The sequence below is a fragment of the Bradyrhizobium sp. Unk1 genome (assembly GCF_059512345.1).
Genome location: NZ_JCAMOP010000002.1, coordinates 282,360 through 340,030 on the forward strand (window position 1 = coordinate 282,360; position 57,671 = coordinate 340,030).

Consider the following 57,671-nt stretch of genomic DNA (forward strand, 5'->3'; position numbering starts at 1 on the left):
GCTTGCATCAAGGACATTTCAATCGAAATGGTGCTCCAGGCCGTCAACAAGTTGGCGCTTCGCACATCATCAATCAGGTCCAGGCGCTAGCGATTGTTTGTCCCCGACAGGCAGCTTCTCTGATATTTTTCCTGAAATTACAATCATAAATTGTGTACCTTTTGCCTCTGATAATTGTCCTTATCGGAAGTATTTTGCATGGCCTCTCTGCCTGTCGTTCGAGAACCTTCGCTTCGGTTCCTGGGATGCTCGGCCCGGACTTAGGCGCGGCCGTCGGCTACGCGAAGGTGGAGAAGGCTCCTGGTACCCGACGGGCCTACCAGACGGACTAGCGGCGGCTGTTTCTGGCCTGTTGCGAGGCCAAGGGAGCATCCCCCGCCCTTCCAATAGTCGCCGAGATGCTGGCGGCCTTCCTGCCCGCCGAAGCCCAAGCGGCCGGGAAAAGACCTTCCACGCTGGGCATGCGTCTGGCCGCGATCCGTTCTTTCACAATCTGGCGGGCCTTGCGACCCCGACGGATGCCGGGGCAGTCAAGGCAGCCTTCAGGGGCATTCGCCGTTCGGTAGGTTCGGCGCAGATCCAAAGCCCCGTGGCGGAAGACATCAAGGCATTGATTGCTGCCCCCCGATACGCTTAGCGGAAAACGGGCCCGCGCCCTAACCCTCGTAGGCTTTGCAGGGGGCATTCCGCTGCATCAAGTTGGTGGCTCTCGATGTCGCGGACTTCAAGGAAGTTGAATCGGGCCTGCGTGTGATCATCGGCGATAGCAAACTGATCAGGAGGGAATGGGCTCGACGATTGCGGTGGCGCGGGGATCCATGGCCTGCCCGGTGAGAGCGTTGCTGGTTGACCGCCGCTGGAATTGAGAGTGCCGCGCTATTTCGTCCAATCAACAGAGGAGGCCGCGTCCGTCAAGCCCGACTAACATCACGCGGCTTAGATGCTAGCACAATCTCTACCTATTCTCTGCAATCGGGTTTTCTGACGCCCGCTGCGAAGGCGCTTCCATTTTTTAAGATCATGGACGTGAAACGAGCCTCCCGCTCAGCTTCTGTTCGAATGCAATGCTTCAATGGCTGATTGAGATACGAATTATCGCCGGACGCGCGTGAGAGAATAAGGAGTTCGCGATCCGCAACAATTCGGTTAGGAAAGACTTCGATGAAATGCTTCAGCCTATATAGAAATCGTTGAAAATGAGGTCCCTTCTGCGTTTCGCCATTCAGTCCCTTTGTCCCGCCTTCTAGCGCGATTTCAACATTCGCTACGCCGCAATGGCAAAGCAGAACCAACGCCCAAGCTTCAAATGCGGCCGCATCAGTTTGCATGTTGGCATGAAGGCCTTTCTTCGTGATGTTAATGGTAGCGCGATCCCGGGTGCCGCGAATTCAGATTTCGCTCTCGCGCGGAAATTGGCAATATTTGAAATCATCATTCGCACTACGTAGTTCTCGTTGCCAGCCCTTATTATCAAGCATGTATGCGCCTTCCATTGTTGCGGCATCAGTTCAAGCGCTGTGCTGCTACACGTCGATGCATTGCCCGTCGTCAACCTTGAGCACGTTGTCGAAGAGCAGCGGAAACTTCTCTCGCCCGAAAGTATGAATCGGGATGAGCCGCTTAGGGCGGCAGCCGCAGCAAGACGCTGCAGATCTCCTGGACTGGCGTGTCCCGACGTATGGATGACTTCGAAGGGAAGGCCGCGGCTTACACAACCGGCCTTGAGCGCTGCCCCTGCCCCATCAGTGAGATAGCCTTCCATTGAGACCAGAACGAGAAGCATTCTCAGCAAGTTCTTCCGGCCAGAACCTTCCATTAGCATGACATCGATGTTCCGAGGCGGGCGCGCAACCAACGCCTCAAAGAGCTTGCGTTTGCGGCCATGCGCTCGGAGATCGCCGGAGTAGAACAGGCGCTTGCCATCAGCCTGGACGTCGATGGCGTAGGCATCGAACCTGAATGATCCACAAGGTGCGGAATGATCGCGAACGGTCCGACCTCGATCCGTTTCCCATGGTCAAGATGTTGCGCCGCATTCAAACCAACTGCGTCGGGAACGAAGTTCGCTGCGGCCCGCAAAATGCTTTCGGCCGACTTGCCCATGACAAGCGGAATTCTAGGGCTGAACATCCTCCACATCGATACCATCATTTCGGGCGCCAATTCCCTCAACGGTTTGCTGTCGACCCCGACTGTCGACCGCCTGATCGCGGCCAGCCCCCGGCGCTCGCGTCGGCCCCCGCGCTCGGGGTAGTGATAATGAATAACAAGAACATTATTCTCGCCCGCGCACGAAAACATCTTATGATTGTGGCATGACGAAGAGAATCACCGACAGCCAAATTCTGGGTGAGCTAGGCGAGACCACGGTCAAGAAGATCGTGCTCGAAACGGGCTTCATTTATGAGCATCGCGGGAGGCTGGAAGCAGGAACGGACGGCTTAATCGAACTACGCGACCTTAAAACTGGAGCCCCGCTCGGAAGATTGTTGGGCGTACAGGTCAAAGCCACGGCCGATGGCAAATACACGCGTGAGACGGAAAGCAAATTTGAATATTTGCTTAAGGACGACGACCTTGCCTATTGGCGTCAATCGAACATCCCCGTCATCATCGTCGTTTGGCGGCAATCGGACAATACAGCATACTGGAAAGACGTCACAGACTCGGTACGAGGTGAAGATCGCCGTTTGCAATTCGACAAGCAAGCGGATGTGTTCGACAAAAAGTGCGCCGACCAACTTGGCAGCCTTACGATTGATCGCCGAACGCCAGGCGTCTTTGTGCCTCCCTTGAATCAAGGTGAGACAGCGATCATCAATCTGCTTCGCGTTCGTCTCCCTGAAGAAATATTTGTCGCCACCTCACCGTTTGGAAGTGGCCGGGATGCCGTCCCGGAACTCTTGAAGCAGAGCAACACCCGTTTCGATTGGGTAATCCGTAACCGCCGGTATGCTTCGTTCTTCGATCCGAGGAATTACGGTACGAAGGCTATTGTCGATCTCGACCAAGTCGAAGCCATCGATACGAAGGTATTCGCGTTGAACGATGAATTGGATGACACCATCGACACAATTGATCTTCTGCGGCGGACTGTGGAACGACAACTGGCGTCGCAGCTCTCATATTTGCCGAAAGATCGACTGTTCTATTTCCGTGCAATGGCGGCCAATAAGGCAAGAAGCTACCGCTACACCGCCAACGTCAATGATACGTCAGCGCGGGTTGTCAGCACTTACGCCAACAAGAAGAAACCGGAGGCTCAGGGTTACGTGCGCCATCACGCGGCGAACTTTCGGTTTGAGCGGCTCGGGGACGAATGGTTCGTCGTCATCGATCCAACTTTTTATTTTACCCGTAATGGCTTCCAGCCGCATCGCTTCCCTGAGGCGTTGCTGGCGGGCAAAAAGCGCTTAGAGCGCAACGCCGCGGTCCGCGGTCAAGTCATGATGTGGCAGCATTTGCTTGTCGATAGCGTGAAAGAAGAACATGGACTGTTCGACGCTGACAAGGTCAGAGGCCCGATCCTAGGTTTCGAAAACTTGCCGGTCATTGAACTGGCGCGCGCGGTGCCGGAATCATCGTGGAACCGCACAGATCCCCGAGCGAAAGACATGGTGTCATCCGATCTCTTTGAAGAGGAGTTCGCCGGATGACCTTCAAATCGCGCGTGTTCGATGAGCCGGTTCTGGAATTTGGTGATGGCGGTCAACACTGCGATCCGCGCCATGGCTTGAGAGAATTCGGACCGCTCCAACCAAGATCGGGAGATGTGGTTCGGGTGGGCGTTATCGGAACCGAGGAAACCGTTGCCGGTTTCACCGAGTTCTTAGCGGAGACCGCGCGTGGTATTGATAGCGAGAACAAACAACTCATCAATCTCAATCCCGACTTTCCGGGCCTCGGCAATCAGAATCCGTTTCGGTGCAAATTCGAAGTCCCGCAAGGCTCCACTATTGCGTTATCTCACCGCCAGGTAAACGAGATTAAGAAAATTAGCCGCCACGATGAGGCTGTCCGCCACGCGGTAACGCTCATATCCGAGCAGCTTTCTTCGCTAATGGAAAGCAGCGCCAAGCCGGATGTCATTGTGCTTGCTCTGCCAGTGCCTCTGATCGAAAAGCTCGTGAACGCCAAGAGCGAGGAAGCCAGTGAAGCGGCTGAAGAAGAGGATGACTCGCCCGACACCCTTAACTTCCGAGATCTGCTTAAGGCCAAGAACCTCCATTTGGACGTGCCGACACAGATTGTCTGGCCGGACACGTGGGATGATGCTGCGAAAATTCCGAGAAAAGTGAAACGGGAAAGCAACCGCCAAACGCAAGCAAAAGCCACACGTGCTTGGAATTTGTTGAACTCCCTGTTCTATAAAGCGGGCAAGGTGCCGTGGCGGCTTTTACCCGACGAGGCCGAATACCGCACAAGCTTTCTTGGCATCGGCTTTTATCGCGATCTTGATGGTCAACAACTTTGGACCAGCACCGCGCAGATGTTCGATGAACGAGGCAGGGGGCTCATCCTGCGCGGGGCGCGGGCGCAAACTGAAACACGTGGGCGTCATCCTTATCTGACGGCAACTGATGCCGATGACCTCGTGACGCAAGCGATTGCGGCGTACAAGGCCCATCACAAGCATGTCCCGGCCCGCTTGGTCGTCCTGAAAACCTCGCGCTTCCGGCCTGAAGAAGCGGAAGGCATTGATGCTGCGCTAGATCGCTTGGGGATCGACCTGCGCGATCTGCTTTGGGTGCAGGAAAGTTCGCCGATTGCCGTATTTCGCGACGGCAATTATCCAGTTCTGCGCGGCACGTTTGTGGACTTGAAAGGCAAGGGCTTGCTCTACACGCGGGGGAGCGTTCCTTACTATGGGACTTATCCAGGCCTGCGTGTGCCACGCCCCTTGCTGCTCGTCCCGCACGAAAACTCGGATAGCGCGCTTCCGAAACTGGCGGAAGAGGTGCTTGCCCTGACCAAGGTCAACTGGAACACAACCCAGTTTGACCAGAAGCTTCCGGCCCCGATCAAGGCGGCCCGAGAAGTTGGGCGCATTCTCAAGCACATCGAATTCGGCGTACCAACGTCGCCGGATTTCAGAAAATACACCTAGTCAGACCTTGGCCTGAAGATCCGCCAAAGCCACGTCGTGCGCGATGTATTGCGAGGCAACTACAACAAAAGTCTTATGAAAATCGGTAAATCACTCTGACGAATGTGTTTTCATTCGCTATGATGCTCTTCAACTAAAGATAGATACGCCCCGGGGAGGATGAATCATGCCCCTGGGAATTACAGGGAGGTAGAGCTTGCCGAGTTCCAAGCCTAAACATGCGAAAGCGGGCGCGAGTGACACGCTGTCCCAACAAGAACAAGTCTCGGCGGTTGCCACCCACAGTCTCGATTTTTTTGCAGAGGCCTCGGCGCGCGCGCATGAAGCGCTTGGTGAGCCGAGCCCGAACGCCGAAAATGTACTGGCCGTCGTAAACACGATGGCCTCAGACACTGCGGTGAATAATATTGCCGATATCACCGATACGCAGCGGCGCGAGCTGCGCAAACTCAGCGAAGAACCTGCAATTGCACGCGTGGTAACTGAGGACGAAAGTGGTGCGCGCCGAACCTATTTCATCTCTCGCGCGACACCTTACCGCTCGCCTTCTGATGGCAGTGCTGCGGCTAGCTACAAATCCGCATTTGGCCGTTTGGCATCGCTTCCGATTGGCGGCGAGACGGAAATTTCAACAAAATCTGGGTCGCGTACACTTGTCGTTCTCGAAAAAGCGCTACTCAGACCGAGCACAACGAATGGAGAGTGGGATTCACTCAAATCTGTCATCGAAGGTGAATCATTCGGGCCACTCACAGTCTCATCCTTTCGAGAGCTTCTCCGGGCGCAGGGGATACCAGCCGATGAGGCTGACATTTTAGAGGCAGCACTAGCCTCTGACCGCGCGGCGGCTCTGATTGTCGAGGGCTTGCGCCGCGACGTGATCACCAAGATGGAATTGCGAGACCTTGCCGTCTTGGATGAATTTCAAGACGAGATATTCCGTCTTCCCATTGATAGCCGCTTGGTGATCTTGGGGCCACCAGGCACTGGCAAGACAACAACATTGATCAAACGTCTCGCGCAGAAACGCGATCTGGAGTCGTTGGACGAAGATGAGCGCGACGCAGTTCGCAGCTCACTAGCCGGAACAGCGCGGCACAGCGAGAGTTGGATCATGTTCACGCCAACGAACTTGCTCAAGCAGTATGTTAAGGAAGCGTTCGCCCGCGAGAACATCGCCGCGCCGGATGACCGGATTCAGACTTGGGATGATTACAGACGCGAGATTGCGCGTAACCGTTTCGGAATCTTGCGCTCGCCGTCGGGCAGCGGTGTTTTCGTCGTCAAGGATCACTTACCGTCCTTGCTGCCTGCGACCGTCGCCGATCAACGCGACTGGTTCACGGACTTTGAGGGGTGGCAGACCCAATCGTTCTGGACAGAACTGCAAAACCACGCGCAAATTCTGGCCAGCAACAAGGAAACAGCTATCGCTCGTCTGGGTGCGCGAATTCAAGACGCATTGCCGACAAAAGTGTCCGGCCTGCATGTCTCAGCGTTTTCTGCACTGGGAGAACTTTCGGACGACGTACAGTCGCTGATTGCACGTCTGAAAGGTGAGACAGATGCACAAATTCGCAGTGCGATTGGTGCGGAACTAAGGAATGACCAGGGCTTTCTCAACGCGCTCATGGAGTTCCTGCCGTCCGTGACGGAAAGCGACGACGCCGATGATACCGAAAGCGAAGATGAGGAAGAGACGCGGCAGATTCGCGTCGGGCGCGATGCCGCCGTTGAAACTCTCACGCGGGCTATTCGCGCCAAAGCCCGGTCAACGGCATCGGGACGTACGCTAAGCAAGCAATCGCGGAACGGAAAAATAATAGAGTGGTTCGGTAACCGTGGATTATCGGCCGATGCCTTACGCAATGTCGGTCTGAGCTTGCAAGTCCAAGCATCCGCGCGGCGTTCCTTAAATCCTTTGCGCCGCTTCATTGACGGCGTGGCAGGACGCTATCGGAGATTTCGCCGCGAGCGTCAAACTGAGAGCCGCTGGTATGCGGCAGAGGGCTTTGCGGCTACGGACCTCAACCCCTTGGAAGCCGACGTCATCGTCTTGGCGGTTCTAAAGGCAGGGCGCGCGTTTCTTGCGGACCGGCGAACGGCGCGGGAAGTAGATCAGGGACGACATCCTGCTCTTGTCTCCGTGCGAGGTCTGCTTCGCTCCCAGGTGCTCGTAGACGAGGCGACGGACTTCTCGCCGGTCCAACTCAATTGCATGGCCCAACTCTGCGATCCCGCGTTGCAGTCTTTCGTCGCTTGCGGCGACTTCAATCAACGGATTACCGAATGGGGCAGCCGGTCCGACGCGGATCTGAAATGGGTTTTCTCGGATTTCGAGATCCGCCCCGTCTCGATCACGTATCGCCACAGCCGCCAGCTCAATGAGCTAGCCCGAAGCATTGCCCTGTTGTCTTCCCCCGACGTGCCCGAGGCGCAATTGCCGCAAAGGGTCAACAATGACGGGTTCGATCCGGTCCTTGCGACCGCGCTACAAGACAGTGCCGCACTTGCAGCATGGCTTGGCCAGCGTATCGGGGAGATCGCGATACTGACACCATCTTTGCCGCCGATTGCTGTGTTAGTCAGCGCTGAAGAGTATGTCGTGCCGGTCGCGAATGCCCTTAATGAGGTGCTCGCTGACGGAAACACGCGCGCTGTGCCATGCGCTTTTGGACAATTCGGCGGTCAGGACAACGATGTGCGGGTGTTCGATGTTCAACACATCAAAGGATTGGAATTCGAGGCGGTGTTCTTTGTCGGTATCGATCAATTGGCGGAACGGCAACCGGACTTGTTCGAGAAGTACCTTTATGTCGGCGCGACCCGCGCGGCCATGTACCTGGGCGTCACCACTGCCGGCGCGGCGCTCCCTGTCAAGGTTGCCTCGCTAGTAAGTAAATTTAGGGCGGCGTGGCCGTGACGCGGCCTGCTTGCTCGGAAGCAATAATGAAGAGGATAGATCATGAAAATGAATAAGCGCCCGTTTCCGTTGGCAACTATTTGCAGTTATGAGGCACGCATTGATCCAACGCCGGACTATCAACGGCCACCCGCATGGTCCCGCAAACAAAAACAATTGCTGCTCGACACTATTCTTCGCGAGTACGACATTCCGAAACTTTACTGGCGTGCGGTCAAACGCAGCGACGGCATTGAGTACGAGGTCGTGGATGGCCAACAACGAATTCGCACAGTCTGGGAGTTTCGAAGAAATGACTTTCCGCTAGCTAAAGATATGGATGACGTGCGCGGTCACAAGATTGCGGGCATGCGCTACAACGATCTTCCGCTAGACGTGCGCACAATTTTTGACGCCTATCCAGTGGATGTCGTAATTGTGGAGGATGCGGCCCAAACTGAACAAGAAGACGAAGTTCGCGACATGTTTCTGCGCTTACAGAACGGTACGATTCTGAAAGCGCAAGAAAAGCGCAATGCCATGACGGGTTCAATGCGCGACTTCGTAAAGGCAATTGCGCGCCATCCGTTTTTTTTAAGTTGCAAGTTCACGAATTCCAGATTCACCTACGACCATATGAGTGCGCAAATGATCTTGCTGGAAATCGAAGGCGGCCCCACCAGCGTTCGTGACGGCGATCTAAACCGGATGTATCAAGACCACGCTGCATTTGACCCAGAGGGCAAGCTTGCGAAGAAGGTCAAGCGAGTTATCGAATTTTTGAATAAGGTGTTTCCCGAAAAGACGCCAGAGCTTGAGCGTTACAACGTCATCACGTTGTACTGCCTCGTTTCAGTGCTCATCGATGGATACGTGACCGCAGGACTAGAGCCGGAGCTCAGGGATTGGTTTCTCTCGTTCGAGAGAGAGCGTGCTGCCAATGAGACCAAGGACGATGAACAGAAGGACCTACAATTGGTCGAATACCGCCGCCTCATCAGTCAATCGACGGATAGCGAAGAAAGTATCACGGCCCGTTTAGATGTTTTCGAGAAACGGTTTTTCGACGCCATGCCTAACATTGAACCAAAAGACCCGCAGCGCGGGTTTTCGCATGAGCAGCGACTTGCTATCTATCGCCGAGATGGCGGTATCTGCCAGCTCAAGCTGCGGTGTGACGGTGTTAAAGTTGGTTGGGACCACTGGCATGCGGACCATAAGATAGCCCACTCCAAAGGTGGAAAGAGTATCGTCGCTAACGGTCAGGTTGCCTGCCCGAACTGCAACTTTTCCAAGGGTGCATCGGCACCCACTACGGCTGTGGCTTAGGCCTTCAGCGTGGCGACCACTACCACGCGGGGTTTTCATTTGCTGCGCGGGCTTGAGAAAGTGCGCCTCCCCGCAAGCGACACGAACAAACTCCTGCACGCTCGCCGGAAACTAGAAATTTTCGCGTGGCCTATTTCCACGAGCTAGACCTCTCGTTCGCAATACTGGATCAAAATGTTCATGGCCTGTCGGTCATGCCAGCGTTGGACCGTTCGTGACTATTGCTGCTGTCGTAGCCGTCACTCCAAACTGGCCGGAAACTTGAAGTGCAGGAGATATTACGATGCGATTCTTAGATGGTTCGGCCGGCCAAAGCCGAATTGCTGATCTGGTTGTTCGGTCGAGTTCAATTAAAATGGCTGTCGCTTTCTGGGGGCAGCCTGCACCCAAGGTACTCGGATTGCTCACCACCCAGAAGGTGGTTCAAATCGTCTGCAACCTCAAAATGGGCGGGACAAATCCCGAAGCTATCGAAGCTCTTCAGGACGCCGGAATTAGCGTTTTACAATCTGATCATTTGCATGGAAAGGTCTACCTGTTCGATACGGAAGCCATCCTCGGTTCGTCGAATGCTTCCGCAAACGGTCTTTCTCTCCAGAGTAGCGAAATTCGCGGTTGGCATGAGGCAAACGTTTCGATCACCGAACCATCTACCTTGGCTGCCATCTCCGAATGGTTCGATAGACTTCCGAAACGGAAAATAGAGCCGGCCGATCTAATCGCGGCCAAGGATACGTGGTCGCGGCGACGAAGAGCAGGACTGGATAAGTTACCGCCATCAAAATCTATGTTGATTGAGGATCTCGGCAAAGACCCGGGGCTTTTCAAAGGGCGCCGAATATTTGTCTGTGTCTATTCCGAGGGTCTTTCGCCCGAGGGAAGAAAAAGCCTCGCTCTAGCGAAGAAGGAAGTGGGCCGCGAAGTCTCAGAAACCATAGACGGATTCGAGTGGCCACAATTGCCTAACTTTGCCGACCTTCTTTGCTTTTGGATGGAGAACGCCCGTTTCTATCATGATGGTCTGGTGCACATGCCAGAAACCCGACACGAGATAACCAAGTACGGCACGAGGTTTCAGGTTTGCCGCAGCATTGATGCCATTGCGGGATACCGAAAATCCCGTATAGGGGCGGCATCTGCTTGGACACCATCACTCAGGGCATTTATGCAAGATGTCGGTGATGTCGGCGGCAAATTCCTGGACTTGGGAGAATTCGCCGAAAAGTATCTTCGCGCTTGATCATCGACTCCGTAGCATGTCCAACTTAGCCCTACATGAGTCGAACACGATGCGCTTATTCACCCACACACAGCCAAGAGGATAGCGAATGAAACTCGCAATCCCAGCGCCAGGCGCAATGATCCGGGTACGCTCTTCGACCTGGAAAGTAACGGGTCATGAGCGCCGCGCTGACGGCCATATAGTTTCCTGCCGTGGTGCAGCGGGCGTCGTCAAGGGCAAGTCTGCCAAGTTTGTTCTTGAACTTGAACAAGACTATACCGTTCTTGATCCGGCAGAGGTTAACCTGGTCCCCGACAGCTCTCCGGGGCTGATGGATACAAAGCTATTTCTCGAGGCCGCATTTCGATCAACTCCCACGACAACGCCGCTTCCACTCACTTTCGGCAGGGCTGCGATCGACGATTTGCCATTTCAGCATGTTCCAGTGCGAATGGTACTCGCGCAAGACCGCGTTCGGCTACTGATTGCGGATGACGTGGGCCTAGGCAAGACCCTGGAGGCGGGTCTGATAACCTCCGAGCTCATGCTCAGAGGTCGCGCCAACAGGATTCTCGTTGTTACCACACGCTCAATGCTGGGTCAGTTTCAGAAAGAGTTCTGGACGCGATTCTCGATCCCGCTGTCCCGTCTGGACAGCGCCGCTATCCGGCGTATGCGCAACCAGATTCCTGCGCACTACAACGTCTTCGATCAGTTCGATCGATCCATCGTCTCGATTGACACGCTGAAACAGGACGGCCAGATACGCGCTGCCATCGAGCAGTCTAGCTGGGACCTGATCATTATCGATGAGGCCCATAATGCTGCCAAACGCATCCGTACTGGCGGAGTGCAGAGCTTGCGATCACGGCTCGCAAAGCTTCTATCCAGAAAGGCAGATTCCTTACTTCTTCTGACTGCCACCCCACACGATGGATCGCAGGAAAGTTTTGCGAGCCTGATTGAGATGCTGGACCCGACGAGGGTCCCGAATCCGGCCGAACTACATAGGGGCGACATAGAAGACCTGGTGGTCCGTCGTTTCCGCTCGTCCCCGGAGGTCATGGAGGCGATCGGAAAGGCCGTCCCACCCCGAGAACTTCATCGCCGCGGCTTTCCTCTGAGTGAGAAGGAGGAAAAGGCCTACGGCATGATCGCGGATCTACGGCTTGATCTCGACGAGGAAGGACCGCGCGGCCGCGCCATTGATCTGTTCCGAACAACACTTGCCAAGGCGATCTTTTCCAGCCCAGCGGCTTGCCTTGAGACAGTCACTGGACGGATAAGCCGGATCGAAAGGGGAACGGCAAGCGGCACTGGGGCTGACCAACAAAAACTCGGCGCTCTCGCGGATCTCCTTGCTTCCATCACACCAAATGATTTCCGGAAATATCAAGAACTCCTTCGACTCCTGAGGGATGTCCGGTGGACCGGCAGAGACCGGCGCGATCGACTCGTCATCTTTTCAGAGCGGATTCGAACCGTGGCTTGGCTGGAGGAACGTCTCAAGGCCGATCTCGGCTTGACGGAAGAGATGATCGGCCGGATAGACGGTGGCAGCGTCGAGGCGGAGGAGAAAACCCTGCGTCTCCTTGAAGCGTTCGGACAGGAAAAGTCCCCAATCCGGATTCTGCTGGCCTCTGATATGGCCTCCGAGGGTCTGAACCTGCATTTCCAGAGCCATCGCCTGATCCATTTCGATCTGCCATGGTCGCTCCTGCGGTTCCAGCAGCGCAATGGCCGGATTGATCGTTATGGACAGGATCGCGCACCCCAGATCTATTACTTTGTTGGCGAAAGCAGTCATCCCAAGGTCCGCGATATGTGGGTTCTCGAGAAGCTGGTCGAGAAGGATGCGGAGGCCCAGAAGGGCGTCGGTGACCCGGCCGTATTCCTCGGCGCGGGCGATGCCCTGCAGGAAGAAGAGGTTGTCGCACGGGCCGTGAGCGCCGGTGTCGGAGCAGACACCTTTGCAGCGGAAATGGACAGACGCGCCGAAGAGGCCGGCCAAACCCGTTCGGTCGATGATGAACTCAATGCGCTCTTCGGGGACTATGGCGGCGTTGACCAAGCCGCCGCGTCATCTTCAGCTTCGGAGGCCCGCGGCGAACTTCCACCTCGCCTCTTCGCGGACACCTTCAGCTACGCTCAGGCGATGCTGCATCGGCTTGCAGAACCTAATGAGGGTATCTTCGAAACAGCCCCGGCGGTGAACCTCGATTCTCGTCTGATTCGGATGCGCATTCCGCAGGACATGATGAGCACCGGGGGACTAGGCTACGCCCGCTCCGATGAGGTCGACGATCGCTATATGCCAGTTGAGGCCGTTGGCAGCGGTGGCCTGGTTGAGCTGACGGATCAGGCCGAGGTCATCAACACGGCGATCGAGCGAGCCAAGACTGAGGAGCGAAGCTGGCCGGCAGTGCAGTACCTTTGGGACGGACATCCAATCCTGGGCTGGTTCGGCGAGCGAGCTGCGATATTCTTCCCCGAGCGCAGTGCGCCTCTTTGCGGTCTGCGAGGACGCCTTGTCGCGGGTGAAGTTGCGGTTCTTCTGCACGGGGCTATCCCCAATGCACTCGGGGCGCCGATCGTGGATCGATGGGGCGTCGTGTCCGTGAAGAACGGACGAGTCATCGGAATCGAAGCGGTCGAAGATTTCGCCTCACGGGTCGGGCTTTCCGGGAACACGCCGAGCAGCAGGGCGCCAGATTTCAACCTCGAGCTCGCTCGCCCGGCGCTTTCGCCGGCTGTCGATGCTTTCCAATCCCACCTCGTGGAGCACCAAAAAGAACGTGAACTTGCGATCGAGAAGAATTTAAACGCGACACTAGACCGCCTTGCCGGTTTCGAAGCCCGATTCCGCAAGCAGCTGGATCTGAAGTTTGCTGACGTTCCCGAGGACAATGCGCCGATGACCGCGTTGCAGCGCCGTCAGAAGACGCGCCGACAAAATCGAGCCGCCGAGATCGACCAACTTTTTGAGGACTGGGCTTCCTGGTACGATCGAACACGCCGAATGGTAAAAGACCCGAATCCTTTTGTTGAAATTAAAGCCGTTTTTGTTGGGTGAGTGATGGATCTGATTGGCATCGAAAACGAGGCCGAATTCTTCCCGGCCGGCACTCTCTCAGACTCGTTTCAGGATGAACTTCGCGAGATCACGTCGCGTTGGTCCCGCTCGGGCGATGTCGTCAATCCCGTAGATCGCCTGTTGCGCTGCTGCGACCCATACCTCACCGCACTCCGGCAGATCCGCAATGCCCCCGACAGCGCTCGGCGCACGGAAATTCGCCGTGAAGCGACACATATGCTGATCACCGCTCTAGGCTACGACTATCAACGCGTTAGTCTGCATACCGCGCTTGATGGGGAAACCCTCGTTCCTGTCCTCGCGCGGGTAGCGGACGTTGAAGGGCGGGACATGGCATGGCTTCTGGAGGCGCCGATGGAGGGCGCCAACGACGAGACCATCGATCCGCTTGCCCAAAATTTTAGTGCAGATCAGTTTTCAGAGGAGGAGCGAGAGTTCGCCGAAACCGAACGCGCCATCGAAGAACTCCTGGCGGATGGGATCTTCGATCTGCGGAATTGCCCGCGGCATGTCCTGGTGTTTGGTTTGTCGCAAATCGTCCTGGTTGATCGGCATAAATGGCCGGCGCGCTCGGTCCTTCGTTTCGACCTGCAGGAGATTTTTTCTCGCCAAGATCAAGATACGCTGGCGGCAATGGCCTGCCTGATCTCACGCGAGGCACGGGTGCCGCACCACGGCGTGCCGATCGCCGATCGCATTGAGGAAGAAGCCCAGCGCAACGCCAACGCAGTCACCACATCGCTGAAGCGAACTGTTCGCGACGCGATCGAGATTCTTGGCCAGGAAGTGCTCGACGTCACCGACGGAAAATACCCGACAGGTCCACGGAAGGGTGTTTGGATCGAAGGGCCAGAGCTGTCGCTCGAATGCCTGCGATACATGTACCGGCTGCTGTTCCTATTCTACGCCGAGGCGAATCCTCGGCTGAATGTCCTTGATATCAGGGATCCGGTCTACGCAAGTGGTTACAGCATCGAGGCTTTGCGCGAGCTGGAGACTATCCGCCTGCGCACACCGGTTGAGAAGAATGGGACCTACTTCTGGGAAAGCCTGCAGTGCACGCTGGGCCTGCTCTATTCTGGTTGCACCGCAATGCGACTACCAGCGGTCAAGGTCTCGCTCCTCGACTCCCAGAGCACGCCGATCCTGAACGCGGTCAATCTCCGCAATGAAGCAATCCAGAAAGTCATCCGCCTTCTATCGCTGAAACAGTCCCGCAGCGGCACGGCCCGGATCTCCTACGCCAAGCTCGGGATAGGCCAATTGGGCGCCGTGTACGAAACGCTGATCTCATTCACCGGCGTCGTCGCTAAGCAGGATATGATCGAACTGCGTCCGCCGACCGGCCGGGGCATGGCGTCCACCGCTGAAGACGAAGATCAGGACACCTCCACCGAAGATCAGGACGATACCGACGAGGCTGACGACCAAACCGAGGACATCGGAGAGGGAACAGTATCGCGGAGAGACGAGGTGGATTTGCTGGCGCCAAGCTACTTCGTGCCGCGCAGCCGCGCTGGTGAATTTCCTCCGCAGCAGATCGTTTTCAACGGCCCCGACGCCCGGGTCTATCCGAAGGGTACCTTCATTTATCGCCTGGCCGGGCGCGATCGCGAAAAGTCAGCCTCCTACTACACCCCTGAGCCTTTGGCGCGGCTCCTAGTCAAACATGCGCTGATGGAACGGTGCAAGGACCTGACCGCAGACGAAATTCTCGACTTGAAGATCCTCGAGCCAGCGATGGGCTCAGCGGCGTTCCTTGTGGAGACGACCAACCAGCTTGCCGACATGTATCTCGAACGCAAGCAAAAGGAAGTCGGGCGCACCATTCCTCAGGAACAGATCGTCGTCGAGAAGCAAAAAGTCCGAGCTTTGATTTCCGACCGCAACTGCTTCGGCGTCGACCAAAATCCGGTGGCCGTTGAGCTGGGCGCCATCTCGTTGTGGCTCAATAGCCTGCATGCCAGCGAATTCTCGCCATGGTTTCGCGATCAGCTCCACGCAGGCAACTCATTGATCGGTGCGCGACGGGCTTCCTACGCACCGAGTCTGATGATGGCCAAGTCGAGGGAGGACCTTTGGTACAGTCGAAAACCTCAGGAAATCGGCTGGAACGACAAGCTACCTGAAGGACACATTTGGCAATTCCTGCTGCCCGCCAAGGATATGGCCAAGTTTGACGCCGATAAGTCGATCACCGAGTTTGCCGGCGATGCACAGAGGACGATCAAGGCTTGGCGCAAAGGCGGGTTCTTCGACAAACTCGAACAGCACGAGATCAAGCTGCTCCAGAAACTTAGCCGCATTGCCGAAGAGTTATTTGATATCGTCGCCGAAGATCTCGCAAAAATACGCGCGGCAACGAACGACGCAATCACGCTCTGGCCCGACATGGAAATGCCGGGCGCTCGCGGACTCGACTTTCATGAGAAGGAACGGCGAGCCCGCAGGCTCGTTGGCGCCGACCGCGCGGCAAACACGCTACCCTACAAGCGCCTGAAGACAGCGATGGACGCGTGGTGTGCGCTTTGGCTCTGGCCACTGGACAAGGCAAACCTGCTGCCGAGCCGAACGGAATTCCTGCACGGAATGGCCATGATCCTCGAGGGGGGCTTTATGCCAGACGGGTCTTTGGCGGCCCCAAGTGTAGAGGAATTTGCGGATCCGGCGCCCGATTTCTTCGGCACGCTTGAGCCGGAGGCGCCGGCGAAGGATCTTTTCGAGGCGGCAACAAAAAAGCAGCAGAACCTATTCCGCGAAACGGATGTGGACTCGCTAGTTCAGGAAGTGGATTGGCTTGGCGTCGCGGTCGAAGTTGCTGCGCGAGAGCGGTTTGCGCATTATGATTTAATCTTTGCCGATGTGCTGAAAGCGCGCGAAGGTTTCGATATAATTGTGGGAAACCCACCTTGGGCAAAGCCCTCGTGGAGTGAGGCCGACGCAATTGGGGATATCGATCCCGGTTTCATTGTACGCAAGCTCTCAGCACTGGAGGCGCGGCAGGCACGCGCGAAGGCGCTGGCTAAAGAAGCTGACCGCAAAGCATTCTTGTCGGCATACGCATCTGCAAAAGGAAGGATGACGACTACGGGGTCAGCGGTAATGAACCCCTTCGCTGGCGGCGGACAGAACAACCTATATCGTTGCTTCATCGACCTGAGCTTCCGGCTTGTAGCCCCGGCGGGCAATGTGGCCTTAATACATCAAGATGGACATCTAACGGATCCCAAGGCGGGAGCATTTCGACGGGAGTGGTATGCGCGGATCCGTAAACGATTCCACATGCGCAATCAGATTAAGTCGAAGAACTTTCCCGAAGTTGATAACAATCGCACGTTCTCCCTCAACATTTATCGAGGAAGGCCCTCCGAAATTTCATTCGAGAATCTCGGGGGCGCCTTTCTGGCTACGCAAATCGAAGACTCTTATCGTCACGATGGGACGGGCCAGTTGCCCGCGATGAAAACACCGGATGGGGAATGGGATACTCGAGGTCATCGCGATCGCATCGTGCTTGTGGACCGCACGGCACTTGCAGCGATTTATGCCCTGACCGAGGACCAAGCGACGCCGGTCGAGGAAGCTCGCTTCCTACAACCGTACTCAGCGAAAATGCTGGACGTCTTCCGCGCTATGGCCGCGGTGCCATCGTTCTCGGCCGCCGTGGCTGACGTGCGGGTCAGTAGGGATACCGGAGATGGGATCGCAATCGAAGGCGTAGCCGGCTGGCAGATGAGTGGCATCTGGCATGAATCGGGGGCTCAAAGGGAAGGTGTCATCCGCCGCGAAACCGCCTTCCGCGGTAGTCCCGCGGAAATGGTAATCTCAGGTCCCATGTTTCACGTGGGCAGCCCCCTTTACAAATCACCCCGACGCGGGTGCAGATCTAACAAGGACTATGATGTAGTCGACCTCACGGCTGCACCGGTGAATTACCTTCCCCGCACGAACTATGCGCCGGCTGTGGAGCTGAAAGACTACAAGCATAAACTTCCAGGCTGCCAATGGGATCCGACGAAAAGCCACGTGGATTTCTATCGAGTGGCTTTTCGAAAGATGGTGGCTCTCAATAGTGAGCGCAGTCTAATTGCGTCGATTGTTCCGCCCGGCACCGCGCACATCGATGGCGTTCAGAGTGTTGCATTCAATAGCTCTCATGACATGCTTACATTTTCAACCGCCGTCCTGTGTGTGGTATTCGATTTCCTGATCAAGGCTTCCGGAAAGCAAAATCTTCATGAGAGAGAAATCGGGTCACTGCCGTTCGTAGACGCCGGCCCGACAGCCCAACACCGCGGACTGCGTCTTGCCTGCCTTACGGAAGCCTATGCCGGTCTGTGGAACGACCACGCACATGCGTTGCGCCCGCTTCCGTGGCACTCCTCCGACGCTCGCCTTGCCCTTGAAGGGCCAGTTGAAGGTACTGCCAGATGGGACCGCTCTGTCGGTTTGCGCACCGATTTCGCACGACGGATGGCGCTGGTCGAGATCGACGTACTGGTCGCCCAGGCCCTCGGCCTAACGCTTGATCAACTCACCGATATTTACCGCATCAATTTCCCCGTGCTGCAGCAGTACGAGGCCGCCACTTGGTATGACAGCAATGGCCGAATTGTATGGACTGCTTCAAAGGGCCTGACGGCCGTCGGCTATCTCGAAGATGGCAGAAGCCCCGGGCGCAACAGGTGGGAGGAAATCCTGCTATCGGGAAAAACTCATCTTGAATGTGAGGCGGTCGTTGATTTCATGCCGGCCGGTCCTAGCCGGATTACCCGCATTTTTGATGGACCATTCGACACTTGCGATCGCGTGGAGGACTACAGGCGCGCTTGGACCTATTTCGAGAAACACCAACAGCGCGAAGCCGCAGCATGAATCCCATCATCCTAGGGCGGCAGGTCGAGCGCGGACTGAAGGATCTCGTTCGTTCGACGCTCAACACCACAAGCCTCGCATTTGACGGTACGGTGGAGCGCTTTCTCGCCTCGCCGTCCAACTACATTAAGGGTCCGTGGATTTCCGTCGCCATGCCGTTCAAGCAGGCGGCCAAGCCAGGTGAGCCGTTCGAGCAATTCTTCCCCCAAGTCCCACTGCGCTTCGCGCCCTACCAGCATCAGTTGACTGCTTTCGAGCGGCTCGGCGGAGAAAAGCCGCGCTCAACGCTTGTGGCAACCGGCACCGGCTCGGGCAAAACCGAATCCTATCTTTGGCCAATTCTCGAGCACTGCCGTACTAGCAAGGGCAAGCCCGGGATCAAGGCGATTTTGATCTATCCGATGAACGCCCTGGCAACCGACCAGGCCCGCCGCATCGCCCGCGCGATCCACGGAATACCTTCGCTGCACGGCGTGCGGGCTGGCATCTATGCGGATGCCGAACCAAAATCGCCGACCGACGCCATGACGGAGCAGGAAGTAATCACCAGGCGCGCGGCTATGTGGTCGAATCCGCCCGACATCCTGCTGACCAATTACAAGATGCTCGACTACCTTCTGCTGCGAGGCAGGGACCAGCGCCTGTGGGAAAGCAATGCGCCCGAGACATTGCGCTTCTTGGTGGTGGACGAAATGCACACCTTCGATGGCGCGCAGGGAGCAGATCTCGCTCTTCTCATTCGCCGCCTGAAGTATCGACTTGGGACGCCGGAGAGACATCTGACCTGCGTGGGGTCATCGGCCACTCTGGGCTCCGGTGACGAGGCCGCTACCGAACTACAAACCTATGCCGAAACGATATTTGGCGAACCTTTCGACCAACACGCGGTGATCCGCGAGACGCGGCAGACGCCTGACGAGGTATTCCCGACCCCGGAATACTTCGACTGGCCTGGCGAGGCCGCCGTTGACGCGGCTCTTGAACGCGCCATGAACATGACGCAGGCCGACACGGCGAAGCACCTCGCAATGTGTCTTTTCCCGTCAGCGAGCGACAGTGAGCTATCCACCCTCCAGGAGGAAGGCGCCACTTCCGTGACCTGGCGCCTTCTTCTCGGACGACTCTTACGCGAACACGTCGCCGCGCAAAGGGTTCTGCGCATCATCGCTGAAAGCGCTGGCCCCGTGGATCTCAGCGCGATAGCGGAGCAGCTCGGAAAAGTCAAAGCGATCGCGATGTCACCGCCCGAAGCGCGCATGCGTCTCGCGGAGTTGATCGTGTCGCTGATTGCCTGGGCGCGATCTGGGTCCGAAGCGTCGCCACAACCTCTTTTTGGTGTTCGGGTCCAGACCTGGGTGCGCGAGATGTCGCGCATGGTTTCAAGCCTGCCGCGTTGGGAGGCAGGTCAAAAGCGTTCGCCAGTTGACCTGATACATGCCCACGACATGGATCAGCATGACTTGAAGCGCGTGCTGCCAATCGTGAACTGCGCACGCTGCGGAACAACGGCGCATCTGGGTCGCCAGCCCGCTAGAGGCCTAAGCCTGTGGGCTCCCCTCCAAGATCTCTATGAAGACTTTTTCGACAGATCAGTCGATCGCTTGCGGCTAGTCTACCACGAGAGCATCAGTCGAAAAGCAGGTACCTCGGGTCGAGGCAATGTGATCACTGGCTTTCTCGACGCCGATAATTTGGAATTTACGCCCGGCGATCATGGCAACGATTTAGAACCAGGCTCCCGTAGCCCGGTTTGGCTCTATGACCCCACGGATGAGAAGGGAGCATTTGATCGTACCTGCCCGGCCTGCGGGCATGGCCATGGACTTCTCCTCTTTGGCTTGCGTGCCGCCCGCTTGACCGCCGCCCTCGCCAATACTTTCTACGCCTCTGAACAAAACGAGGAAGACCCCAAAGCCAAGCCACGGCTTTTGATGTTTTCGGACTCGGTGCAAGACGCCGCACAACGCGCCGCGGTGGCGGAGATACGCAATACGGGCGCCGTTGTCCGGAAATCCCTCTACAAGGCGGTGGTCGAGAGCGAAACGCGAGGACTCACGCTCGAGGAAGTCATCACGCGTGTTCCCGAAGCTCATCGTCAGCAACTTGGCGATGAGGCATTCATTGCCAACTTCATTGCCCGCGAACAAACCTGGCGCGAACCCTATCAACAGCTAATACGCAGCGATCGGCTACCTGACGACGATCGCTTCATTGAGCACGTGAAGCTACGCCTTGGGTGGGAATATTTCTCCGAGTTGACCTACCGTTCGCACACGTCCCAAACCCTTGAAGCCGCAGGCGTTGCGGTTGCCGAGGTTTCACCGGATCTCATCGTCAACGTTTCCGAAAAGCTTCCGCGCCAACTGGCCAACGCTCTCTCCGGTCCCTTCCAGATGAAGGAGGAAACCGCGGCACGCTTTTTGAGCGGACTTCTCCAGCAAATGCGGCGGCGCGGCGCCGTCGGTCATGAGTACGTTGAAAAGGGAATGCTCGCTCCGCCACCGAGAATTGGTGGACCGAACTATTTTGCTGCGGCACTAGCGATGAGGCTTGGCAAAACATCGACCTTGCCTGTTCCAAACCACCGCTACGGATCCGCGCCTATTCCGGTGACTCTCCTTAGATCTTGCGACGGATACCAGCCGCTGCTGCAAGACCACTCGACCAATTGGTACCGAGACTGGGCCGATAAATTTTTTCTTCCGATTTCACTTTCGCTTGTCTCGCAGTACGCCACTATCTTTGAGACGACGATGCGCTGGCTTGAGGCCGAAAGCGTGATTCGTCGGATCGAACGCGCAGCCCCTTCATTTGAGCACGGCTACGTTATTGAACCGGGTGTGATCACGGTTACCGATCGTGTAGTGCGTTTGCGATGCAACAGCTGCCGCCGCCGGGAAATCGCGCTTTTGGATAATCCTATAGCGCTCGGTTCGCCCTGCACACGGATCGGCTGCCACGGAACGCTTGTCGAGGCGGATGTCGAGATTACTAGTTCAACGACCGCGCTGCTTGGGACCGATCGTAACCATCGCGTGGTCGGGTACGAACACACCGGAATCCTGGAAGCAGACGAGCGCCGGGAAATCGAGAGCGGATTCATCTCCAAGGAGACACCCTGGGCGCCTAATCTCATTTCAGCGACCCCGACCCTCGAAATGGGTATCGACATCGGCGATCTGTCAACGCTGCTTCTCTGCTCAGTTCCACCCGAGGAGGCGAATTATATACAGCGCATTGGCAGGTCCGGTCGTCGCGACGGTAACTCACTCAACCTCACCATAGCCACCGCGCGCGCCCACGATCTCCAGTTCTGGGAAGAACCGGAAGGCATGCTCTCCGGCAAGGTCCGTACACCCGGGGTCTACATCGGCGCTCTCTCCGTCCTGCTGCGCCAAGTTGCGGCCTTCTCGCTTGACTGTTTGGTAACTAGTAGCAACGACACCGGAGATTACGGCAAGGTGCGCAATGCGCTTCGCCAGCTGGAAGAAAGTCGGGGTGACGGCTTTCCTCTCGACTGGTTCCGGTATCTGAATGAGAACGGAGCAAGGATTGCAAAGGATTTCCTTGGCCTCCTTCCAACTGATATCGTCGCGCGACCCGAGATTGTCGATCGCATCACCGCCTATCTCACGAGTCGTGATGATCGCTCCCTGATCTGGCATATCCGATCGATCTTCGACGAGACGGCCAGCGAACGAGCAGAGCTAATCTCACATCGCAACGAACTCGATGCCGAAGCCAAACGTGTGAAACGTCGCGAGCACGAGATGACCCAGGAGAAGCTTGAATCGCGTCTTTCGGAGATCAAGCGGGACAAGGGCGAGATCAACCACGCTATCCGGCAGGGGATCGACGACGTGCCGATTCTCAGATTTTTGACGGACAAGGGAGTGCTGCCGAACTACGCCTTCCCCGAAGAGGGCGTCAAACTGAAGTCCATACTCTCGCGTCAGCCCGAGAGTGGACGGCGCGAAGAGAACGGGGATAACCTCGTAACCCGCGAGTACATGCGACCGGCAAGCTCTGCCCTGTCAGAGTTTGCGCTAGGTCAGATCTTCTATGCCAACGGGCGAGAGGTCGTCATCGACCGGATTGATCTGCATAAGCGGGATCTGTCGACATGGCGCTTCTGTCAGAATTGCTCGCATATTGAACCCCAAGCGACGGCGGAGACTGTGACGAACTGTCCGCGTTGCGGCGACGACATGTGGAGTGATAGCGGTTCTTCGCATGACACGGTCGAGCTAAAAACCGTGATCGCCGTCACCAGCGAGCAACAAGCCGCAATCCGGGACACGGACGATCGCCAGCAAAAACGTTATGACCGAACTATGGTGCCGTTCTATGGGCCGGCTGAGATCGAGAGTTCCTGGTACGCGGAAGGCGAGGCTGGCTCAGCCCCATTCGGCTTTGAGTTCATCGCCCATTGCGCCTTCCGCGACTTCAATTTTGGTCCTCGGACGTCGAGCCCGATCGGTCCGAAGATCGCCGGTGAGGGACGAAAATCGCGACCTTTTAGAATCTGCAAGTACTGCGGCGTTGTTCAGGGACCTCCGCGTAACGAGGAAGACCGAGGCCAGCACAAGCCTCGCTGTGTGGTTAAACCGGGAGACGACGACAAGCTGACACGAGACACGTGGGAGACGGAAGTTTTCCTGATGCGGAAATTCGAAACTGAATCAATCCGTATTGTCGTCCCGGTGGTTGGAGAAGCAGACGACGACGACATCAAGAGCTTCGTTGCCGCCATCAATCTAGGCATGCGAAAGCACTTCGCGGGAAAGGTTGATCACATCCGAAGCACTGTCGTCGAAGCGCAGCTCGACGGTCTTGCTGCGGTTCGCAGCCTGTTTCTTTATGACGCCGTTCCCGGCGGGTCCGGATATCTTCGCCAATTGGCCGAGCATCCTGACTCCATGCGTGCCGTCGTCGAACGCTCAGCGCACGCGCTGCGGACTTGCGCGTGCGTGGATGAAGGCAAGAGTGGCTGTTTCCGCTGTGTGAAATCCTACCGTACCCAGTTCGGTCCCGGCGAGCCGGATCGCGACACTGCCCTCCAAATGATGGAAAATATCCTGGCGAACTGGGGTCATTTGGCCCGGACGGACGCAGGAATAGACACGCGGATTCGGGATTTTCTGGTCGAGAGTAAACTCGAATATCGCTTCCTGGAGACGCTTATTGCACGGTTCGGGCAGGGTTGCATTACTCCGCAAATCCTTGAGGGCGGACGAAAGGGGTTTCTGCTCAGGATCACCGAGGGCCAGCGCACCCATTTCTGGAACATCGAAACCCAGATCCAGATCGATAAACGCTTCAGAGATGTTCCAAGGAAGCGTGTCGACTTCCTCTTCACCCCTGTTGGCGGCTTGAAAGCAAAGCCGATCGTGGTTGAAATGGATGGTCTGAAGTATCACGCCGATACAGTTGCGGAAGACCTTGAGACACGGCTCCTTCTGATTAGGTCCGGTTACGTTCGCGCGTGGACGCTGGGCTGGCACGACCTCGAAACCAACGCGTCAGTACATGGTCCCAACCCTCTCGCAGAGGGGCGGCTTGGCCCTGCCCATGCCGGCGTCATGGCCCGGTTGTTAGCCATTCCAGCGATGTCGGATTTGCAATCCGATATTACCCTACTGCAGAGTGGAACGTCGCTGGAGGGTCTGTTTCGTCATTTGTCGTTGCCAACCTCAGATCTCGTCGCACCGGCTTCCGTGCTCGCGAGATCAATTGTTGGGCCTGGGCGCAGGATCGATGAACTGCCCCGGATTTCGGCATTGACCGACGACGGACGCAGTTTCCTCGAGGAGGCTGAACTATTCGGCCACGTCGTTGATCGCAATCTCGACGTCTATTTGGCTGTTAAGAAGGAATCGCCTCAGCACTGGAGGGACAAGTTCGACGACTGCCGCATCCTGCTCCGGGGTACCCTCCCCGACGTGGCCGGGGATCCGCTCGCGACGCCAGGATATTCGGATGCATGGCGCGGTCTGTGGCGGCTTGTCAATTTCCTGCAGGGAATCCCAGGCTTCCATATTGAGTTCGAGGGGCTCGACACACTGACGGCGCCTGATCTAACCACAGTCGGCAAAGGTCCAAAAGACGGAGCCTGGCTCGAGATACTCTCGCTGGTTGATGAAGGGTTTCAGCCCGTCATCGAAGCCCTTCAGGCTGCCGATGCTTTAGTGCCGGACATGGTAGGCGCAGACCTCATTCAGGATGGAGAGGTCGTCGGGATGATAGAGATCGGGTGGTCCAATATCCGACTCGCGGTTTGTGAAGACGCATTCGACGCTTCGGAATGGGACCTCGTTTCATTCAATCCGGACAAAGGACAATCCGTCACACAGATCGCGGCACTGATCCTGCGGAAAATTGAGGAGCTTGTTGCATGAATGTTCAAGTTGGCCACCGGGTCTCTTACGACCTCGGATGCATGCGTTCGCTCAAGAAGCTTCCAGACAGGGTATCGGCGAAGTTTCTCGATATGATGATGCGTTACATGAGTGATCCTTCCGGAAATGGCCTCAATTTTGAAACCGTTGAAGGTGCCCGGGATCGAGGCGTTAAATCGATCCGGATTGACCAAGGCTATCGTGCGATTGCCTTCGTTACCGGTCAGGACATCATGTTTCTTCATGTCAACGAACATGACAAGGCATATCGTTGGGCAGAGGGACGCAGGGTACGTGTGGATACAGCTACCAACCGGATTCGCATTGTCGAGGAAATCGATACTGAGACGGCACCGGCATCCACCAAGAATGGAATGCGCAGCTCCGAAATGCCGGCATTGTTCGCCGACATCTCCGACGACCGCTTGCTTTCCTTGGGGGTAATTGCGGATGAGCTTCCCAAGGTCCGGAAGTTGCGTGATCAGGCCGACCTCGATGCGGAAGAAGATGCATTCGACACGACTACTTTCGACATCTTGATTGCCCTAGCGGCCGGTTACTCCGACGAGGAAATCCGGGCGATCATCGGAGCCACGCGCCCCGAAAACAAAGAGGTCCCAGCCAAGGCCGAAGCCACCTTCTCGGCGATCGTCGCGTCGGACGAAAGCCGACAGCGGATCTTTATTCCTGAAAATGAGGACGAACTACGCCGGTTCTTCGAGGGCGACTTGGAGGGCTGGCGGGTGTTCTTGCACCGGGACCAGCGCCGGGTGGCCTATCGGGACTACAAGGGCCCAGCGTTGGTTCGCGGCGGCGCCGGAACAGGCAAAACTGTTGTCGCTATGCATCGCGCAAAGCATCTGGCCGATCAGATAGCGGCGGATCCTGCACGAGCGGATGATCGCATCCTGTTCACAACCTTTACCACCAGCCTAGCGTATGACATTGAGGCCAATCTGAAGACGCTATGCCCCGAGCACCTCGCTCGATCAAATCCGAGAATCGAAGTTATCAATCTGGACCGTTGGGTGAGCGGGTTCCTCAAACGAAAAAAGTTCGGACGCGACGTCGCCTATTTCGGTGAGGAGCGTGAGAGGCTCGACACGATCTGGCGCGAGGTGTTCGACAAACATGGAGTGCCTGACGGTCTCTCCGAGGAATTCGTGCGTGCAGAATGGGAACAGGTAATCCAGGCCAAGGGCGTTATGACCGATCGCGCCTATTTCAAGGTGCCAAGGACAGGCCGGGGAACCGCCTTGGACCGGCGGAGCCGATCTGCACTGTGGACGATCTTCTCCGACTATCGCGCCCGCATGGTGGACGCTGGATTGGCGGAGCCGGACGATGCTTACCGGGAAGCGGTCGAGATTCTTCAGTCTGAAGCGCCGAGCTTGTCCTACACTTCTGTCATCGTGGATGAAGCGCAGGACATGGGGGAACAGGCCTTCCGTCTCATCCGCGCAATCGTTCCCGAGAAACCGGACGGAGATCAGAACTCGATCTTCATTGTTGGAGACGCGCATCAGAGAATTTACACCCGACGCGCCAGCATGGCGGCTTGCGGAATCAATGTTCGGGGTAGGTCAAGGCAGTTGCGTCTTAATTACCGGACAAGCGACGAAATCCGGAAATGGGCCGTCTCTATTCTCGAAGGTGTTCCTGTCGACGATCTAGACGAGGGGATGGACAGCCTCAGCGGCTATACCAGTGTGTTCAGAGGACCCACTCCAGAACTTGCCAGCTACGCTGGTGAGGACGAAGAGCTGGCGGGTCTAGCCGGCTGGCTCTCTGCACTCAAGGCGCAGGGAACGAAGCACGATGACGTGGGCGTTCTGGCCAGCACCCGGCTTCAGTTGGATCGGTTGGCCATCAAACTGAAGGATGTCGGAATCGAGACTGTCAGGCTTCAGCCGAACATGGCCGACGAACGGAATTTGCCGGGGGTAAGACTGACTACCATGCATCGAGCCAAAGGACTGGAATTTCAAGCGGTTGCCATTCCATTCCTTGCCAAGTCAACTTTCCCACCGCCAGCTGCCTTAAAGTCAGCGGTAGACGAGGTTGATCGCCGCAATATCCTGCAACAGCAAAAGTCGCTCCTCCATGTGGCGGCTACGCGGGCTAAGAAAGTTCTTCGGGTGTCATGGAGCGGCGAACCATCCGTCTTTCTTGCGGGTACGAGTTCGATGCCGGAGAAAGGGAGCTAAGCGATCATAGGCGGAAACTGCAACGCCGCACTTCGATCGTGCTGCAGACTCCCCTCTACCGGCGACATGAGGCCCGTGGCGACTCGGTGGCGATTCTTGAGACAAGAAAAAGGCCACCCCGCAGGGTGGCCAGTTAGTAATGCTGATAAATCAGCATCTTAGTTGGTTGCGGGGATAGGATTTGAACCTATGACCTTCAGGTTATGAGCCTGACGAGCTACCGGGCTGCTCCACCCCGCGTTAAACCGTTGCTTTGCCTTGGCCAAAATGCCGGGGACGATGAATGAGGGCCGGCGCTATTCGCGTGGCTTGCTCTCGCGTCCCAAAGGCTTCCTTGGAAGGCAACCCCGGGGCAAAGCCCCTCGGGTGCGAGGCGTATGTACCAACCCGGGCCGCCTTTGGAAAGGGCCGACGGGACGTTTTTTTCGACTTTATGACAGTGAGTTGGGCCGATTTCCGACCCGTTTGGTGCGCTCTTGCCAGAAGTTCCACAAAGGCCCAGCTTGCGGGCAATAAAACCAGGGGCAAACGCCATTTTCAGGGGAGACCGCCCATGGACCACACCTTGGACCGACCCATAGACCGTCCCTCGGCGAGCGCGCCACTCCCGGCGCTGAAAGATGCCTTCGAGGCGATGGTTGCGCGGGCGCGCGCCGAGCCTGCACCTGACCTGGCTGAGCGGCTCGACCGGCTGGCGCGGCTGCGTGCCGTGGTCGCGGACAATGAGGAGCGTTTCCGGCAGGCGATCTCGGCCGATTTCGGCCACCGCTCGGCCGTCGAGACCACCATCGCCGAGACGATGCTGGTGTTCTCCGAGATCCGGCATGCGACCAAGCACCTGAAGAGCTGGATGGCGCCGCAGCGCGTGGCCACCACGCTGCAATTCCTGCCCGCGCGCAACCGGCTGATCCCGCAGCCGCTCGGCGTCGTCGGCATCATCGCGCCCTGGAATTATCCGCTCCAGCTCACGCTTGCGCCCGCGATCGGCGCGATCGCCGCCGGCAACCGTGTCATGATCAAGCCGAGCGAGCTGTCGCCGCACTTTTCAGTGCTGCTGAAGGAGACGGTGGCCGCGCGGTTCGATGCCAACGAGGTGCTCGTCACCGGCATCGAGGACGAAGTGGCAAAAGCCTTCGCACACCTCCCCTTCGACCATCTCGTCTTCACCGGCTCGACCCGGGTCGGCCGGCTGGTCGCGGAGGCCGCCGGGCGCAATCTCACGCCCGTTACGCTCGAGCTCGGCGGCAAGTCGCCTGTTATCATCGACGCCTCCGCCGATCTCGAGGAGGCGTCCGAGCGCATCGCCTACGGAAAGTTGCTCAATGCCGGGCAGACCTGCATCGCACCGGACTACGTGCTGGTGCCCGAGCGCTCGTTGCAGGCCTTCGCCGAAAAAGTGCGCGCGCAGATGCGGCGCATGTTCGGCACCGATCCAGCCAACAAGGACTACACCTCCGTCATCTCCGACCGGCATTATGCGCGGCTTGAAGGACTCGTGGCAGATGCTGCGCAGCGCGGCGCAAAAATCCTGCAACCGGCGAAAGCGGACGATCCGAACTGGAAAGCACACCGCAAATTCCCGCCGACACTGATCGTCGGCGCGACCGAGGCGATGGCGGCGATGCAGGAGGAGATTTTCGGCCCCGTTCTGCCAGTGCTGGGCTATCGCGATCCGGCGGAGGCGATCGCTTTCGTCAACGCCCGCGACCGGCCGCTCGCGCTGTACTGGTTCGGCAAGGATCGCGCCGCCCGCGACGAGGTGCTGTCGCGCACGATCTCCGGCGGCGTCACCGTCAACGACTGCCTGTTCCACTTCGCGCAAGCCAACCAGCCGATGGGCGGCGTCGGCGCATCCGGCACCGGCGCCTATCACGGCGAATGGGGCTTTCGCACGTTCAGCAAACTGAAGCCGGTGTTTTATCGCTCCAAGTTCAACCGCCTCGCCGACCTCTATCCGCCCTATGGCGGCAAGATCGCGCGGCTGGAGAAGTTGATGCGGTTCATGTCGTAAGTTTCAACACCCATCATTGCGAGCGCAGCGAAGCAATCCAGAATCCCTCTGCGGTGACAGCCTGGATTGCTTCGCTTCGCTCGCAATGACGGCAACAAAGAAAATGCAGAGGGGGAAACATCGGTGACTGATACATTCGATTTCGTCGTCGTGGGCGCGGGCTCCGGCGGCTGCGCGGTGGCGGGGCGGCTGTCGGAGGATGCGGCGACATCCGTGGCGCTGCTCGATGCCGGCGGACGGAACGACAATTGGCGGATCACCACGCCATTCGGGCTTGCCCTGCCGTACAGCGCGGCCAATTGGGCCTTCGATACCGTGCCGCAGAAGGGATTGAACGGCCGCATCGGCTATCAACCGCGCGGCAAGGGCCTCGGCGGATCCTCGGCGATCAATGCGATGGTCTATATCCGCGGTCATCGCGCCGACTACGACCACTGGGCCGCGCTCGGCAATGCCGGCTGGTCGTATACGGACGTGCTGCCCTATTTCAAGCGCTCGGAGAACAATTCCGATTTCGACGGCGAGTATCACGGCAAGGGCGGTCCGCTGCACGTCAACAGACTGCGCTCGGAGAATCCGATCCATGACGTCTTCCACCAGGCCGCGCGCGAGGCGCAGTTCCGCATCCGCGAGGACTTCAATGGTGAGGACCAAGAAGGTCTCGGCAGCTACCAGGTGACGCAGCACCATGGCGAGCGCTGGAGCGCGGCGCGCGCCTATCTGCAGCCCCACATGGACAAGCGCGCGAATCTGCGCGTCGAGACGGGGTCGCAGGCCACGAAAATCCTGTTTGAGGGCGGGCGCGCGGTCGGCATCGAATATGTGCAGGGCAAGCAGACGAAGCAGCTGCGTGCCCGCCGCGAGGTGATCCTCGCCGGCGGCGCATTCCAGTCACCGCAGCTATTGATGCTGTCGGGCATCGGCGATGGCGAGGCGCTTCGTACGCACGGCCTCGGCGTCACGCATCATTTGCCGGGCGTCGGGCGCAATCTGCAGGACCATCCGGATTTCGTGTTCGTCTACGCCTCCGACTATCCCCACTTCGTTCACTCGTCACTGGGACGGCTGCCATCCCTGCTCCGCGCCATCCAGCGGTACCGCAGGGAGCGACGCGGCCTCATGACCACCAATTTCGCCGAGTGTGGCGGCTTTCTGAAAACCAGCCCCGACCTCGATGTGCCGGACATTCAGCTGCACTTCGTCATCGCGATGCTCGACGACCACGGCCGCAAGAAGCACAAGGAGGCGGGCTTCTCATGCCATGTCTGCCTGCTCAGACCGAAGAGCCGCGGCAGCGTTTGGCTGAAGAGCGCCGATCCGCTCGCTGCACCCATGATCGATCCGAACTTTCTGGGCGAGGCGGAGGATCTCGAGGCGATGGTCGCGGGCTTCAAGACCACGCGACGGCTGATGGAGACGCCTGCGCTGCGCGCGTTGCAGAAGAAGGACATGTTCACGTCCGACGTGAGGACCGACGAGGACATTCGCGCCATCCTGCGCAATCGCGTCGACACCGTCTATCATCCCGTCGGCACCTGCAAGATGGGCACCGATGCGATGGCCGTGGTCGATCCGAAGCTGAAGGTGCACGGCATCGAGGGCTTGCGCGTCGTCGACGCCTCGATCATGCCGACGCTGATCGGCGGCAACACCAATGCGCCGACCATCATGATCGGGGAGAAGGCGGCGGATATGATCAGGGCGGAGATGCGGACAAACTAGCGGTGCGGCACGAACGGGACTTTTCGAGCTGCAACCGGCCGGGATAGACTGCTCATCTAGCTCGGAGAAGTTGATGCGCGCCGCTGCCTCGGAGTTTTGCCTGACATGACGCGTGGACGACGAGTCGGACTTGCGGCAGCGATCGCGCTAGCGCTTTTCGTTGCCTATGAGGTGATATCGTCGTTCGTCGCCTTCACCGACGACGCCTATGTTCAGTCCGATCTGGTCGCGCTCGCGCCTCAGGTGACTGGGCGCATCATTGCCGTACATGTCGCCGACAATCAGGATGTGGCCGAGGGCAACCTGCTTGCGAGCATCGATCCCGTACCTTTCCAGTTGGCCCTGGATCAGCGGCGTGCCGATCTTGCCGAGGCCCGCGCGCAGATCGCCTCCGACCAGCACCGGATCGCGTCGGCACGGGACGCGTTGGCGGCGGCGAGCTCGGCCGCGGATTTTGCGAGCGAAAACGAAAAGCGCCTGACGACGCTCGCCTCGGCCCAGGATGTCTCCCGCGTCGCGCTCGACCAGGCGAGCGATACGCTGCGGCGCGCGAATGCGGCACGCGACGCCGCACAGGAGTCGGTCGCCGCGACGGAGGCCACGCTATCCATGCATCAGGCGACCGAAACCCGCGCCAATTCGGCGCTGGCACTCGCAGAATGGCAGCTCGCCCGCACCAAGCTGGTCGCACCAACCAGCGGCACGGTGACGTCGCTCAGCCTGCGCGTGGGCGACACTGCACAGGCCGATGTGCCGCTGATCGGCATCGTCGATGCCCGCGCCTGGCGCATCGTCGCCAACTTCAAGGAAAGCTACATCCGCGGCTTTGCCGTCGGCAGCACGGCCTGGGTGTCGCTGGACTCAAATCCCTGGCATCTACACCGTGCCAAGGTGACCGGCATTGCTCGTGGCATCAGCCGCGAACCCGTGCCCAATCGCCTGCTCAACTACGTGGCGCCGACCACTGACTGGATCCGCCTCAAGCGCCGCTTTCCGGTGACGCTGACGCTGGTCGATCCGCCACCAGACCTGAGACTCTATATGGGTGCCGACGCCAGGGTGGTCGTGCTGCCATGAGCGGGGCCGCGACGAGAGCGATCTCTGCATTGCGGCGGGAGTTGCTGGAGATCGATCTGGCCGGCCCACGCGGCCATCATTGCAGCCGCGTTGCACTGGCCGTCACGCTGGCCGTGATCGTGGCGCTTGTGCTGCGGGTGGACGCACCATGGTGGGCGGCGATCAGTGCCTTCGTCTCGACGCAGGTGACGGCGCCCTCTTCCTTGCGTCGCGGCGCCCTGCGCATCGTCGGCACCGCGATCGGTGCCGCTGCAGGCCTGCTCTTGAGCCCGTGGCTGATCGAGGACCAGGTTGCACTGAGCCTCGCACTGTTCATCGCCAGCAGCATCGGCGTGCTCGGCCTGCAAGTCAGTCGCCACGGCTATGCCTGGCTGCTCGGCGCCGTCACGGCCGACATGGTGCTGCTCGCAACGCTCGACGATCCGACCTCGGCGCTGTCAGTCGCCTGCAACCGTACTGCCGAGGTGACGATCGGCACTCTCGCCGCAATTCTGGTCTCGCACCTGCTGTCGCCGCGCGAGGATCATGCGCCGCCACGTCCGCGGGCGCCGGGCTGGTCCGACCTTCTCGGCGCGCAATGGGCCTCGACCCAGCACGCAATGCGCGCGGGCCTTGGTGTGATGCTGGTGCCGCTGGCATGGAGCTGGCTGCAATTGCCGAGCTTCTCGCAGGCCGCGATCACGGTCGCGGCCGTGATGGCCGTGCCGGCAATATCCGACGACGATGCTGCGAATCGCGAGAAGATCGCGGCCCGTGGCACGCATCGCATCCTCGGCTGCCTGATCGGCGGCCTCGCCGGCCTCGCGGTGCTGATCGCCTCGTTCGAAAACTTCCTGCCCTGGCTTGCCGCGCTTGCCATCGGGGTCTGGGTCGGTGCGCATGTCCAGGCAAGCGCGCGCGATATCGGCTATGTCGGCACACAGGGCGCGGTCGTCTTCATCATGACGATGGTGCAGGGATCAGGGCCGCCGTCCAGCATCATTCCCGGCATCGAGCGCCTTGCCGGTATCACCGGCGGGCTGCTGATCGTCGAGATCGTGGCTATCCTGCTGACGCCCTCGGCTAGGAGCGCTGAAACAAGATAATGCGTAGCTCTTCTCCCTCTCCCCGTTCTTACGGGAAGAGGGTTGGGGTGAGGGGCTATCTCGGCAAAAGCGGTGAGAGTTGGACTCGCGGAGACCCCCCTCACCCGGCTTTACGCTGCGCGCAAATCCGGCCTCTCCCCGCAGCCGGGGAGAGGCGAAGAAAGTCAATTCAACAAGAACCCGCCATCCACCGTCACGATGCTCCCCGTCATGTACCGCGACGCCTTCGAGGCCAGCAGCAAAATCGCGCCGTCGAGATCGGACTCGGCGCCGACACGGCGTTGCGGGATGCGTTTGGCCAATCGCTCGCCCGCGGGCGTCGACCAGAAGGCGTGATTCATTTCGGTATCGATATAGCCCGGCGCCAGCGCGTTGATGCGGATGTTCTGGCCTGCGAGCTCCAGCGCCATCGCCCTGGTCGCCTGGAGGATGCCGGCCTTGGAGATCGCATAGGGCGACACCGCCTTCAGCACGCCAGTGCCGAGCACGGAAGCGATGTTGACGATGTTGCCTTCCTGCTTGCGCGCGATCATGCGGCGCGCGACTTCGGTCGCGAGGAAATAGGCGCCCTTCAGATTGGCGCCGATCACGGCGTCCCAATCGGATTCGGTCTGCTCGGTCGCGAGTTTCTCGATGGCGATGCCGGCATTGTTGATCAGCACCGTGATCGGACCGAGCGCGGCTTCCGTGGCATCCACAGCCTTGGCGATCGATGACATGTCAGTGACGTCGAGCGCGACCGCAGCAGCGCGGCCGCCCTTGCCGCGGATCTCCTCCTCCAGGCTCTTCAGCTTGTCGGTCTGCCGCGCCGCGAGCGCGACGGCCGCGCCATGGTCCGCCAGAACCCGGGCAAATTGCCGCCCCAGCCCCTGGCTTGCGCCCGTCACAAGGATGGTTTCTTTACTGACGTCGAATAGATCTGACATGACGCTTGCCTTGAGCGTTTTCCCTGAGCTTTGGAGCCATCAATACAGACGATTTTAACGATCTGAAACCGGAATGATCGGTCCGGCGTTCATTCGTTCCATCGACGCAAGCGTTCCATCGAGGCAGGCCTGACGCTCATGAACAGTTTCGATCTCGCGGTCTATGCGGCACTCGCCGTCGCGATCGGCTTCGGTTTCAGGACTGGCCTGCTCGGCAGCGCCATGACCATTCTCGCCTATCTCCTGGCCGCTCCCATCGCCGTCGCGCTGATGCCGCTGATCGTGCCGCAGGTCGCGACCAATCCGAACGCGCCGCTGCTGCAAAACTGGATCTGGTTCTTCGGCATCTTCGTGGTCGTCGGCATGCTCCTTGGATATATCGGCCGCATGGCGCTGAACGACACGATACGCGAAGCCGGGATCGGCGACCGGCTCGCCGGCGCCGCACTCGGCGCCGTCAGGGTCGGCCTCGTCGCCACCACGCTGGTGCTGGTGTTCGACCAGATCGTGCCGGCCAACCGCCAGCCGCCGTTCCTCGCCGGTTCGCATCTGCGGCCGCTGTTCTCGGCGGCCGGCAAGATGGGCTTCAAGACATTGCCGCCGGAGGCCGCGGCCGCGATCGACCGCCTCAAGCAGGAACGGCGCATCTAGCTTATTGTCTGGGCATGATCTTTTCGGAAAACCGCTGCACACTTTTCCGGATCATGCCCGCACATTTGCATCGCCGCGCGACCGCGCCATGCATTTTGACGCGGCCCCCTCTCTTATCAGCGGCGCCACGATTGGCTAGAGTGCGGCCCGTCTAAAACCTGCCTGACATTACGGGAGTGAAACAGTGGATCTTGGGATCAAAGGTCGCCGCGCCATCGTCTGCGCATCCAGCAAGGGCCTCGGCCGCGCCTGCGCCATCTCGCTGGCGGAAGCCGGCGTTGACGTCACGCTGACCGCGCGCGGCGCCGAAGCCCTGAAGAAGACGGCCGACGACATCCGCAAGGCCTATCCGGGCGTGAAGGTCACCGAGATCATCGGCGACATCACGACGCCTGCCGGCCGCGAGGCCGTGCTGAAGGCCTGCCCCGAGCCGGACATCTTGATCAACAATGCCGGCGGCCCGCCGCCCGGCGATTTCCGCAACTGGACCCGCGACGACTGGATCAAGGCGATCGACGCCAACATGCTCACGCCGATCGAGCTGATCAAGTCGACCGTCGACGGCATGATGGCGCGCAAGTTCGGCCGCATCGTCAACATCACCTCGGCGGCGGTGAAGGCGCCGATCGACATCCTCGGCCTCTCCAACGGCGCGCGCGCCGGCCTCACCGGCTTCATCGCCGGCCTGTCGCGCAAGACGGTGATCAACAACGTCACCATCAACGGCCTGTTGCCGGGTCCGTTCGAGACCGACCGCTTGACGGGCACCGCAAAGGCCGAGGCCGACAAGCGCGGCACGACACCGGAGCAGATCCTGGCCGAGCGCGCCAAGCTCAACCCCGCCGGCCGCTTCGGCCAGCCCGACGAGTTCGGCTATGCCTGCGCCTTCCTCTGTGGCGCCAAGGCCGGCTTCATCACGGGCCAGAACATTTTGCTCGACGGCGGCGCGTTCCCGGGCACGCTCTAGTGCCACCGATTTGAAGTTCCTGCGGTGTATGCCGCGAGTTCTGTCAGGAACTTCAAATCGATAAGTGGCACTAGAATTTTGAATTCCTTTCTGGGGCCCGCTTTCCGAAGTTCGCGTTCGAGGTAGCAGCAATGGTTCACGAACTTCGGAAAGCGGGCCCCAGATGAGAGCGGTCTGGTACGAACAGACGGGACCGGCGGCGGACGTCCTCACCTATGGTGAGATGACGACGCCGGTCGCGGGTCCAGGCGAGGTCCGCATTCGCCTGGAAGCCTCCGGCGTCAATCCGGCCGATGTCGGCCGGCGCGGCGGCAGCTATCGTGCGATGGAACACGAGCGCGTCATTCCGAACAGCGACGGCGCGGGTTTCGTCGACCAGATCGGCGACGGCGTGACGCGCTTCAAGGTCGGCGACCGGGTCTGGTTGTTCAACGGCCAGCGCAACGGCCGCGCCTTCGGCACGGCGGCCGAATATATCGCGCTCGCCGAGCAGCTGGTGACGCCGCTGCCGGATCATCTTTCTTTTGCGGAAGGCGCAACGCTCGGCATCCCCGCGATGACCGCATGGTGCAGCCTGTTTGCGGATGGGCCGATCGTCGGCAAGACCGTGCTTGTCACCGGCGGCGCCGGCGCGGTTGGCCATTATGCCGTGCAGCTCGCCAAATGGGGCGGCGCGCAGGTGATCGCGACAGTCAGCTCGGCGATGAAGGCCGAACAGGCCCGGCGCGCGGGCGCCGATCTCGTGGTCAATTACAGGGACGAGGACGTCGTTGCCAAGGCGATGGCGTTCACCGGCGGACGTGGTGTCGATCGCGTGGTCGATGTCGATTTCGGCGGCAACATCGCGACCACCTTGAGGTTGATGGCGGTCAATTCGACGATCGCGGTCTACGCCACCAACGGCAACCGCACGCCAACGGTGCCGATGCGCGAGCTGATGGAAAAGTGCATCGCGTTGCGCACGCTGGTGCTGTTCGCGCTGCCGCCCGCGCTGCTCTCGGCGGCGCAGGCCGACATCACGAAATGGCTGGCGGCGGGACCGCGGATCCACACCATCGCGGCGCAGTTCGCACTGTCGGACACGGCGCAGGCCCATCTCGCCGTCGAGAAGGGCGACAAGCTCGGCACCGTGATCGTCGACTGCGCGCGGTAGCGACTTAGGATACCGGCGTGGTCCGCTCGTCGGTCCAGTCGATGCCGAGCTCGTCCATGCCATCGGCGAGGAGATCGCCCAGCATCGGCTCGCCCAGCAGGTATTGCACCGCCTCGCGCCGGGGCGCCTTGTATTCGGCGCGGGCCTCGGCGGCGCGGGCACGCAGATCGTCCCATTCGTCAATCGTGCCGTCGCCGCGGCCGAGCCACATCAGCGTGACGAGGTCAAGCTGCTCGTCCTCGTTCATCGCCTGGATGAAGCCGGAGAGTTCGGCTGCGACCGGATCGGAATTGGTGTCCTCCAGCACGTCGATCTCGTCATCGTCGGTCGCGTTGGACCCCGAGTCCGGATCGGACGCCGCTTCCTTGACGTCGAATTCGCGGGCCTTCTCGATGATGAAGGCGACCTTCTCGGCGGAAATGGCGAGCTCTGGCATGGGTTTCCCCTTCGCGTGTGGTTCTTTCTGGTCTCGGGTTCCTGCGATAACGCAACATCGCGACAGATGATCCATTGCCTTCGACGGCGGAAGACCGCATCTTTCGCGAAAGCAAGAAAATGAGGGGCGCGCCGCATGCAGTGGAAAGTCGGCAAGGTCAAAATCACCAAAATCGTGGAATTGGAGACGGTCGGCTCGACCCGCTTCATCCTGCCTTTGGCGAGCAGTGACGAAATCCGGAAGCTGCCCTGGCTGATCCCGCATTTCGCCACCGAAGAGGGCCGGCTAAAAATGTCGATCCATTCGCTGGTGGTGGAGACGCCGACGCGCCGCATCGTGGTCGACACGGGGCTGGGCAACGACAAGCAGGGCCGCGGCGTCCCGGTCTGGAATAACCGCAGTACGCCGTTCCTGGAGACCATGACTGCGGCAGGCTTTCCGCCTGACAGCATCGACACCGTGCTGTGCACGCATCTGCATGTCGATCACGTCGGCTGGAACACGAAGCTGGTCGACGGCAAATGGGTGCCGACGTTCTCCAATGCGCGCTATCTGTTCGGCAAGACCGAGTATGAATATTGGCGTGACTATACGGCCGAGCCGGACAAGATCGCAGTGTTCAACGATTCCGTGAAGCCGGTCGTCGATGCGGGCCTGGCCGAGTTGATCCCGAGCGATCACCGGCTCTGCGAGGAGATCAGCGTGATCCCGACCCCCGGCCACAGTCCCGGGCATATGAGCGTCCTGATCGTATCCGGCGGCGAACAGGCGCTGCTCAGCGGCGACGTCGCCCATCACCCCTGCCAAATGGCGCATCTCGACTGGTGCTCGGTCGTCGACACCGATACCGCCCAATCGGCGGAAACCCGGCACAAGGTGTTCGCGCGCTTTGCCGACACCCCGACGCTGGTGGTCGGCGGGCATTTCTCGGCCGGGCACATCAAGCGGGACGGGGATGCGTTCAGGTTTGTGGTGCTGCAATCGTAGGGTGGGCAAAGCCACCGGGTCGCGCGAATGCGCGCCCGATGACAGGCTCCGCGTGCCCACCATACCGGGCCATCAAAAAGAATTGGTGGGCACGGCGCTCCGCGGCTTTGCCCACCCTACAAAGGAAGGGCTGCAATGCGCCCCGTTTTGAGCGGTTGAATTTCCCGCCGCCCTGTTCCATGAAGCTATTTAACCGATCGGTCCATCTCCAGGGAGAAACGAGAATGAAGCTTGTTCGTTATGGCGAAAAGGGTGCGGAAAAGCCCGGCCTGATCGACAAATCCGGCCAATTGCGCGACCTGTCGGCGCATGTGAAGGACCTGACCGGCGAGGCCTATTCCCCTGATACCCTGAAGAAGCTGGCGGGCCTTGACCCGGCCTCCCTGCCCGCCGTCTCCGGCAAGCCGCGCTTCGGCGCGCCCGTCACCGGCATCTCGAAATTCGTCGCCATCGGCCTCAACTACAGCGACCACGCCAAGGAAACCGGCGCCGCGATCCCGACCGAGCCGATCATCTTCATGAAGGCCAACACTTCGCTGTCCGGCCCGAACGATGCGGTCGAGAAGCCGCGCGGCTCGACCAAGCTCGACTGGGAAGTCGAGATCGCCGCCATCATCGGCACCCGCGCAAAGTATGTCTCTGAAGCCGATGCGCTGAACTACGTCGCCGGCTATTGCGTCTGCAACGACGTCTCCGAGCGCGCCTTCCAGATCGAGCGCCTGGGTCAGTGGACCAAGGGCAAGTCGCACGACACCTTCGGCCCGGTCGGCCCGTGGCTCGCGACCAAGGACGAGATCAAGGACGTGCAGAACCTGTCGATGTGGCTCGACGTCAACGGCGAGCGCCGCCAGACCGGCTCGACCCAGACCATGATCTTCTCCATGGCCAAATGCGTCTCGTACGTGTCGCAGTTCATGACGCTGCTGCCGGGCGACATCATCACCACCGGCACCCCGCCCGGCGTCGGCCTCGGCATGAAGCCGCCGACCTTCCTCAATGTCGGCGACGTCGTCACGCTCGGCATCGAAGGCCTCGGCGAGCAGCGCCAGGAGATCGTGGCGGCGTAAGGCCTCCGCCCTCTCCCCGTCATTGCGAGGAGCGAAGCGACGAAGCAATCCAGACTATTTCCACGGAGACAGACTGGATTGCTTCGCTTCGCTCGCAATGACGAAAACAAATTGCCGGTCACCGCGTAGGACATTTTCCGATGAAACTCTCCTTCTCCGCCGCCTCGCCCTTCGCCCGCAAGGTGCGCGTCGCCGCGATCGAGCTCGGGCTGATCGACAAGATCGAGCTGACGCCCGCGACCGTCGCGCCGGGCACGGTCAATGAGGATTATTCGCGCATCACGCCGCTGAAGAAGCTGCCGGTGCTGATCACCAATGACGGCGACGTCATTCTGGATTCCTACGTCATCGTCGAATATCTCAACGAGATGGCCGGTGGCAGCCTGATCCCGGATTACGGCCCGCGGCGCTGGAAGGCCAAGACCAATCACTCCCTGATCAACGGCATGCTCGATTCCATGCTGCTGTGCCGCTACGAGAAGATGGTGCGGCCGCAGGGCCTGCAATGGCAGGCGTGGTCGGACGACCACTGGAACCGGGCCTGGACCGGCATGGCGCGCTTCGAGAACATGCCCGAAGTTTTGAACGGCCCGTTCGACATCTCGCAGATCGGGCTCGTGTGCGTGCTCGGCTATGCCGACTTCCGCTTCGCCGATTGCGGCTGGCGCAAGGCCTATCCGAAACTCGACGCCTTCCACCAGAAGATGCTGGAACGCCCCTCGGTCAAGATCTCGGTGCCTCCAGCCGCCTAAAGCGCGATGAAGAACATCGCGCTTTAGGGTTGTTGTTTGACCATGATCTTGTCGGAAAACCGCTACACACTTTTCCGGATCATGCTGTACAGCGGGAGTTCTCATGAGCCTGAAATACGCGGTCGGCGATCTCACCATCCATCGCGTCATCGAGCAGGAGACCTCGTTCGTCCCGGCGCTGGAAATGCTGCCGGGATTGACGGCCGAGGTGCTGGCCGAGAACCGGGACTGGATGCGGCAGGCCAAGGCGCTGGACGAGCAGGACGTACTGCTCCTGTGCTTCCAGTCCTATGTGGTGAAGACGCCGCACCACACCATTTTGATCGATAGCTGCATCGGCAACGACAAGCCGCGCCCCAATCGTCCGAAATGGAACATGAAGACCGACGACACCTACTTGCGCGGACTCAACGCCGCCGGGTTCGCGGTCGACGACATCGATTTCGTGATGTGCACGCATCTGCATGTCGATCACGTCGGCTGGAACACGCGGCTCGAGAACGGCCGCTGGGTGCCGACCTTCCCCAAGGCGCGCTACGTCTTCGCCAAGCAGGAATACGATCACTGGTTCGCGGAGAATGCCAAGACGGAGATCCCGCCCTTCGCCGACAGCGTGCTGCCGGTGGTCGAGGCCAGGCGCCACGAGCTGGTCGGCAATGATCACCAGATCGGCGATCACGTCCGCATCATGCCGACGCCGGGCCACACGCCTGGCCACATCGCCATCGCGATGGGCCGCGGGAAGGACGACGCTGTGTTCTCCGGCGACCTCATGCACTCGCCGCTGCAAACGCATTATCCGGAGCTGTCGATGAAGTTCGACGCCGATCAGGCCAAGGCGGCCACGACGCGCCGGAGCTTTCTCGAACGCTATTGCGACACCGACACGCTGTGCTGCACCGCGCATTTTCCGTCACCGTCGGTGGGGAAGATCCGGCGCAAGGGCAACGCGTTCGTGTGTGCAGCGGTGTGATGTAAGGCGGTTGCACCGCGAACTCCCATCCTCCCCTGGAGGGGGAGGATCGGTTCGTATGCAGCGAAGCGGAATGCGAACCGAGGTGGGGTGACGGTCTCTCCACAACGGACGCTGCCTGTGTTGAGAGATCACCCCACCCCGCTCGCGCTTCGCGCGATCGACCCTCCCCCTCCAGGGGAGGGTAAGGAGGAAATAATGACAACACTCCCAAACATCCCTCTCCCCGCCGGAATCCGCTCGCGCTATGTCGACGGCATCAACGACTTGCGCATGCACGTGCTCGAAGCCGGCTTCGAGACCAAGGGGCGGCCTTGTATCCTGTTGCTGCACGGCTTTCCCGAGCTCGCCTTCTCCTGGCGCAAGGTGATGCCGGCGCTGGCCGCGGCCGGCTATCACGTGATCGCGCCGGACCAGCGCGGCTACGGCCGCACCACGGGCTGGACCGCCGATTACGACGGCGATCTCACGCCGTTCTCGCTCCTCAACCTCGTGCGCGACGCGCTCGCCCTGGTGTCGGCGTTCGGCTACCGGCAGGTCGATCTCGCCGGGCATGATTTCGGCAGCCCGGTCGCGGCCTGGTGCGCGCTGATCCGGCCCGACGTGTTTCGCTCGGTGACACTGATGAGCGCGCCGTTCGGCGGGGCGCCACCGATGCCCTTCAACACCGTCGACAGTCCGGCAAAGCCGCCAGCGGAAGACCCCGTGCATCGCGAGCTCGCCGCGCTGCCGCGTCCGCGAATTCACTATCAATGGTATTACGCGACGCGGCCGGCCAACGCGGACATGCAGCACGCGCCGCAGGGCGTGCACGATTTCCTCCGCGCCTACTATCACCACAAGAGTGCGGACTGGACCGACAACAAGCCATATCCGCTGAAGTCGTGGTCCGCGGGCGAGCTCGCCAAGCTGCCGACCTACTACGTGATGGACGCGGGCGAGACCATGGCCGAGACGGTTGCGAAGGAGATGCCCTCGCCGGCCGCGATCGCCGCCAACCAATGGCTGCCGGACAGCGACCTCGCCTATTACAGCGCCGAATACGGCCGCACCGGATTCCAGGGGGGCTTGCAATGGTACCCCTACGGCACGTCGGGCATGCTCAACAGCGAGATGCAGCTGTTTGCGGGCCGCAGCATCGACGTGCCCTCCTGCTTCATCTCGGGCAAGCAGGATTGGGGCACCTATCAGCGCCCCGGCGGGTTCGAAGCGATGCAGGGGCGCGGCTGCACGAAGATGCTCGGCTGTCACCTCGTCGACGGCGCCGGCCATTGGGTGCAGCAGGAACAGCCGGCCGAGGTGAGCCGCCTGCTGCTCGATTTTCTGACGAAAGCCGGCGCGGCCTGATTTGACCCGGGAACCACGGCGCCCTATATAGTTTAGAATAGTTCTAAACTACTGGAACAGGGCCGCCGTGAAGAATTTTGCCGATCTGACCGAGCGCGAGGTGCTTGCGGTCGCGATCTCCTCCGAGGAGGAGGACAGCCGCATCTACATGACCTTCGCCGAGGATCTGAGGGAGCGTTATCCGGATTCGGCCAAGATCTTCGAGCAGATGGCCGAAGAAGAGCGCGGGCATCGTCACATGCTGCTGGAGACGTACGAGCAGCGTTTCGGTCCGCACCTGCCTCCCATCCGCCGCGAGGACGTCAAGGGCTTCCTGCGTCGCCGCCCGGTCTGGCTCACCAAGAACCTGTCGCTCGACACCATCCGCAGGGAAGTCGAGACGATGGAAATGCAGGCCGAGCGCTTTTATGTGAAGGCCGCCGAACAGGCGCAGGATGTCGGCGTGCGCCGTTTGCTCGGTGATCTCGCCGAAGCCGAGAAGGGCCACGAAGAGATGGCCTCAAAGCTGGCGGACCAGATCCTCAGCCCCGATGTGCGCGCGGAGGAAGATCGGACCAACCGCCGCATGTTCGTGCTGCAATATGTGCAGCCGGGCCTCGCCGGCCTGATGGACGGATCGGTCTCGACGCTGGCGCCGCTGTTCGCCGCGGCTTTCGCCACGCACCAGAACTGGCAGACGTTTCTGGTCGGTCTCGCCGCGTCGATCGGCGCCGGCATCAGCATGGGTTTTGCGGAGGCGCTGTCCGACGACGGCTCGCTGACCGGGCGCGGCTCGCCATGGCTGCGCGGCATCACCTGCGGCGCTATGACGACCCTCGGCGGGCTCGGCCACACCCTGCCTTATCTCGTCCCAGACAGCTGGCCGAACGCATTCTGGATCGCGACGGGAGTAGCCGGCGTCGTCGTGTTCTTCGAATTGTGGGCAATCGCCTTCATCCGCGCGCGCTACATGGACACGCCGTTCCTCCAGGCCGTGTTCCAGATCGTGCTCGGCGGCGCGATCGTGCTGGCGGTCGGGATATTGATCGGGGCGGCGTAGGCAGCCAGCCTCACACTCGCAGTCATCGCCCGCCTTGTGCGCAATTGCGCACCGGAGCGGGCGATCCAGTACGCCGCGGCCTATCGCTTCAATCACAACCCTCTCGGAGTACTGGATCGCCCGGTCAAGCCGGGCGATGACACCGACTTTTGGGCGTCCGCCCGACGAGCCTCACCGGCATATCAATCGCGATCAAACGGCGGTTGCGGCATTCGGCCAAACTGCGCATCATCCTTTCAGGGAAGCGCAGGAGCATGTCGTGGCGAAATCGGAATGGAGTTTCAAGAGCGCGGTCGAGCTGTCGGCCGCGTTGGCCGCAAGGAAAGTCTCCGCGGTCGAGCTCACGCGGGATGCGATCGACCGCATCGAACGGCACGACGGCAAGGTCAACGCGATCTGCGTCCGGGATTTCGAGCGCGCGCTGAGCGCTGCGCGTGACGCGGATGGAGCGTTGGCTCGCGGCGAAAGAAAGCCGCTGCTCGGCCTGCCCATGACGGTGAAGGAATCCTACAACATTGCGGGCCTGCCGACGACCTGGGGCATTCCTGCGCAAAAAGACTTCATTGCCAAGGAAGATTCTCTGCCGGTCACGCGGGTGAAGGACGCCGGCACCGTCATCGTCGGCAAGACCAACGTGCCGCTCGCGCTCGGCGACTGGCAGAGCTACAACGACATCTACGGCATCACCAACAACCCCTACGATCTCGGCCGCACGCCGGGCGGCTCGTCCGGCGGCTCCTCGGCTGCGCTCGCTGCGGGCTATGGCCCGCTGTCGATCGGCTCCGACATCGGCGGCTCGCTGCGCGTGCCCGCCTTCCATTGCGGCATCTATGCGCACAAGCCGACCTTCAACCTCGTCGCGATGCGCGGGCATGTCGCGCCACCGGCGCCTCATTTGCCGTTCGAGCGCGATCTTTCGGTGATCGGTCCGATGGCGCGCAGTGCCGTCGATCTTTCGCTCGTGCTCGATGTCATGGCCGGGCCGGACCCTATTGAAGCAGGCATCGCCTACCGGCTCGAATTGCCGGCGGCGCGTCATACTGCGTTCAGGGATTTCCGCGTGCTGGTGATCGACACCGACCCGGTGATGCCGACAGACACGGCAGTGCGCGATACCATCAACATGCTGGCCGACAATCTCGCCAAGGCCGGCGTCAGGATTGAGCGCAGCAGCCCATTGCTGCCGGATTTCGCAGCTTCCTCGCGGCTCTATATGCGGATGCTGATGTCGTTCCTCGCAGCAAGTTTTGCGCCTGACGTTTATGCCGGCGCCAGGGCAGCGGCTGCGGCGCTCCCCGAGCGCGACAACAGCCTCGCCGCGGAGCGGCTGCGCGGGATCGCGCTGAGCCATCGCGACTGGGTGGCGGCAAATGCCGGACGCACGCGGCTGCGGGCGCAATGGCGCGAGCTGTTCAAGACGTACGACGCCGTGATCTGCCCGGTGATGCCGACGGCAGCTTATCCGCACGACCATTCGCCGGAGCAGGAGCAGCGCCGCATCAAGATCGACGGCAAGGAGCACATCTATCCCGACCAGCTCGCCTGGCCCGGCATCGCGACGCTGCCTGGTCTGCCTTCCACCGCGATCCCGACGGGCTTTGCGCCTGATGGACTGCCCATCGGCGTGCAGATCGTCGGCCCGTGGCTGGAAGACCGTACGCCGCTCAAGCTCGCCGAGCTGATCGAGCGCGAGTTCGGCGGGTTCGTACCGCCGAAGATGTTTGATGATTAGTGCCGCCGCGTCATTGCGAGCGAAGCGAAGCAATCCAGTCAGTCACTGCGGACAGATTCTGGATTGCTTCGTCGCTTCAGCGCAAAATTGCTTCGCAATTTTGTCGCGAGCTCCTCGCAAATGACGGAGTAAAACAATATTGGGATTCCGGGGCCACGCTCGGCGCGCCCGGAATGACAGGGAGGGAAATGCAATGAGCCAAGACCTCGACCAGCTCACCGCGCTCAACCACGACTATGTCGCCTCCGTACAAAACTGCGACGTCAAACGCTTCGACGAAATCCTGGCGCCGGAGTTCTATTGCTCCAATCCCGACAAGACATTGGTCGATCGCGCAGGCTTCCTGGAGCAGACGGCACGGCCGATCGCGATCCGCAATCTGCATGCGCATGATGTCATCATCCGCATCATGGGCGATTTTGCCATCATCCACGCCGCCACCAGCTTCACCACCGCCGACGGCCAGCAGGCGACGGGGCGGTACACCGATTGCTGGACGAAGAAGAACGGGACGTGGCTCGCGGTATCAGCGCACGTGTCGCGGTGAGTTGAGTTAAGCCATCCTCACACTCCGCTGTCATGCCCCGGCCTTGACCGGGGCATCCAGTACGCCGCGGCCTCTCGGTTCAATCACAACCGTCTCTGGAATACTGGGCGCCCGATCCCGTCTCCGCCAAGGGGCTTCGCCGCGCGAAGAACTCACTCGGCCGCCGAAGCCTTAGCGAAGGCGACAAGAAGGCGGCGAGTCGGGCGATGACACCGAGTGTGACGTCAAAAATCCTTCAGCAGACGCTCGAGGTAATCGAGCTCGATCTGCGGACGCGCGGGATCGCTCAGGCGGCGGCGGAGCTCTTCGAGGATGCGGCGCGCGCGCTGGGCATCGATCTCGCCGGGAATCTTGACCGTGTAGTCGTCGCTGTATTCCTTGCCGCGCAGCGGCCGGCCCAGCGGATCGGTCCGTTCGCCGCCGCTCTGCTGGCGGCCGACAGCCTGACCGGGGCCGTCACCATCGCCCGGATCCTGACCTTCGCCGTTCTGCTGCCCGCCGAGCGCGTCGGCGAGATCCTGCATGCCCTTGCGCAGGGCATCGATAGCCTTGCCTTGCGATGCCGTCGCACCGTCGGCATCGCCCTCACCGATCTGATTGCCGGCATCTCCCATGGCGTTCTCGGCGGCGTCGAAGCCGTCATCGCCATCCTGGTCGCCGTCCTGACCCTGACCTTGGCCCTGCTGACCTTGTTGGCCTTGCTGCCCCGGCTGCTTCTGCCCGCGCTGGCCGTTCTGGCCATCCTGCTGCAAGCCCATCTCGGCGAGCTTCTTCTTGAGGGCCTCCAGCCGCTTCTTCAGTTGCTCCTGCCGGCCCTGCGTGTCCTGCGACCCTTCGCGCGACGCGGAGGGATCGTTCGGATCGGGATAGAGATATTTCTCCATGTCCCTGATAGCCCTGGACTGCTGGCCCACGCTCTCGTCCGAATTCTTGTCCTTCAGGCTGTCGGCGGATTGCTTCATCGACCGCTCGGCGCTGTCGAGCAGTGCATCCAAACTCTTTTGGTCGGCGCGCGACGACTGGGCGAGGCCAAGCGAAGCCGTGGAACAGGACAGCATAAGCACGAGACAGGCCGTGGCCAGCCTTCCGCGTGCGACCTTGCCATTCTGCCAGATTGAGGTGTGTTTCATGAGCTATCTCGCTCCCTGGGATTCACGCCAGGTCCTGAGCTCTTCGCGCAAGGCGTCCTGCTGCTTCGCCAGATCCTCCAGCTGATCGCTGGTCGCGCCGCGCGTCTTCTGCCGCAGCTCTCTCGATTTGCGCAGGATCTCCGCGACCTTGGGCGGCAGAGGTTTTGTGCGCTGACCGCGCTTGGAGTCCTTGCTCTGCCGGTCGGTCTCGTCGCGAAGCGCGTTCTGCTCGCGGAGCAGATCGTTCAGCTCGCGCGCGATCTCGTCCATCTCTTTCTGCTCGGCGCTGGGCGGCCCCGGAGGATTTTCCAATGCGCGGGCCAGGCGGTCCAGCTCGCGCGCCGCCGCTTCGCGGTTGCCGCGCTGGATCAGCCGCTCGATGCGCTTCATCTGGTCGTCGAGGCCGATAGCCGGCCGCGCCAGCGGATTGCTGCGCATCTGCTGCGCGTACTGGCGCATGTAATTGTCCAGCGCGGTCCGCAGATTGTCCATGAGCTTCTTGAGCTCTTCGTCGCTGGCGCCGCGCTGAAGCGCCTGCTTGAGCGCGTCCTGCGCCGCGCGCAACGCCTTCGCGACGTCGCTGATGTTGCCGTCCTCGATCGTCACCGCGAGCGCCCACAGGCTCGCCACGACCTCACGCAGGGAATCGTCGGTGCGCGCCGCCTCGAGCTGGCGTGCGACACTGTGCAGGCCGAGATACTGCCCGGCCTCCGGCGTGAACATCTCGGGCGCGATCATCAGCGCGTCGAGCGCGGCGTAGACATCGGAATTCTTGTTGGCGTCGAGCGCGAGGATGCGGCGTTGCTCGATCAGCGCGCGGGCGAGCGGCTTGGTGAACAGCCGGCCCGGCAAGCGCATGTTGAAGGGCTCGCTCTTCGCCTCGTTGCCGGCCTCGTCCTTGGCGGTGAGCGTCAGCGTCACGTCAGCACCGGAATAGGGGTCTTCGCTGAGGTCCTTCACGGTCTGGCCCACGCCATTGCGTGTCCGCGCGTTGGGCAGGGTGAGCGCGAATTGCGGCGGCTGGAACAGCGGCCGCGCGGCCTTGCCGTCCGCGTCCTTGGTTCCGTCCTTGTCTTCGGTTGCGCGCGGAACGAACTGCGCCGCGGCGCCCGTGACGCCGTAATCGTCCTCGATCTTGTAGGAGAGCTGCAACGCGCCGTAGGCCTGACGCTCGGGATCCTTGGCGAGCGCGATCGTCGGCGCGCGGTCCGGCGTCGCCGCGAAGGCCCATTGCGGCTGGCCGGAAGGCGCGCGGACATGCGCGGTGCCGTCGCCGGTGATGGTAAAATGCTTCTCGTTGGTGCCCTTCGGCGCGGCCTCGGTGGGCGCGACCTCCTTGAGGCCACCGGAGGTGACGACATCGAGGCTGCTACCGGAGGAGCGTACGATCAGGGTCGAGCCGGCCGGAACTGCGAGTGGACCGCTCGCAGGTAGCGCTGCGGCCTCCTTGTTGGCCGCCGACAGGATGACCGGCGGCTTACCGGTGTAGAGCGGCGGGGTGATCCAGGCATCGACGCGGACGTTGGTCGGCGCCAGCACGCCGTTCCAGTCGAACGCAGCACCTAACCGCATCGCGCGCTCGTCGCCGGCGGCGAAGAAGGTCGCGACCAGCATCACCATGACCAGCGCGCGCAGCGCCCAGGGATCGTGCAGGGCGAGGCGCGGATGCGGCAAGCCGGCACGGATGCGCTTGAGCGACGCCAGCGTGCGCTCGCGCTGCGCCTGCCACAGCGCCAGCGCGACCGGATCTTTCGAGCTCAGCGTGTCCGTCAGCGTCGTCGCCGGACGGTGACGGATACCGGAGCCACGGTCGAGCCGGCTCAGAGCCTCGTCGCGGCCCGGCCAGCGGAAACGAATCAGGGGGACCAAAGCAGCGATTGCAATACCGGCAAAAGCCACGAGACCGATGGCACGGATGACGGACGGCAACACCAACCAGAGGCCGGCCCACGACACCACCAGGAAGAGGCCGACGACAGTCAGCACCCGCGCCAGATGTGGCCAGGCACGTTCCCACGCGATGGCATAAATGGCCCGATCAAGGGCCTGCGCCAGCTTCAGCCGCGACAGAGCGTCGCCATCGCGGATCGGGTCTGACGGGTCGGGGGTGACGCCGTTCAATCAACTCTCCAGGTTGCCCGGTAGAGAAGCGTAGCACAACGGCAGCACTGAGGCATCCGTTCCGGTACGGGAGAGACCCCTTTTCCCGCATAACACAAGGACGTGACTGGCCGGGCGCAACCCCGTAATTTCCGCGCGCCATTCCCAAGGAAAGCGCAAGGGAAATAGAGGAAACGCCATGGACAAGAAGATGCACGACAAGGGCCTGGAAGTCCGCAAAGCGGTGCTGGGCGAGGCCTATGTCAACAATGCCCTGAAGAACGTCGACGATTTCAACCGTCCGTTCCAGGAGATGCTCAACGAATATTGCTGGGGCACCGTGTGGGGCCGCGAGGAGCTGCCGCGCAAGACCCGCAGCATGCTCAACATCGCCATGATCGCGATCCTCAACCGTCAGCACGAGTTTCGCGCGCATCTGAAGGGTGCGCTGACCAACGGCGTCTCCCGCGACGAGATCCGCGAGATCCTGATGCAGGTCGCGATCTATGGCGGCATGCCCGCCGCAGTCGACAGCTTTCGCATCGCGCGCGAGGTGTTCGCGGAGATCGACGGCAAGGCGTGAGACCGGCCTCTCCGCCGTCGTCCCGGGGCGCGTCGAGCGCGAGCCCGGGAGGACGAGCGGAGAATGATCGCCGCTTCACATCCAACAAACAACGAAGAAAAAAGAAGGAAACACCATGCACATCGGATTCATCGGCCTCGGAAACATGGGTTTCCCGATGGCACGACGATTGGTCGAGGCGGGGCACAAGCTCGTCGTGTTCGACACGCGCAAGGAGGCCGTCGACAAGCTCGTGGCGCGCGGCGCCACCGCTGCAACCTCGCCGAAGGACGTCGCCGACCAGGTCGAGACTGTCATGGCGAGCCTGCCCTCGCTGCAGGCCTCGCTCGAAGTCGCGACAGGTGCGAACGGCGTGATCGAAGGGAGCCGCGCCAGGCGCTTCATCGATCTCTCCACCGTCGGCTCGACGATGGCGTCGAAGATCCACGGCCTGCTGGCGAAACGCGACATCGTGCAGATCGACTGCCCCGTCTCCGGCGGCGTCGGCGGCGCCGAGAAGGGCACGCTGGCGGTGATGGTCTCAGGGCCCAGAGCCGAGTTCGAGCTGTTGAAGCCCGCGCTCGACGTGATCGGAAAAGTGTTCTTCATCGGCGAGAAGCCGGGCGCGGCGCAGACCATGAAGCTCGCCAACAATTTCCTGTCGGCGACCGCGATCGTGGCCACCTCGGAAGCGGTGGTGATGGGCGTCAAGGCGGGGCTCGATCCCGCCGTGATGATCGACGTCATCAATGCCGGCTCCGGTATGAACACCGCGAGCCGCGACAAGTTTCCGCGCTCAGTGCTGCCGCGGACCTTCGACTTCGGCTTCTCCACGGGGCTGATGGTGAAGGACGTGCGGCTGGCGCTGGAGGAGATGAAGCAGCTCGGCCTGTCGATGGAGGTCGCCGATGCCGTCGGCCGGTTGTGGGAGACCGTGATCAGCGCGGAAGGCGCCGAGTCCGATTTCACCGCGGCGATCAAGCCGATCGAGAAGAAGGCGGGGGTGGTGGTTGGTGGAACGAAGAGTGGATTGGCCGGGAAGTAGCGCTCCGCACTCTCCTCGTCGTCCCGGGGCGCGACTTGTCCGCCGTAGCTAAGAGCGAAGGCGGAAGCGCGAGCCCGGGACCCATAACCACAGGCGGATATGGTAACGGGGACTCGGAGTTCCAGCTTAGCCAAACAACCACTTCTTGTGGTCATGGGTCCCCGCCCCCCGTGCGCAATTGCGCACTAGGCGGGGACGACAGCGAGGATGAGGCGCGGCCTTACCGCCCCTCAATCCCTCACAACCACGGCGCCGGCGTATCCATCGCGATCAGCTGCTCGACCTCGATGCGCGGGCGCACCACGGCGTATTGATCGCCCTTCACCAGCACTTCCGGCACCAGCGGCCGCGTGTTGTAGGTGCCGGCCTGCACCGCGCCATAGGCGCCCGCGGTCATGATGGCGATGAGATCGCCGGGCTTCGGCGTCGGCAGCGTGCGATCCAGTGCGAGATAGTCGCCGGTCTCGCAGACCGGGCCGACGACGTCGGCCATGATCGTGGCGGCGCTCGTGGCCGGCTGCGTCACCGGCAAAATGTCGTGATGCGCCTCGTACAGTGTCGGGCGGATCAAATCGTTCATGGCGGCGTCGATGATGACGAAATTCTTGCCGTCGCCGTGCTTCACATAGATCACCTTGGCGACCAGGATGCCGGCGTTGCCGACGATCATGCGGCCCGGCTCGAACATCAGCGTGCAGCCGAGATTGTGGCTGACGCGCTTGACCATGGCGGCATAGGCGTCGGGCGCGGGCGGCGCCTCGCGGTCCATGTAATAGGGAATGCCGAGGCCGCCGCCGAAATCGACGTGGCTGATGTTGTGACCGTCGGCGCGCAACGTCTGCACGAATTCGGAGAGGATGCGGAACGCGGTCTCCATCTTGGAGAGATCGGTGATCTGGCTGCCGATATGCACGTCGGTGCCGGTGACCTCGATGCCCGGAAGCTTTGCGGCGCGCGCATAGACCTCGCGGGCATAGGCGATCGGAATGCCGAACTTGTTCTCGGACTTGCCGGTCGAGATCTTGGCGTGCGTGCCGGCATCGACGTCCGGATTGACGCGCACGGAGATGCGCGCGGTTTTGCCCATCTCGGTCGCGAGGCGCGACAACAGCTCGAGCTCGGGCTCGGATTCGACGTTGAGGCAGAGGATGTCGGCGGCCAGCGCGGCGCGTAATTCGGTTTCGGTCTTGCCGACGCCGGAGAACAGGATCTTGCTGGCGGGAATGCCGGCGGCAAGCGCGCGCTTCAATTCGCCGCCGGAGACCACGTCGGCGCCGGCCCCGAGCTTGGCTAGCGTGCGCAGCACCGACTGGTTGGAATTCGCCTTCATGGCGTAGCAGACCAGCACCTTCTCGCCGGCGAAGGCGTCGGCGAAGACGCGGTAGTGCCGCTCGAGCGTCGCGGTCGAATAGCAATAGAACGGCGTACCGACGGTTGCGGCCAGCTCGGACAGGTTCACGGCCTCGGCGTGCAGCACGCCGTTGCGATAGTCAAAATGGTTCATGGCGTCGGCTCAGCTATCCCGGCTCATTTTTTGCCGGGAGGTTCGTCCAGGAGCGGGTCGAGGATAAACGATTTCTTCTTGCCCTTGGCGGCCGCAGGCGCCGCGTCCGCACCGTAGGTGGGATTGAACACGCTCGGCGTCCTCTGGGCTTCGGCCTCGGTGTCGGTTGGAGGCGCGACATTGGCCGTGGATGCACTGGAGGCGGTCGGCGGCAGATCCAGCGGGCCCTTACGGCCGCAGCCGGCAAGCGCAAGCGCCGTCAGGCTCAAGACAATGATGGCCCACCCCGAGCCGGCCGGGCGAAACTTTGACGTCACGACGAAATCCCCACTACGCGGGCCGCACCATACAGAGATTGGCGCGCTCTGGCGAGAGCCGGATGACCATGAAACATAAGCGAAATTTTGCCCTCAGCCCAATTTTCGCTCTTTTTCCAGCCGCTTCGCCCAGGCCTTGGCCTGCGACGCCACGTTCTTCGGCGCGGTGCCGCCGAAGCTGGTCCGGCTCTTCACCGACGATTCGACCGAGAGCACGCCGAGCACATCCTTGGTGATCTTGGGCTCAATCGCCTGCATCTCCTTCAGCGGCAGCTCGTGCAGCGCCACCCCGCCCTCGGCGGCCTTGGCCACGATACGGCCGGTGACGTGGTGGGCGTCGCGGAACGGCATCTTCAGCGTCCGCACCAGCCAGTCGGCAAGGTCGGTCGCGGTGGCATAACCCTCGCCCGCCGCCGCCTTCATCTTCGCTTCGTCGGGCACGAGATCGCGGACCATTCCGGTCATGGCGCGGATCGCGAGCGACAGGGCAGCAAAGCCCTCCATCGCGCCCTGCTTGTCCTCCTGCATGTCCTTTTGATAGGCGAGCGGCAGGCCCTTCATCACGATCAGGAGGCCATTGAGCGCGCCGATGACGCGGCCGGTCTTGGCGCGCACGAGCTCGGCGGCATCCGGGTTGCGCTTCTGCGGCATGATCGAGGATCCCGTGGTGAACTTGTCGCTGAGGCGGATGAGACCGACCAGCGGCGAGGTCCAGATCACGATCTCCTCGGCGAAGCGCGACATGTGCACGGCGCAGATCGAGGCCGCCGACAGCGTCTCCAGCACGAAGTCGCGATCGGAGACCGCATCGAGCGAGTTCGCCATCGGGCGGTCGAAACCGAGCGCCTTCGCCGTGGCGTGGCGATCGATCGGGAACGAGGTGCCGGCGAGCGCGGCGGCGCCGAGCGGCGATTCATTGAGCCGCTTGCGGGCGTCCTGGAAACGGCCGCGGTCGCGCGCCGCCATCTCGACATAGGCGAGCAGATGATGGCCGAAGGTCACGGGCTGCGCGGTCTGCAGATGCGTGAAGCCGGGCATGACGGTCGCGGCATGCTCGAGCGCGCGATTGACCAGCGCGGCCTGGAACGCGGCGAGCGCGGCATCGGTCTCGTCGAGAACGTCGCGGACATAGAGACGGAAATCGGTCGCAACCTGGTCGTTGCGCGAGCGCGCGGTGTGCAGCCGGCCGGCGGCGGGGCCGATCAGCTCGGACAGGCGGCTCTCGACGTTCATATGGATATCTTCGAGCGCACGCTTGAACGTGAAGCCGCCCTTGCCGATCTCTGACAAAATCGTGTCTAGACCCTTGCCGATATTTTTCGCATCAGAGCCCGTGATGATGCCCTGCGCGGCAAGCATCGCGGCGTGCGCCTTGGATGCGGCAATGTCCTGGGCGAAGAGGTGACGATCGACGTCGATGGAGACGTTGATCTCTTCCATGATCTCATCGGGACGTTCCGAGAACCGGCCGCCCCACATCTTGTTGCTCATGATCCCCTGCTCACGCCTTGCTTGCCGCTGCTGCCGCACGTTTGCTGGCCGGAGCCAGCCGTATTAAGAGGCCCCTGATAGCCATATCTGCGACCGGATGACAAACGATATGCTCGACAAGACGCCCTCCGCCACGCGCCGGATCCCCCTCGTCATCGCCACCGTGGCGATCGGGGGGCTGGCCGGCTTTGCCGCGCTGTACGGGCTGGGCCTGAACCGGGCGCCCTCTGGCGATCCGGCCTGCCGGGCCGCGGTGGCAACGGCGCAGAAAATCGCCCCCCTCGCCCATGGCGAATTGGCCGCCCTGACCGTGGCGAGCGCGCCGCTAAAACTGCCCGACCTGGTCTTCGAGGACGCCGACGGCAAGCCGAAGAAGCTGTCCGATTTCCGCGGCAAGACGCTGCTGGTCAACCTCTGGGCCACCTGGTGCGTGCCCTGCCGCAAGGAAATGCCGGCGCTGGACGAGCTCCAGGGCAAGCTTTCGGGCCCGAATTTCGAGGTGGTGGCGATCAACATCGACACCCGCGACGCCGAGAAGCCCAAGACGTTCCTGAAAGAGGCCAATCTGACCCGGCTCGGCTATTTTAACGATCAGAAAGCCAAGGTTTTCCAGGATCTTAAGGCCATAGGCCGGGCCTTGGGCATGCCGACCTCGGTGCTAGTCGACCCGCAGGGCTGCGAGATCGCGACGATCGCGGGGCCGGCGGAATGGGCGAGCGAGGACGCGCTCAAGCTGCTCCGGGCAGCGACCGGCAAGGCCGCCGCGTCGCTCTAGGGTGTGTCTTAAGCGGTGACGTTGAGGTTGCTGCCGACGCCGGCGCCGACATTGGCGAGCGAGGGCTGACCGGCGCCGAGCAGCGTCAGGACGGTGGATTTCTCCATATCCGCGTTCTGCTTCATCAGCGTCGCCGAGATATTCGACTGCAGCGCGCCTTGCTGAGCAGCCAGCATGGTGCTGACCATCGCCATCATGTCCATTACGCAAACCCTCTTACCGGGCGCAGCCTAGAGGCGATGGGTTAACGCGACATGAATTGTCACGGCGCCGATGCACGGCCGAAGGGCGATAGCGCCGTAGGGTGGGCAAAGCGACCTGTCCGCCGTAGCTCAAAGAGCGAAGGCGGACGCGTGCCCACCAATTTCCACCGCATCATTGGAGAGATGGTGGGCACGGCGCTTTGCGCCTTTGCCCACCCTACGGCACCGGAAATTGGATCAGCGCGTCGGAACCGGCTTGGCGCCGCGGTAGTCGTAGAAGCCGCGCTGGGTCTTGCGACCGAGCCAGCCGGCCTCGACGTATTTCACCAGAAGCGGACACGGGCGATATTTGGAGTCGGCGAGGCCCTCGTGCAGCACCTGCATGATCGACAGGCAGGTGTCGAGGCCGATGAAATCGGCGAGCTCGAGCGGGCCCATCGGATGATGCGCGCCAAGCTTCATCGCCGCGTCGATGGCCTCGACATTACCGACGCCTTCATACAGCGTGTAGATCGCCTCGTTGATCATCGGCAGCAGGATGCGGTTGACGATGAAGGCCGGGAAATCCTCCGAGACCGCGACCTGCTTGCCGAGCTTGGAGACGAATTCCTTGGACGCCTCGAAGGTCTGGTCGTCGGTGGCGATGCCGCGGATCAGCTCGACCAGCTCCATCAGCGGCACCGGATTCATGAAGTGAATGCCGATGAAGCGCTCGGGCCGGTCGGTGGCCGCGGCAAGCCGCGTGATCGAGATCGAGGAGGTATCGGAGGCGACGATCGCCTCCGGCTTCAGCACAGCGCAGAGCTCGTGGAAGATCTTGCGCTTGACCTCTTCCTTCTCGACCGCGGTCTCGATCACGAGGTCGCAATCGGCGAGGTCGTCGAGCTTCTCGGCGAGCTTGATGCGCGCCATCGCCTTGGTCTTGTCGTCCTCGCTGACGGCCTTCTTGGAGACCTGGCGTGCCAGATTGCCATTGATGGTGGCCATGCCCGACTTGAGCCGGTCGGCCGAAACGTCGTTGAGCACCACGTCGAAACCGGCCAGCGCCGCGACATGCGCGATGCCATTGCCCATCTGACCCGCGCCGATCACGCCGACCTTCTTGATCACTGCCGCCATAATGTCATCCACCGGAACGGCGCGCAGATCGCGCCTGCCTCATCCCCCGAGCCGGGAGGTCCGATTTAATCAGAAGCCCGATTAGATCAGAATCCTGGCTCGAAACCTAGATTGGATCGCTTCCCCGGCGTGCCCCTCGCCAAAGAAAACGCCTCGAAAAAGAAAAACCGGCCGGAGTGTACCACTCCGGCCGGTGTTTTTAGCGCGTTTTTACTTGCCGAGCTTGGCGAGCGCGTCGGTGAGCTCAGGAACCGCCTGGTAGAGGTCGGCAACCAGGCCGTAATCGGCGACCTGGAAGATCGGCGCGTCCTCGTCCTTGTTGATCGCGACGATCACCTTGGAGTCCTTCATGCCGGCCAGATGCTGGATCGCGCCGGAAATGCCCACCGCGACATAGAGCTCGGGGGCCACCACCTTGCCGGTCTGGCCGACCTGCCAATCGTTCGGCGCATAGCCGGCATCCACCGCCGCGCGCGAGGCACCGACGCCGGCACCGAGCTTGTCGGCGAGCGGCTCGATGTACTTGGCGAAGTTCTCGCGGCTCTGCATGGCACGGCCACCGGAGACGATGATCTTGGCCGAGGTCAGCTCGGGGCGGTCGCTCTTGGCGACTTCCTCGCCGACGAAGGACGACAGGCCCGGATCGGCCGCCGCAGCGACGTTCTCGACGGAGGCGCTGCCGCCTTCACCCGCCGCAGCGAAGGTCGAGGTGCGCACCGTGATGACCTTCTTGGCGTCCTTCGACTTCACCGTCTGGATGGCGTTGCCGGCATAGATCGGGCGCTCATAGGTGTCGGGGGCGACCACCTTGGTGATCTCGGAGACCTGCATGACGTCGAGCAGGGCTGCGACACGCGGCATCACGTTCTTGAAGCGCGAGGTCGCGGGCGCGACGATCGCGTCATAGCCGGAAGCCAGCGAGACGATCAGCGCAGCCAGCGGCTCGGCGAGATCGTGAGCGTAAGTCTCGCCCTCCGCGAGCAGCACCTTCTTCACGCCGGCAAGCTTGGCGGCAGCATCCGCCGCAGCCCTGGCGTTCTGGCCGGCCACCAGCACGTCGACATCCGCGCCGAGCGCGGCAGCCGCGGTCAGGGCCTTGTTGGTCGCATCCTTCAGCGACGCATTGTCGTGTTCGGCAATCAGAAGCGTCGTCATCAGAGCACCCCGGCTTCGTTCTTGAGTTTCGACACCAGCTCGGCGACGTCCTTGACCTTGACGCCCGCCTTGCGGCCCGCCGGCTCCGTCGTCTTGAGAACCTCGAGACGCGCGGCGACGTCGACGCCGTAATCGGCGACGGTCTTCTCCGCGATCGGCTTCTTCTTGGCCTTCATGATGTTGGGCAGCGAGGCATAGCGCGGCTCGTTGAGACGCAGGTCGGTGGTGACGATTGCCGGCCCCTTCAGCTTCACGGTCTGCAGACCACCGTCGACTTCGCGGGTGACCTTGAAGTCAGAACCTTCGACCTCGAGCTTCGAAGCAAACGTCGCCTGAGACCAGCCGAGCAGCGCGGCCAGCATCTGACCGGTCTGGTTGCTGTCGTCGTCGATCGCCTGCTTGCCGAGGATGATCAGGCCGGGCTGCTCTTCATCCGCAACCTTCTTCAGGATCTTGGCGACCGCGAGCGGCTCGACGGTGCCCTCGACCTTCACCAGGATGCCGCGGTCGGCACCCATGGCGAGGCCGGTGCGGATCGTCTCCGAGGCCTGCGCCGGTCCAATGGAAACCACGACGACCTCGGTGGCCTTGCCGCCTTCCTTCAGGCGCAACGCTTCCTCGACCGCGATTTCGTCGAACGGGTTCATCGACATTTTGACGTTGG

The 57,671-nt window shown here is 60.9% G+C and carries 40 protein-coding genes and 1 tRNA gene (2 of these 41 cut by a window edge); 28 read left to right on the plus strand and 13 right to left on the minus strand.

What is annotated here, in order from left to right:
• Positions 1-90 carry the end of a glycosyltransferase family 9 protein gene (locus AC5ZFO_RS03410; protein WP_496121365.1) on the plus strand. The gene continues 993 nt to the left of window position 1, outside the view, so only the last 90 of its 1,083 coding nucleotides appear in the window; its start codon lies beyond the left edge, outside the window; its stop codon occupies positions 88-90.
• Positions 91-959: 869 nt separating this feature from the next.
• On the opposite strand, the gene AC5ZFO_RS03415 is transcribed toward AC5ZFO_RS03410, so the two are convergent.
• Complete coding sequence (locus AC5ZFO_RS03415; RefSeq protein ID WP_496121367.1) at positions 960-1,328, minus strand: hypothetical protein; 369 nt, start codon at positions 1,326-1,328, stop codon at positions 960-962.
• Positions 1,329-2,315: 987 nt separating this feature from the next.
• On the opposite strand from AC5ZFO_RS03415, the gene AC5ZFO_RS03420 reads away from it, so the two are divergent.
• The 9 genes from AC5ZFO_RS03420 (at position 2,316) to AC5ZFO_RS03460 (ending at position 27,134) form a co-directional block, all read left to right on the plus strand.
• Positions 2,316-3,656 (plus strand): DUF4365 domain-containing protein, encoded by a 1,341-nt coding sequence (locus tag AC5ZFO_RS03420; RefSeq protein WP_496121369.1) that lies wholly within the window; start codon positions 2,316-2,318, stop codon positions 3,654-3,656.
• A complete protein-coding gene (locus tag AC5ZFO_RS03425; RefSeq protein WP_496121371.1) occupies positions 3,653-5,107 on the plus strand; it encodes an argonaute/piwi family protein in 1,455 nt (484 codons plus the stop codon). The genes AC5ZFO_RS03420 and AC5ZFO_RS03425 overlap by 4 nt, the downstream gene beginning before the upstream one ends.
• 196 nt (positions 5,108-5,303) lie before the next feature.
• Positions 5,304-8,030 (plus strand): ATP-binding domain-containing protein, encoded by a 2,727-nt coding sequence (locus AC5ZFO_RS03430; protein ID WP_496121373.1) that lies wholly within the window; start codon positions 5,304-5,306, stop codon positions 8,028-8,030.
• Between the two features lie 42 nt (positions 8,031-8,072).
• Complete coding sequence (locus AC5ZFO_RS03435) at positions 8,073-9,338, plus strand: HNH endonuclease family protein (RefSeq protein ID WP_496121375.1); 1,266 nt, start codon at positions 8,073-8,075, stop codon at positions 9,336-9,338.
• 283 nt (positions 9,339-9,621) lie between these two features.
• The gene (locus AC5ZFO_RS03440; protein WP_496121377.1) at positions 9,622-10,578 is read left to right on the plus strand and encodes a phospholipase D family protein; all 957 of its coding nucleotides are present in this window, start codon (positions 9,622-9,624) and stop codon (positions 10,576-10,578) included.
• 88 nt (positions 10,579-10,666) lie between these two features.
• A complete protein-coding gene (locus tag AC5ZFO_RS03445) occupies positions 10,667-13,633 on the plus strand; it encodes a DEAD/DEAH box helicase (protein WP_496121379.1) in 2,967 nt (988 codons plus the stop codon).
• Between the two features lie 3 nt (positions 13,634-13,636).
• Positions 13,637-18,529 (plus strand): N-6 DNA methylase, encoded by a 4,893-nt coding sequence (locus AC5ZFO_RS03450; RefSeq protein WP_496121380.1) that lies wholly within the window; start codon positions 13,637-13,639, stop codon positions 18,527-18,529.
• Positions 18,526-24,927 (plus strand): DEAD/DEAH box helicase, encoded by a 6,402-nt coding sequence (locus tag AC5ZFO_RS03455; RefSeq protein WP_496121382.1) that lies wholly within the window; start codon positions 18,526-18,528, stop codon positions 24,925-24,927. The genes AC5ZFO_RS03450 and AC5ZFO_RS03455 overlap by 4 nt, the downstream gene beginning before the upstream one ends.
• Entirely contained in the window at positions 24,924-27,134 is a 2,211-nt protein-coding gene (locus AC5ZFO_RS03460; protein ID WP_496121384.1) for a UvrD-helicase domain-containing protein, read from the plus strand. The genes AC5ZFO_RS03455 and AC5ZFO_RS03460 overlap by 4 nt, the downstream gene beginning before the upstream one ends.
• A gap of 163 nt (positions 27,135-27,297) precedes the next feature.
• Here the strand turns inward: AC5ZFO_RS03460 and AC5ZFO_RS03465 are convergent.
• Positions 27,298-27,374 (minus strand) — tRNA-Met (locus AC5ZFO_RS03465).
• Between the two features lie 313 nt (positions 27,375-27,687).
• Between AC5ZFO_RS03465 and AC5ZFO_RS03470 the strand changes: the two genes are divergently transcribed.
• The 4 genes from AC5ZFO_RS03470 (at position 27,688) to AC5ZFO_RS03485 (ending at position 33,029) form a co-directional block, all read left to right on the plus strand.
• Entirely contained in the window at positions 27,688-29,145 is a 1,458-nt protein-coding gene (locus AC5ZFO_RS03470; protein ID WP_496121386.1) for a coniferyl aldehyde dehydrogenase, read from the plus strand.
• A 123-nt stretch (positions 29,146-29,268) separates the two neighbouring features.
• Complete coding sequence (locus tag AC5ZFO_RS03475; RefSeq protein ID WP_282519878.1) at positions 29,269-30,867, plus strand: GMC family oxidoreductase; 1,599 nt, start codon at positions 29,269-29,271, stop codon at positions 30,865-30,867.
• Between the two features lie 105 nt (positions 30,868-30,972).
• Positions 30,973-31,944: an HlyD family secretion protein gene (locus tag AC5ZFO_RS03480; protein ID WP_282519877.1), complete on the plus strand. Its 972-nt coding sequence runs from the start codon at positions 30,973-30,975 to the stop codon at positions 31,942-31,944.
• Positions 31,941-33,029 carry an FUSC family protein gene (locus AC5ZFO_RS03485; RefSeq protein ID WP_080586654.1) on the plus strand — a complete coding sequence of 363 codons (1,089 nt, stop codon included), beginning with the start codon at positions 31,941-31,943 and terminating at the stop codon, positions 33,027-33,029. The genes AC5ZFO_RS03480 and AC5ZFO_RS03485 overlap by 4 nt, the downstream gene beginning before the upstream one ends.
• 164 nt (positions 33,030-33,193) lie before the next feature.
• Here the strand turns inward: AC5ZFO_RS03485 and AC5ZFO_RS03490 are convergent, their stop codons facing one another.
• Entirely contained in the window at positions 33,194-33,955 is a 762-nt protein-coding gene (locus AC5ZFO_RS03490) for an SDR family oxidoreductase (protein WP_282519876.1), read from the minus strand.
• A gap of 138 nt (positions 33,956-34,093) precedes the next feature.
• Between AC5ZFO_RS03490 and AC5ZFO_RS03495 the strand changes: the two genes are divergently transcribed.
• From AC5ZFO_RS03495 to AC5ZFO_RS03505, 3 genes are all read left to right on the plus strand, one after another.
• On the plus strand, positions 34,094-34,606 hold the full coding sequence (locus tag AC5ZFO_RS03495) for a CvpA family protein (protein ID WP_282519875.1): 513 nt from the start codon (positions 34,094-34,096) through the stop codon (positions 34,604-34,606).
• Between the two features lie 184 nt (positions 34,607-34,790).
• Positions 34,791-35,573: an SDR family oxidoreductase gene (locus tag AC5ZFO_RS03500; protein ID WP_282519874.1), complete on the plus strand. Its 783-nt coding sequence runs from the start codon at positions 34,791-34,793 to the stop codon at positions 35,571-35,573.
• A gap of 163 nt (positions 35,574-35,736) precedes the next feature.
• A complete protein-coding gene (locus tag AC5ZFO_RS03505) occupies positions 35,737-36,726 on the plus strand; it encodes an NADPH:quinone reductase (RefSeq protein WP_496121388.1) in 990 nt (329 codons plus the stop codon).
• A gap of 4 nt (positions 36,727-36,730) precedes the next feature.
• Here AC5ZFO_RS03505 and AC5ZFO_RS03510 read toward each other — a convergent pair whose 3' ends face one another.
• Positions 36,731-37,162 (minus strand): DUF3775 domain-containing protein, encoded by a 432-nt coding sequence (locus AC5ZFO_RS03510; protein ID WP_282519872.1) that lies wholly within the window; start codon positions 37,160-37,162, stop codon positions 36,731-36,733.
• A 135-nt stretch (positions 37,163-37,297) separates the two neighbouring features.
• On the opposite strand from AC5ZFO_RS03510, the gene AC5ZFO_RS03515 reads away from it, so the two are divergent.
• The 8 genes from AC5ZFO_RS03515 to AC5ZFO_RS03550 all read left to right on the plus strand — a co-directional run bounded on the left by AC5ZFO_RS03515 (position 37,298) and on the right by AC5ZFO_RS03550 (position 45,606).
• Positions 37,298-38,149 (plus strand): MBL fold metallo-hydrolase, encoded by an 852-nt coding sequence (locus AC5ZFO_RS03515; protein ID WP_282519871.1) that lies wholly within the window; start codon positions 37,298-37,300, stop codon positions 38,147-38,149.
• Positions 38,150-38,373: 224 nt separating this feature from the next.
• Positions 38,374-39,216: a fumarylacetoacetate hydrolase family protein gene (locus AC5ZFO_RS03520; protein WP_282519870.1), complete on the plus strand. Its 843-nt coding sequence runs from the start codon at positions 38,374-38,376 to the stop codon at positions 39,214-39,216.
• Positions 39,217-39,356: 140 nt separating this feature from the next.
• Complete coding sequence (locus AC5ZFO_RS03525; RefSeq protein WP_282519869.1) at positions 39,357-39,968, plus strand: glutathione S-transferase family protein; 612 nt, start codon at positions 39,357-39,359, stop codon at positions 39,966-39,968.
• 103 nt (positions 39,969-40,071) lie between these two features.
• Positions 40,072-40,941 carry an MBL fold metallo-hydrolase gene (locus tag AC5ZFO_RS03530; protein WP_496121391.1) on the plus strand — a complete coding sequence of 290 codons (870 nt, stop codon included), beginning with the start codon at positions 40,072-40,074 and terminating at the stop codon, positions 40,939-40,941.
• A 198-nt stretch (positions 40,942-41,139) separates the two neighbouring features.
• The gene (locus tag AC5ZFO_RS03535) at positions 41,140-42,288 is read left to right on the plus strand and encodes an alpha/beta hydrolase (RefSeq protein ID WP_496121393.1); all 1,149 of its coding nucleotides are present in this window, start codon (positions 41,140-41,142) and stop codon (positions 42,286-42,288) included.
• A gap of 67 nt (positions 42,289-42,355) precedes the next feature.
• Positions 42,356-43,327 carry an iron exporter MbfA gene (gene mbfA, locus AC5ZFO_RS03540; RefSeq protein ID WP_282519866.1) on the plus strand — a complete coding sequence of 324 codons (972 nt, stop codon included), beginning with the start codon at positions 42,356-42,358 and terminating at the stop codon, positions 43,325-43,327.
• 259 nt (positions 43,328-43,586) lie between these two features.
• A complete protein-coding gene (locus tag AC5ZFO_RS03545; RefSeq protein ID WP_282519865.1) occupies positions 43,587-45,059 on the plus strand; it encodes an amidase in 1,473 nt (490 codons plus the stop codon).
• Positions 45,060-45,252: 193 nt separating this feature from the next.
• On the plus strand, positions 45,253-45,606 hold the full coding sequence (locus tag AC5ZFO_RS03550; RefSeq protein ID WP_282519864.1) for a nuclear transport factor 2 family protein: 354 nt from the start codon (positions 45,253-45,255) through the stop codon (positions 45,604-45,606).
• Between the two features lie 224 nt (positions 45,607-45,830).
• On the opposite strand, the gene AC5ZFO_RS03555 is transcribed toward AC5ZFO_RS03550, so the two are convergent.
• A complete protein-coding gene (locus tag AC5ZFO_RS03555; protein WP_496121396.1) occupies positions 45,831-46,736 on the minus strand; it encodes a DUF4175 family protein in 906 nt (301 codons plus the stop codon).
• Between the two features lie 3 nt (positions 46,737-46,739).
• Positions 46,740-48,857: a TIGR02302 family protein gene (locus AC5ZFO_RS03560; RefSeq protein ID WP_282519862.1), complete on the minus strand. Its 2,118-nt coding sequence runs from the start codon at positions 48,855-48,857 to the stop codon at positions 46,740-46,742.
• A 178-nt stretch (positions 48,858-49,035) separates the two neighbouring features.
• Here AC5ZFO_RS03560 and AC5ZFO_RS03565 point away from each other — a divergent pair, with 178 nt between their 5' ends.
• Together AC5ZFO_RS03565 and AC5ZFO_RS03570 are read left to right on the plus strand one after the other, a co-directional pair.
• Complete coding sequence (locus tag AC5ZFO_RS03565) at positions 49,036-49,419, plus strand: carboxymuconolactone decarboxylase family protein (protein WP_014491654.1); 384 nt, start codon at positions 49,036-49,038, stop codon at positions 49,417-49,419.
• 115 nt (positions 49,420-49,534) lie between these two features.
• The gene (locus AC5ZFO_RS03570) at positions 49,535-50,443 is read left to right on the plus strand and encodes an NAD(P)-dependent oxidoreductase (protein ID WP_282519861.1); all 909 of its coding nucleotides are present in this window, start codon (positions 49,535-49,537) and stop codon (positions 50,441-50,443) included.
• Positions 50,444-50,681: 238 nt separating this feature from the next.
• Here AC5ZFO_RS03570 and lysA read toward each other — a convergent pair whose 3' ends face one another.
• The 3 genes from lysA to argH form a co-directional block, all read right to left on the minus strand.
• Complete coding sequence (lysA, locus tag AC5ZFO_RS03575; RefSeq protein ID WP_282519860.1) at positions 50,682-51,947, minus strand: diaminopimelate decarboxylase; 1,266 nt, start codon at positions 51,945-51,947, stop codon at positions 50,682-50,684.
• 23 nt (positions 51,948-51,970) lie between these two features.
• The gene (gene lptM, locus AC5ZFO_RS03580) at positions 51,971-52,264 is read right to left on the minus strand and encodes an LPS translocon maturation chaperone LptM (RefSeq protein WP_282519859.1); all 294 of its coding nucleotides are present in this window, start codon (positions 52,262-52,264) and stop codon (positions 51,971-51,973) included.
• 93 nt (positions 52,265-52,357) lie between these two features.
• The gene (gene argH / locus AC5ZFO_RS03585) at positions 52,358-53,755 is read right to left on the minus strand and encodes an argininosuccinate lyase (protein ID WP_071909339.1); all 1,398 of its coding nucleotides are present in this window, start codon (positions 53,753-53,755) and stop codon (positions 52,358-52,360) included.
• A gap of 109 nt (positions 53,756-53,864) precedes the next feature.
• Between argH and tlpA the strand changes: the two genes are divergently transcribed.
• Complete coding sequence (gene tlpA / locus AC5ZFO_RS03590; protein WP_282519858.1) at positions 53,865-54,530, plus strand: thiol:disulfide interchange protein TlpA; 666 nt, start codon at positions 53,865-53,867, stop codon at positions 54,528-54,530.
• An 8-nt stretch (positions 54,531-54,538) separates the two neighbouring features.
• Here tlpA and AC5ZFO_RS03595 read toward each other — a convergent pair whose 3' ends face one another.
• From AC5ZFO_RS03595 to AC5ZFO_RS03610, 4 genes are all read right to left on the minus strand, one after another.
• On the minus strand, positions 54,539-54,733 hold the full coding sequence (locus AC5ZFO_RS03595; RefSeq protein ID WP_282519857.1) for a hypothetical protein: 195 nt from the start codon (positions 54,731-54,733) through the stop codon (positions 54,539-54,541).
• Positions 54,734-54,970: 237 nt separating this feature from the next.
• Positions 54,971-55,852: a 3-hydroxybutyryl-CoA dehydrogenase gene (locus AC5ZFO_RS03600; RefSeq protein WP_063985792.1), complete on the minus strand. Its 882-nt coding sequence runs from the start codon at positions 55,850-55,852 to the stop codon at positions 54,971-54,973.
• A 210-nt stretch (positions 55,853-56,062) separates the two neighbouring features.
• Positions 56,063-57,007, minus strand: a complete 945-nt coding sequence (locus AC5ZFO_RS03605; protein WP_282519856.1) for an electron transfer flavoprotein subunit alpha/FixB family protein — start codon at positions 57,005-57,007, stop codon at positions 56,063-56,065.
• Positions 57,007-57,671 carry the 3' portion of an electron transfer flavoprotein subunit beta/FixA family protein gene (locus AC5ZFO_RS03610; RefSeq protein WP_282519855.1) on the minus strand. The gene runs 85 nt beyond the window's last position, so only the last 665 of its 750 coding nucleotides appear in the window; the start codon falls outside the window, past its right edge — the gene reads right to left on this strand; its stop codon occupies positions 57,007-57,009. The genes AC5ZFO_RS03605 and AC5ZFO_RS03610 overlap by 1 nt, the downstream gene beginning before the upstream one ends.

Coding starts and splice junctions, on each gene's coding strand:
- argH (WP_071909339.1), bottom strand. CDS start 53,755: ATGAGCAACAAGATGTGGGGCGGCCGGTTCTCGGAACGTCCCGATGAG.
- AC5ZFO_RS03435 (WP_496121375.1), top strand. CDS start 8,073: ATGAAAATGAATAAGCGCCCGTTTCCGTTGGCAACTATTTGCAGTTAT.
- AC5ZFO_RS03505 (WP_496121388.1), top strand. CDS start 35,737: ATGAGAGCGGTCTGGTACGAACAGACGGGACCGGCGGCGGACGTCCTC.
- AC5ZFO_RS03555 (WP_496121396.1), bottom strand. CDS start 46,736: ATGAAACACACCTCAATCTGGCAGAATGGCAAGGTCGCACGCGGAAGG.
- tlpA (WP_282519858.1), top strand. CDS start 53,865: ATGCTCGACAAGACGCCCTCCGCCACGCGCCGGATCCCCCTCGTCATC.
- AC5ZFO_RS03600 (WP_063985792.1), bottom strand. CDS start 55,852: ATGGCGGCAGTGATCAAGAAGGTCGGCGTGATCGGCGCGGGTCAGATG.
- AC5ZFO_RS03605 (WP_282519856.1), bottom strand. CDS start 57,007: ATGACGACGCTTCTGATTGCCGAACACGACAATGCGTCGCTGAAGGAT.
- AC5ZFO_RS03535 (WP_496121393.1), top strand. CDS start 41,140: ATGACAACACTCCCAAACATCCCTCTCCCCGCCGGAATCCGCTCGCGC.
- AC5ZFO_RS03415 (WP_496121367.1), bottom strand. CDS start 1,328: ATGCAAACTGATGCGGCCGCATTTGAAGCTTGGGCGTTGGTTCTGCTT.
- AC5ZFO_RS03425 (WP_496121371.1), top strand. CDS start 3,653: ATGACCTTCAAATCGCGCGTGTTCGATGAGCCGGTTCTGGAATTTGGT.
- AC5ZFO_RS03445 (WP_496121379.1), top strand. CDS start 10,667: ATGAAACTCGCAATCCCAGCGCCAGGCGCAATGATCCGGGTACGCTCT.
- AC5ZFO_RS03485 (WP_080586654.1), top strand. CDS start 31,941: ATGAGCGGGGCCGCGACGAGAGCGATCTCTGCATTGCGGCGGGAGTTG.
- AC5ZFO_RS03515 (WP_282519871.1), top strand. CDS start 37,298: ATGCAGTGGAAAGTCGGCAAGGTCAAAATCACCAAAATCGTGGAATTG.
- AC5ZFO_RS03480 (WP_282519877.1), top strand. CDS start 30,973: ATGACGCGTGGACGACGAGTCGGACTTGCGGCAGCGATCGCGCTAGCG.
- AC5ZFO_RS03460 (WP_496121384.1), top strand. CDS start 24,924: ATGAATGTTCAAGTTGGCCACCGGGTCTCTTACGACCTCGGATGCATG.
- AC5ZFO_RS03595 (WP_282519857.1), bottom strand. CDS start 54,733: ATGGACATGATGGCGATGGTCAGCACCATGCTGGCTGCTCAGCAAGGC.
- AC5ZFO_RS03510 (WP_282519872.1), bottom strand. CDS start 37,162: ATGCCAGAGCTCGCCATTTCCGCCGAGAAGGTCGCCTTCATCATCGAG.
- lysA (WP_282519860.1), bottom strand. CDS start 51,947: ATGAACCATTTTGACTATCGCAACGGCGTGCTGCACGCCGAGGCCGTG.
- AC5ZFO_RS03455 (WP_496121382.1), top strand. CDS start 18,526: ATGAATCCCATCATCCTAGGGCGGCAGGTCGAGCGCGGACTGAAGGAT.
- AC5ZFO_RS03470 (WP_496121386.1), top strand. CDS start 27,688: ATGGACCACACCTTGGACCGACCCATAGACCGTCCCTCGGCGAGCGCG.
- AC5ZFO_RS03495 (WP_282519875.1), top strand. CDS start 34,094: ATGAACAGTTTCGATCTCGCGGTCTATGCGGCACTCGCCGTCGCGATC.
- AC5ZFO_RS03420 (WP_496121369.1), top strand. CDS start 2,316: ATGACGAAGAGAATCACCGACAGCCAAATTCTGGGTGAGCTAGGCGAG.
- AC5ZFO_RS03550 (WP_282519864.1), top strand. CDS start 45,253: ATGAGCCAAGACCTCGACCAGCTCACCGCGCTCAACCACGACTATGTC.
- AC5ZFO_RS03450 (WP_496121380.1), top strand. CDS start 13,637: ATGGATCTGATTGGCATCGAAAACGAGGCCGAATTCTTCCCGGCCGGC.
- AC5ZFO_RS03530 (WP_496121391.1), top strand. CDS start 40,072: ATGAGCCTGAAATACGCGGTCGGCGATCTCACCATCCATCGCGTCATC.
- AC5ZFO_RS03440 (WP_496121377.1), top strand. CDS start 9,622: ATGCGATTCTTAGATGGTTCGGCCGGCCAAAGCCGAATTGCTGATCTG.
- AC5ZFO_RS03525 (WP_282519869.1), top strand. CDS start 39,357: ATGAAACTCTCCTTCTCCGCCGCCTCGCCCTTCGCCCGCAAGGTGCGC.
- AC5ZFO_RS03490 (WP_282519876.1), bottom strand. CDS start 33,955: ATGTCAGATCTATTCGACGTCAGTAAAGAAACCATCCTTGTGACGGGC.
- AC5ZFO_RS03570 (WP_282519861.1), top strand. CDS start 49,535: ATGCACATCGGATTCATCGGCCTCGGAAACATGGGTTTCCCGATGGCA.
- AC5ZFO_RS03565 (WP_014491654.1), top strand. CDS start 49,036: ATGGACAAGAAGATGCACGACAAGGGCCTGGAAGTCCGCAAAGCGGTG.
- AC5ZFO_RS03520 (WP_282519870.1), top strand. CDS start 38,374: ATGAAGCTTGTTCGTTATGGCGAAAAGGGTGCGGAAAAGCCCGGCCTG.